A 55,591-nucleotide genomic window follows, 5' to 3' on the forward strand; every position below is an offset into this window, starting at 1 on the left:
CCACCGGCCGACCGTCAAGGCGTTTCGATCTTCATGGCACTGGCCGTGCACACGTGATACGGGAGGGGCCGGCCGCCGCGAAGTTCCCCTTCTCGGCGGCTCCCGCTTCTCCCCGTATCTCCAGCCCGTACGACTACTATGGCGGCTTCGCGGGGTGCGCCGACAGCGGACTCAGGGGGATGTGTGGTGGGGGGACCGGTAGCGCATAGCGCCACCGATGACTGGCAGGTGAGCATTATCGGCCCCGCGGGTAATCCCGTGGGGGGCGGCGTGCTGCTGCCGCCACGCTATGTATTGACATGTGCCCATGTAGTCACCAGCGCGCTGGGCCGGCATCTGCAGGACGCCCCCGGCGCCACTGTCGTAGTGGCGCTGAACAATGGGCTGAAGCTCGACAGCTCGCCCGGCGGAGGCCACCGGTACGCGGGTGGCAGCGACCACCAGGACTTCTCCGTACTCACCCTGCACGGGGACCTGGCATCGGCCAACGGCATGCTCCCTACGTCCCACAGCCATCTTTCCGGTGGCGCATATGTCGCCAAACGCCGGATGCAGGTCTACGGCTATCCGCAGGGGCAGCCCCACGGCGTGTGGGCGGACTGTCTGATGGCTGGGCGCGGCGGCCGGGAAGCAGCGCTGATCCAGCTCAACGACGCTCCGGACAGCGGGCGAAAGGTCGCCCGGGGCTACAGCGGCTGCGGCGTGAAGGACACCGCGACCGACCGAGTCGCCGGGCTCGCCGTGCTGCGTGACAAGGCCCCCGACTCGGGCGTCGCCTGGATGATTCCGCTGTCCAGGCTCGCCCAGTCCTGGGCGCCGCTGCGGGCCGCGCTCGCCCTGTCCGGGGAGTGGCAGCCCTGGCCGGATGCCACGGCGCCGTCCGACCCCGCCGACGAGACCTTCGACGCCGAGGCGATGGACCAGTTGTACCAACTGTTACTGGCCGGCACCGTCCCGCTGACCGGTCTCGTCGAGTTACGTGACGAGGCGCTGGGGCCGGTGCACCGCCACTGGAAGGGCGCACCCGAGGACGTCCTCGGGATCGTGCGCGACCTGAGGGACACCACCCAGGCCGGGCGTCCCGTGCCACCTCTGCTGGCCTTTGTCGCCGCACTGGCCCGACGGGTCCCGGGTCCGCAGGGCCACGAGCTGACCCGATGGGTACGCGACCGCGCCGGTCACTGCACTCCCGTGGTCAATCCCGCCCCGCTGCTGGAACGCCGCGGCCGGCCGGCGAGGAAGTCCGCCCGCTGGACGTACGCGACCTTCCAAATCACGCCGACCACCCCTGCGCGGCACTATCTGCTCGATGTGTTCCGGCAGCACGAGGGCGCTCCCCGCGAGGCCGTCGTGCAGTACGCCGAGGGCGCGAGACTGGGCGCGCTCGAGGACCTGGTGATACACGAACTCACCCGTATGCAACGGGAACGGGCCGCCGACTCCCCCGGCTTGTTCGTCGAGTTCGTCCTCCCAAGAGAGTTACTGGCAAGGCCCTTCGACGATCTCCCGATCCCCACCCCCAGCGGCGCCGAGGTGCGGCTGGGGGTGGTGCACCCGGTCGTCCTGCGCAGTCTCGAACGCCAGAACGCGCCGGAGTGGCGCAGCTGGGCGCACAACTGGGCGCAGAAATGGGACAAGTTGAAAACTCTGGCCGCGCTCTCGGGAGAGGGCGTGGTGGAGGTGGTTCCTGGCCGGAGCCAGGACGGAGCACTCTACGAAGCCCTGTTCGCCGCGCTGTACCCCGAGGACGGCCCCGTGGCCGTCGTATTCGGCTTCCCTCCGAGAGTCCCGAGCAGGCGCTCCCCCGACCCCGAGTTCGACGCCGCCCTGGACGCGGGCATTCCCGCTCTGGTGTGGGCCCATCGCGAGAGGGACGGACAGCGTGCGATCGAAGGTGTGCTGTACCGCATGAAGGACGAGAGCCCTCAGGCGCTGCCCGAGTTGGTGCGCAGAGCCCGTCGCGGCGACCGGCCCGCGGGTCCTGGCGTGTTCCGGCCCCCCGCCGACGCCGGCCTTCGGCTCGGGCTGTTGTGGGATCCCTATGACCGTCTGCCTCCCCACGCCCCATTGGCCCCGCCCGCTCCCGCTCTCGGAGGTGACCATTCATGACCGACACTCGACAGACCCCTGCGTGGTGGGTGTATCGCGGTGACGGCATTCCGCACAACACCATCGAGCGCCTGCCCGATCCGCCGAGCTGGAGGCCATTGCAGCGGGGCGTGCCGCCCGAGGACGACGTCGCCGTCCCCGCGTCCGCCCCGGTCGATGCCGAACGGGGGCGGGTCTTCCAGGTGGAGCCCGAGCTCGTCCACGTCGTCAACGCCGCCCTGCTGCTGCGTCGGCCGCTCATGCTCACCGGCCGTCCGGGAACGGGCAAATCTTCACTTGCCTACGCCGTGGCCTACGAGTTGGGGCTCGGCCCTGTTCTGCATTGGGCGGTGACCTCGCGGACCACTCTGCGGGACGGCTTGTACAGCTACGACCCCATTGGCCGCCTTCATGAAGCCAACCTGCGACACGCTCAGGAGGAGGCCTTCGACGGCACCGGCGACATCGGCCGGTTTCTGCGGCTCGGTCCGCTGGGCACGGCGCTGCTGCCCCACCGGCGACCCAGGGTGCTCCTGATCGACGAACTCGACAAGAGTGACATCGACCTCCCCAACGACCTGTTGACGGTCTTCGAAGAAGGCCGGTTTCCCATCCAGGAACTGTTGCGACTGCCTCCCGAGCAGCGCAGTGTGGAGGTGCAGACGGCGGACGGCGGCCAGGAACGCGTCACGGACGGCCAAGTGGCATGCTGGGCCTTCCCCTTCATAGTGATCACCTCCAACGAGGAACGCGAGTTCCCCGCCGCGTTCTCCAGGCGGTGCCTACGCTACGACATCGAACCGCCGGGGGCCGAACGGCTGGCGGCGATCGTGTCGGCCCACCTGGGCGACGAAGTGCTGGAGCAGGCACGTCCGCTGCTCGAAGCGTTCATCGAGGAACGGAACGGCGGGAGCGTGGCTGTGGACCAGTTGCTCAGCGCGATCCAGCTGGCTCGTGCGGGCGCGGACGAGGACCCGGAACAGTGGCAGGATCTGCTGCGGACGGTGTGGCGGCACCTGGAAACGGGGCCCTGATGCCCTTCGAACAGCCAGAACCCTCGGCTCCGGACGCCCGGGAGATCGCCGAAGTCCTGTGGCTGGCAGCTCAGTTCAGCCGTACTCAGGACGACACCGCGGTCGGCCCCGGCGCCTTCGGCCGCCCCCTGCTGTCAGGCACCCCCGAACCACTGGAACCGAGCAGGCCACACACCGGCGCCGCTCGCCCGGCCGAGTCCCGACCACGCACGTCTGCGACCGATGGCGGCCGTTCCGGCATGTCCCGTCACGATCCCCGGCTGCACGCCCGGGCTCCAAGCACCCCATCAGCCCCGACCGACCCCCTCGGCGTCCCGATCCCCGCGCTGCCCGTGCGCTCACCAGGAGTACGCCCACTGCCCAGGGCGAACTCCCTGGGCAAGGCCCTGCGCCCGTTACGCCGTCGGGCCGCATCGGCGACCCGCCGGCGCATGGACGAGGAGGCCACCGCCAACCGCGCCGCGCAGACCGGTGTATGGGAGCCGGCGCTGGTCCCGGAGGACGAACCGTGGCTCGATCTGGACCTGGTGGTGGACACCGGCGATTCCATGGTCCTCTGGCACAGCGCGGTCGCGGAGCTGCGCACGGTGCTGCGGCGCCTGGGTGCCTTCCGTTCGATCACCGTACGCTGGCTGGAACACCTCGCCGACGGGGACGTGACAGTGCGTCGGACACCGCCGCCGTGGGCTGCGGGCGGACCGGGGTCCGCCGACGTTCCGGCGGGCCGTACCTCGCGCTCACCACGCGGCGCACTGCTTGTCTTCAGTGATGCCATTGGCGCCGGCTGGCGATCCGGTGGCATGGACCAGTTCCTGGCCCGCTGGGCCCGTAGCGGTCCCACCGTGATCGTCCAGCCGCTCGACCAGCGCCTGTGGCACCGCACGGCCCTGCGCCCGCTGCCGGTGACCCTGAAGTCGCCGCGGGCGGGCTCGCCAAACATCGATCTGCAGTCCGACACGAAGGCCCCGGACCTGTGGGTGCCCGTGGTCGAACTGGCGCCGCCCGCCTTGCAGATGTGGGCCAACCTGGTCGCCCGGCCCGAATCCTCGCTGTACCAGGGGTACGCGGTGCGTCCCCGCGCCGACGTGCAGCCGGAGGCACCCGCCGACCCCGGTCCGGACCCGGCGGAGGACCCCCCCGGGGTCCAGGATCGGCAGTCCCCGCTGGACCGGGTCCTCGCCTTCCGGGCGACGGCATCTCCGCAGGCCTTCGAGCTGGCGGCGTATTTGTCCGCCGCGCCCCTTTTCCTCCCGGTGATGCGACTCGTGCAGCAGGTGATGGCGCCGCGCACCACGCCCTCGCACCTGGCGGAGGTCTTCCTGTCGGGCCTCCTGCACCCCGTGCACACCGACGGCCGCCATTCGTCGGAACAGACGGAGTTCGATTTCCCCCAGGCCGTACGCACTCTTCTTCTGGGTTCACTCCACCAGCAGGAGAGCCGCCGCGTCCTCGGCGCGGTGTCGAACTACCTCGCGGAGCACTCCTCCGCCCCGTATCGCTTCGACGCCACGCTCGCCGACCCGTCCGCAACGCTCCCGTCCCGCATCAGTTCGGAGAGCCTGCCGTTCGCCAAGGTCGATGCGGCGGTGGCCGACGCGCTCGGAGGCGGGTACGCAATCAGGGCGAAACGGCTACAGAGTCTAATAGTAGGGCATTCTGGACAATATGATGCCCAAATGACTGAAACGCTTTCTATTGACACGGAATCGACGACCCAAGCGGGGCACTCGGACCGGACCGGCCCCGGCACTCCTCCGGCGAAGGCTCCCGCACCGCCAGGAGTCACGCCCGAAGAGCCGGCAGAAGGAGGATCACCCGTGGCGGAATCTACTCCTCGCCTGGCCGAGCCCGAGACCCCGCCCAACGCCACGGCGACAGCCGGGCACTCCCTCCGGTCGAAGACCATCACGCACCCCATGCACTTCACGGAGAGCGTGCCCACGGTATGGGGCAGGCGCATCCCGCCCCGGAACCACAATTTCACCGGAAGGGATGAACTCATCACGCAGCTACATGCCCGCTTGGGGGGACGGCGCGCCGCCATCGTGCCCCAAGCGTTCTTCGGGCTCGGCGGGGTGGGCAAGACGCAGCTAGCTGTAGAATACATCTACCGATATCAGTCCCAGTACCAGCTCATCTGGTGGGTGAACGCAGAGGACCCCGCGCTGGTGCGCTCGTCCATCGCCGCTCTCGCGCCCCACCTGGGACTGGAAGCCGGACCGAGCGTCGACGACACGCTGCACCTGGTTCTCGACGCCCTCCGCACGGGCTCCCCGTACAACCGATGGCTACTGGTGTTCGATAACGCCGATCGGCCCGAGGATCTGGAGCCGTACTTCCCGGCCAGCGAGGGCCACATCCTGATCACCTCGCGCAACCAGAGCTGGGCCGGTCACGCCCACCCGGTGTCGGTCGACGTCTTCTCCCGCAGGGAGTCCGTCCACTTCCTCCAGGGACGCGTCAAGGGAATGGCGCCCCAGGACGCCTCACGGCTCGCGGACGCTCTCGGCGACCTGCCGCTCGCCCTGGAACAGGCAGGCGCCTGGCACTCAGAGACCGCGATGTCCGTGGACGACTATCTGGAACTGCTGCAGGAGCACGCCGGTCGGCTCCTGGACACCTCCGTACCGTCCGGCTATCCGCACTCCGTGGTGGCCACGTGGAACCTGTCGATGGAACGGCTCGCCCAGCGAAGTCCTGCGGCCGTGCAACTCCTGCAACTGTGCTCGTGCATGGCCCCGGAACCCATCAGCTGGTCCCTGCTGCGCAGCGCCGCCTTCGCGCCGCTGCCGTCCCCCCTCGCCGAGGCGCTGCGCGATCCCGTCGAACTGGGGCTGGCCACACGTGAGATCGGACGGCTGGCCCTCGCGAGGATCGACCACAGCACCAGCAGCATCCAGATGCACCGGCTGGTACGGGCGGTGCTGTTCAACCAGATGTCCCCCGAGGAGCAGGAGGCCACGTACCATCTGACGCACGTTCTGCTGGCGGCCGCCGATCCGCAGGAGCCGGACGACAGCGACAACTGGCGCCGGTACGCCGAACTGCGTCCGCACATCCGGCCGACGCGGGCCATCGAATGCGACCAGAGCGAAGTACGCCATCTGGTCATCAACGAGGTTCGCTACCTCTACCTTCTCGGTGACTACACCGGCGGCACCGAATTGGCCGAATTCGCACGCAAGGAATGGCAGCAACGCCTCGGTGTGGACCACCCCCAGACGCTCCGGATCAACCGCTACTACGCGACGCTGATCCGCAACTTCGGCCGATTCGAGGAGGCGCGCGCCCTCAACGCGGAGATCCTGGAACGGGCTCGCCGGGTCTTCGGTGAGGACCATGAGGAGACCCTGGCCATCGCCAACGTCAGCGGAGGCGACCTGCGTACGCTCGGCGACTTCGAGGAGGCCGCCGAGCGGGACGCCAACACCTTCGACCAGCTGGCCACAGCCTTCGGCAGGGACTATCCGCTCACCCTGATGTCGGCCGCCAACCACGCGCTGAACCTCCGGCTGCTCGGCCGTTTCAAGGAAGCCCTCGAACTGGACGCGGACACCTACCAGCGGCGGGCGCGCACCTACGGACCGGACGACCCCACCACCCTGGTCGTGGCAGCGAACTACGCCCGTGACCAGCGGGAGATGGGTGACTACCGCGGATCGACCGAATCACTGCGGGTGCTCTATCCCAAGATGCGCGACCGCCAGGGCCGGGAACACCCCAGCACGCTGGACGTCGCCAAGAACCTCGCCGTGTCGCTTCGGGCCGTGGGGGCCTACGAGGAAGCGTACGAGCGGTCCGCCCGCACCGTGGAGCGCTATCGTGCCAGGTTCGGCGAGAACTCTCTCAACACCCTTGCGGCGGTCGGGAACTACGCCATCGACCTGCTGCTGCGCGGTGACCTGGACGAGGCGGAGCGACTGGCCGCGCAAACCGTGGCGGGATACGAGCAGCTCTTCGGCGCGGACCATCCGTACGTCCCGATGACCCAGACCAACCACGCACTGGTGCTCAGCGCCCTCGGTGAACGGGAGCAGGCGCTCTCGATCAACCTCCTCGCCTACGAGAAGCTGCGCGGCCGTTTCGGCCCCGAGCACAACTGTACGCTGCGCTGCGGGGTGAACCTCGCCAACGATCTCCACGCGGCGGACCGCGTCGACGAGGCGGCGCAGGCGAACCGCCGCCATCTCGAGAGCTTGCGGGCGACTCTGGGACCCGACCACCCGATCACCTTGGTCTGCGGCGGTAATCTCGCGCACGACCTGCGGACGCTGGGTGAGACGGCGGAGTCGCAGGAGCTGCTCGACGACGCGCTCGAAAGGTTTCGACAGACCCTGGGCGAGGACTATCCCGTGGCTCGGGTGTTCGCCAGGGGTGAGCGGGCGTTCTGCGACATCGAGACGCCCATGTTCTGATCGGCGTCACTGTCGGAACGTGACTGCGTCTGCTCCAGCCAGGCGGCCAGGGCCAACGGGTCCGCGGCACGGTCGGGGCCCGATACGTCGAGATCGCCCTCGGCGAGCTCGAGGAGAAGGGCCTTGACCAGCTCGGTGCGGTGGCGCAGGACGAAGGCTCCGACCGCTTGCTCCGCCGCGGCCGCGGCGGCGAGTTCCGCCCAGCACTCGACGCCGTGGGGACGGGCGGCGGCCGCTTGTGCGGCCGCCGTCGCCGGGATCGCGCGATCCGCGCCGCGCTGTCTGGCGGCCCACCGAACCAGTTCCGGTCCGGGCCCGTCCGGCGCCGACAGAGCCGGGCCGATCTTGTCCGAGGGCAGTCGCCCTGCCGGGCGTGCGGCCCGCCAGAGCTCGGCCAGCCCCCTCACGCCCGTAGTCGCCTCCGTCGTGGCCCAGCGCAATCGCCACACGGCCTCGCTTCCCGCTTCCACCCTGGCCACCGCACGCAACAGCCGCTCGTCGACACTGCCGCACACGCCGGGGTCGAAAGCGCGGACCGTCTTGCCTGCTCCGGCAAGGAAGCGTTCCCCGAGATCGGTGAGGCGGACGTGATCCGCCGCTTCTGCCAGGCCCCGTTCGATGTGCGCCTGGACCTGGGCGAATCGCCAGGCCGCATCGGCGTGTTCGGCTTCGGGCCCGGCCGCACTGAGGTCGTGCCAGAAGGCGAGGTCACCCAGATGGGCATAGATACCCTGCAACAGGCCGCCCGGTGGACGAGGATCGGGCCGCCAAGGGGCGAACAGCCGGGGCCGGCTGTCCGGTTCGTGCAGCGCCACCAGGTCCGTCAAGGCGCTGAGCTTGCTGTGCTGGAACTCGTGCAGCAGGGTCAGTGCCATGCGCTGGGTCTCCGCTGGCCATGAGGTGAGCACCGCGCCGAAGGCGTGCCGCGACGTCGACGAGGTGACCCCACGAGCCGGCGCGGGCAGGGGGACGATCGCGGTGAGCCCGATCGCGAGTTCCTCGGCTCGACGTGGATGCCGCTCGACCAGTAGTTCCCAGGCGGACCGGAACAGCCCCTGCCAGGCGGTCGGACGAGCCTGGACGGCATCGAGCGCGGGCAGCAGCCGGTCGGCCGTCTCCAGGGGAACGGCGATGGCCAGTCCACGGTGCTCGGCCTTCAGCCAGGCGACGGGCTGCCAGTCGCGGCCCGTGCGGGAGAGGTCGCGCGGCAACCGCAGCACGTGCCCGGCCGACCGGATCTGCACAGCAGGCCCGTCTCCCGTCACCACCAGTGCCTGCGCACTGTTGCCGGGCGTCCTGGCCGTACCCAGGCCGGGCAGGTGGAGCAGCCCGTCGTACAAGGGCACGGAGACGGACACGGCGCTGTCCGCGCGCACCGCCGCCACGACCGCGAACACCGCCAGCCCCTGCGTGGCACATCTGCCGTCGTGCGGGTGCGCGGGGCAGACCCGTGCGGCGTGCCGGGCCCAGCTGCCGAACGACGGCCCGTCGAGCACGGAGGCGACCGCTGCCGGAGCGGCACGTTCGACACCGGCCAGCACATCGGCCGCTGCGGCTGCCCTCGGGCCGCAGGGGCCGTCCAACACCTGTCTGAGCAGCAGCAGGCTACGACTTCGTCTGGACCTCCGCAGTAACCGCACGGCCTCCGCGCCGCCTTCCCCACCGACCAGGGAGTCGAAGACCTGGTCCGGAATGACCTGCGGCCCGATCAACGGCCCTGTCCCGCCGTCTGGGCGATCCACCGTCGGACATGCCCGATGAGGAGGAGCAGATCCGCGCAGTACACGGTCGGTCTGCGGTAGCCGACGCCGGGCTGGTAGCGGTGCCCGTACTCGCCGCCGCCGCACACCGTCATCTCGGGGCAGACCAGGCACTGCTCGGCGAGCGCGCGCACCCCGGCCTGCCGGGCAGCGAAACCAGGGTGGGCCAGGACGTCGTCGAAGGAGTGCCGGAAGACGTCGAGGCCGCTCGCGGAAGCGCCGTCGTAGCCGGTGCGCAGCGCGTCGTTCTGGTGGATGGATCCGTCGGCCTCGACGAAAACCGAGACGGTACGGGCCAGGCCCATCCAGTCGAGACGGCTGCGGCCGCCGAGCACGGTGTGCAGGATCTCGTCGAGCAGACGTACCGAGGTCTCCTTGCGGGGTGCTTCGGCCCAGCGGTCGAAGACGGCGGCGAGCCAGCTGCCGTACGCTCCCGGCGGCGCCGGAGGCGGCTGTCCCCAATGCGCGTGGGGCAGCAGGAAATCGACCACCGGCGGCCGGGTCGGCAGAAGGGACTCGTAGACGGCGACCGGATCACTGGACGCGTCTATGGTGCACAGCAGGCCTGCGTACTGTTCCCGGTACGGCCCGGACAGCAGGCGCAGCCCGGCCATGACCTTGTCGTACGAGCCTTGGCCCGCCGGTGTCCTGCGGTGCGCGTCGTGCGCCTGTCGATCGCCGTCGACGCTCACGCCGACCCGTACCCGGTGCTCGGCCAGGACGTCGAGCATCCTCGCCTCGAGGAGGGTGCCGTTGGTCTGGACGGTGAAGTCGGCTTCGGTACCCGCCTCCGCGACGGTGGCGCGTACCGCTTTCACGACACGAGCAACACCCTCGGGTCCGGCCAGCAGGGGCTCACCGCCGTGCAACACGATCCGCACCTGTGACAAGCCGTGCCGCGTCGCATGCTCCGCGATGCGACGCGCGGTCTGCCGCAGCGTTCCGGGGCCCATGGCACGCGGCTGGTGGCGCCAGGTCTGATCCGCGTGTTCGTAGATGATGCAGTAGTCGCAGGCGAGATTGCACCGACTGCGAATCTTGAGGACGAACTGCCGCAGGGGCGTGCCACCGGCCGCCGGCTCGTCAGACGCTCGCCGACCAGCTGGTGTATTCGTCCTCATCGGACTCGGCGGACTCCTCCCGCAAGCGTTCGAGCGCCACGGCGAGCACGGAACCCGAGAGGGCGCGCAGCTCGTCCATGGTCATTCCGGCAATGTCCGGTAGTCCGCACTCGACCCCCGTAATGTCATCCATGCCTGTGCCCCTCTCGCCCTCCGGGACAGTCGGCACCCGGCCCCGCACCGCGACAGCCATACCCGCAAGGCGCATGGTAGACGGAACGCGCAGGATGCGTTGAGTCGCTCGTCCGTGGTACGAAGGGTTCCGGACACCCGGGTACGGGCGGTCCGCACCATGCTCGGCTACTCCCCCCAGACGGCCCGTACGACAAGGTGAGCCTCCCCCGACGCCTTGGCGAGCACCGCCCCCGTCTCCCCGCTCAGCTTCACCCCGAATTCCAGCTCGAACCGCTTCGGGGCGACGTCGATCGACGTGATGCGGGCGTGCGCCTCGGCCGCCATCCGGCGGATGCCCTCAAGAGCCTCCGTCAGTCCCCCCTGCGCGCGCCGGACGACTGTTCCGCCGTTGATCGAAATCTCCTCCAGGCCGTAGACGCTCTCGTCAGCCGACTCGACGAGCACCGTGCCGCCGTCCGGCAGCCCGAAACTCACGACTTCCCCCATATACCCCTCCGTGGGCAGTCCGCGGCGGCCCGTGCCGCGATACTGCTTGTCGTACCCGCATCGACGGGCCGACGAACAGCGGACAGGTGTCATCCGCCGCAATCCTGGGCCGATGGAGAAGCTGTCTCAACTGGCTTGAAAAACAAGCCGATCGCCGTGACGCGGTCAGTGCGTTCCGGAGCCTTGACGGTATTGGTCTGGTCCAATAGCGTCTGCCCCGCACAGAACTCCACATGGCTCAACACCACCAGCCGTCACCTGCGTTGACGACGTAGCCGCCGGCTGGGGGACGAGAGTCCCGCCGCCCGCCGCGGGCCTGCCTGTCGACGGCAGCCCGGGCGCCGGCCTTCGCCCCGTTCGTCGTCATCGAGATCCACAAGGGCGCGTGCACTGCTCGCCGTTGATGGAGATCACCAGAGGCGGCACAGCGAACAGACGCGATCACGCCTTTTCTTCGGAGGCCAGACCTATGCAACCACCCCCCACAAGGGCACAGCGCGGCGCGTGGAAGAGAGCGCTCTCACTGATTCCCGTCGTCATGATGACGGTGGCGGCCGCCGTCACCACGACCCTCGACGCCCAGGCGGCAGTGCCCCCGACGCCGTCCGGCTTCGCGCTCACCTGGAGCGACGACTTCAACGGTGCGTCCGGCACCGGCATCGACCAGAGCCTGTGGAAGTACGACACCGGGCCGGGCAGCAACTTCGGCACCGGTGAGATCGAGACCATGACCAGCAGCACCTCGAACGTCTATTACGACGGTCAGGGTCATCTGGTGCTCCAGGCACTGCACTCGGGTTCCGACCCGCGCAGCGGGTGGACCTCGGGGCGCGTGGAGACCCAGTCGGCGGGCTTCGGTGCCGCGGCCGGCGGCGTCGTACGCATCGAGTCCGTCCTCCAGCAGCCCAACGTCACCACCGCCAACGGCGCGGGCTACTGGCCGGCGTTCTGGATGCTCGGCGCGCCGCTGCGCGACGGTGTGACCTGGCCGAAGTCCGGCGAGGTCGACATCATGGAGGACATCAACGGCCGCAGCTCCGTCTTCAGCACCCTGCACTGCGGCGTGAACCCGGGCGGGCCGTGCAACGAGTCGACCGGTATCGGTTCGGGTGAGCGCGCCTGTCCGGGCTGTCAGACCGGCTTCCACGACTACGCGGCGGAGATCGACCGCTCGGTGTCGCCGGAGCAGATCCGGTTCTACCTCGACGGGAACAACTTCTTCACCGTCAACGCCAACCAGGTGGACGCGACGACCTGGGCCGACGCGGTCGACCACCCCTTCTTCATCATCTACGACCTGGCGATCGGCGGCGGCTTCCCCGACGCCTTCGGCGGAGGCCCGAACGCGTCCACGGTCTCCGGCGGCAAGCTGGTCATCGACTCCGTGGCCGTCTACAACAAGGGCCCTGGCTCCGGAGGTGGCGGCGGCGGTTCGGTGACCGGCCAGACGATCACCGGTCCGGGCGGCAAGTGTGTCGACGTGGCGGGTGACGACACCGGCGGCGACGGCACCGCGGTCCAGCTGTGGGACTGCCAGTCGGCGGCCAAGGACCAGCACTGGACCTGGAGCGGCCAGACTCTCCAGACCCTCGGCAAGTGCCTGGACATCGCCGGCGGCAACAGCGCCGCGGGGACGAAGCTGCAACTCGCCACCTGCAACAGCGGCGGCTACCAGAACTGGGTGCGGCAGACCGACGGCTCGCTCCGGAACCCGACCAGCGGCCGGTGCGTCGACTCCCCGTCGGGTGCCACCGCGAACGGCACCCGCCTCCAGATCTGGGACTGCAACAGCTCCGGCGCCCAGCAGTTCGCCATCGGCACCCCGATCTACGGACCGGGCGGCAAGTGCGTGGACGTGGCGGGTGACGACACCGGCGGCGACGGCACCGCGGTCCAGCTGTGGGACTGCCAGCAGGCCACCGCGCTCGACCAGAAGTGGACCTGGAACGGCCAGACCCTGCGCACCCTGGGCAAGTGCCTGGACATCGCGGGCGGTGTCAACGCGAACGGCACGAAGCTCCAGCTGGCCACCTGCAACGGCGGCGGCTACCAGAACTGGGTCGCCAACGCCGACGGCTCGATGTCCAACCCCACCACCGGCCGGTGCGTCGACTCGCCGTCGGGTGCCACCGCGAACGGCACCCGCCTCCAGATCTGGGACTGCAACAGCTCCGGCGCCCAGAAATTCGCCCTGGCATGAGCAAGGATCGCCCTGCGTGAACCGACGCCGGGCACGTCGAAGGGCCGCACCTCAACCGGTGCGGCCCTTCGGCGTGTCGCCGGTGTGCGGGTGATCCGGTCAGGCTCTGCCGACTGGAGCGACCCGGCGCGAGCTCGCGTTCGGGCTCAGGACGTCGCTTCCGTCCAGCGGTTGAGGCTCCCGCTCGTGTCGTCGTAGGTGAGCCAGGTGCCGTCTCCGAGCGGGCGCACATAACCGTCGACACGGCCTGTGGGATACGCGACCGCACCCCGTATCCGCAGGGTGCGGGCATCGAGCAGCCAGTGGCGGGCCCGGTCCGGGTCCTCGTCGGAGTCGACGGTCGAAGCGATGACGGTGTCGGCGTCGACGAAGCCGCAGCCGTAGTCCCAGCAGGGTGGGTCCTCGTCGTCCGGCGGCTCGGGCGCGCCCTCGGCGAGGACGGTGCCGTCCAGGGCGTGCAGGCTCAGGTCCGTCCCGTAGTGCTCGACTGTCAGAAACCCCGGATGACCAGGGTGGACGTCCATCAGGATGCGGTCCAGGGTGTCGTCGAGGTCCCAGCCGGTCAGCTTCTGGCCGTCCCATCGCGCCCAGTGGAGCATGATGCCGTCCTGGCCCATGCCGATGCAGAGCCCCATGTGAAGGCCGTCCGGGTGGGACATGTGGTGTGAACCGGAGGCCGCGCTGTCCAGCGGCAGCCGGGCCACTTCCCGTCCGTCCCGGGCGTCGAGAACGACCCAGCACTCCTGCCAGTCCTGCCCCTCCGGGTCCAGCACGACATGCGCCCAGACGAGCCGACCGTCGTCGGAGACACGACAGGATCCGTGCTCGAGCCCGCGGCACACCTCCTGCTCGTCCCCCGTGTGCGGGTGGCCGAGCTCAGGCCCCCAGCAGCCGTGCCGGTACTCCCACAGCAGCTCGCCTCCCGGGCCCACGGCCCGCACCGCGCGCTGTCCCGAGAACACGGCGAACGTACCGTCCGGACTCACCGAGTGGACGCCACGGTCCCACCCCGGCCAGGGAAGGGGGAAGACCACGGTCGGGGCCAGCTCGCCCGCGAAGAGGTCGTGCAGGTCGTAGACCTCCAGCTCGTGCCCGTTCTGGAGGAGGGCGCGGCAGGGCGCGTGCGTGCGGCTCTCGAGGGCGAAGCCGTCGACCAGTGCAGCCCCGCCCTGGAGCTTCACCGAGTCGTGCAGTTGTGCGGTGATCGACATGGGCCGACGGTAGCGGGCCGCACTGACAGTGCACGTGGACGTCGTACGGCTCGACACGTCGCCGACGCCCCGCACCCGCCGAGCCGACACCTCTCGGGCAGCACTACGCGATACTCACCCTGTGGTGTGGTTCGAGCAAGCCCGCGCACCGGCACGGAGGTCAGCTGAATGTTCCCCGCACGGCTGCCTGCCGGTGCTCCGCTGGTTCTGGCGATCCTCGCCCTGTCCGGCTGCTCCTCCCACTGGGGCTGCACGGACACGACCGCGGAACGCGGTGAGGCCGACGTCAGGGTGAAGATCGAGGACGCGTACGAGCGGCCTCTCGGCGCCACCGCCGAGGTCGTCGACTGGCGCCTTGAGCCCCACCCGCAGGTTCCCTCCCGAGGTGACCAGGTGCACTTCCACTTCCGCTTCGACGGTGCCGACGAGAGTTCCGGCCCTGCCGTGGACGCCTGCGCGGTCGACAGGAAGCGCGTGGCGTTGGGGTGTCAGACGGTCTACTCGTCCGAGGCGTTCGGTCCGGGCGGTGACCCCACGGGCGACGCGTGGCTCGCCGTCGAACACCCTGAACAGGTTGCCGGAGTGCTGTTGATACCCAACGACCAGTCCTACGACCGACGGACCTGCGAGCAGGACGTCAAAGACGGTGGCGGGCCGCATCCGCCGAAACCGGCCGGGATCGGGGACCAGTTGTAAGCCGTCGTTCAGCCGCGGCCGCCGGGCGAGGGCGTCGAAACGCTTTGCTCGACCCATCGGACCCCGTCTATCGTCCGACGACCGGAGTGGGCGTCCGTCGAGCGGCGTCTGAGGCGTAGGGGGCGATCCACGTGGGCATCTTCGTCGGGATCAGGGGCTGGCTGGAGTGCGATGACCAGCAGCTCGCCCAGGTCGTACGGATCGTCGAGTCGGACGATCCCGATGAGACGTACAGCGGGGGCTGGGCCTTCCCTCCGAAGCAGTACAACTTCGCCAACTGGGCCTTCTACGGCGCCGCGATGCGCGCTCAGGCCGTCGACGACTTCCTGGAGCAACTACGGCGCATCGCGCGGATCCCGGCATCCGACGACGACAACGACCTGATCACCGGCCTGTTCCTCGTCAGCCACGAGGTCGACGGCATGAGCGAGTGGCAGGTCCGCGACGGCGACGTGGCGATCCGAGCGGCGAGCGAGGCGTATCGATATCTCGACGAGTAGGTCGGTCGGGTCCGGGGTGGCGGAGGCGGCCCGGCGGACGCAGCTCCTCTTGAGGTCCTTCGGGGCGGTGCGCTGTCGGTGCCGCGGTCTAGAGTGCCGGCCATGTCGTTCGCCCTGCCTGATGGTCTGCCTCCCGGCCGGTTCGTGACTTGTGGTCCCGAACTTGTCTGGATCTCCGACGAGTTCCCTGACGATGTCGAACGGCTGTGGTCTCGCCTGTTGGGCGAGCAGCCGGTACACGGTCTGGTTCCGCTCCTGTGCCGGCCCGGCGCCTTGGGACGTCCGCTCGGTCCGGAGCACGTCGATGCCATACGCCTGGAGGAGGTGCTGGCCACGGACTTCGCCGAGTACCGGCGCAGGCGGCTGCCCTTCTGGACCGACCCGACGCCGGAATCGGTGCCCGAGGGAACCGAGCCGTGGCCGCATGACCCGGGGCCGCCGTTCGAACAGTGGCCGGGCCTGGCACCGCGGGTACCGGCGACGTCCGCGGGCCCGACCTCGGAGGAGGCCGCGGCACGCCTGCTGAACTGGCTCATGGACACGGGCCCGTTCGGGCTGGAGGAGTGCTGCCTGGTGCTCGTCCCCGCCCGTCGGAGCAGTGACGCTCTGGCGTTCATCGGCTGGACCGCGGAGGCACCGCTGCCTCTGCTCTGCGCACTGCTGCGGAGCTGGGAGGACCGCTTCGGCGCCCAGGTCGTCGCGGTCGTCGGCAGCGAGCTGCACGTATCGGTCGCGAGGCCTCCCGCGGACGCAGAACACACGAACTTGCTGGCTCTGGAACATGTGTTGTCGACCGCGGACAACATCGTCGACGACCCGCCCACGCCGTTCCCCGAGTACGCGACGCGGCTCGTGGGGCGGACTTCCTGGTCGTTCTGGTGGGACTGATGCCGCAGCAAGCAGCGTTCCCCCGTCCTGCCGGACGGGTCCGCGGCAGGCGGCCGTTGGCTGCGGTCCGCGTAGTCTCGTGGGATGCATTCCCATCTGACCTTCGAGAACCCTCCCGCTCTGCCTCACGGGACGGTGGTCGAGACGTTGGAGCGGGCTCTGCGTGACCGCTCGACCGAGGGCGCGGCGGCGGACGTCCTGGTCGGCACCGCGTTGAACGACGATGACGCGGCGTTCGTCGAGCACTGGTGCGTGCAGGTCGGGACTCGGGCCGGGTCGGGTAGCCCGCTGCTCGGGCTGGCAGGGTTGTGCCTGGGCCATACCGCTCGACGCTTCGGGCGGCTCAGCGACGAGGCCCGTGCTCTGGCGGAGTCGCTGGCGGCACGGGCCGAAGCGGACCCGTCGGACGTGGACGGTCGCGCCCTCGACGGCTACGACGATGTCCGGAGCTTCCTGCACCTGTGGTGACGTCGCCCGTTGCCGCTGCGTCCCTCGACGACGCGGGGGAACCCGTTGGCTCCTGACGATACGCCGCCGGTACGGTCCTTCCGTGTGCACCTACGCCTTCGTCCACTACAGACTGCACTACGTGTGCGTGTCGTGCCGGATCAGCTTCAAACGGCATCCCAGCCGGGCCGGACACACATGCCCGCGCTGCGCCGGGACACTGTTGTGCGCCGGCCATGACTTCGCGGCACCTCGGCGCAGCAACCGGAAGGCTTGGTCGGTGGTGGCGGTGGTACTGGCTGCGGGGCTGCGGTACGAGGGCTTCGAGCCGTGCGGTTGCGGGCGCGAGCCGAAGTTCCGCCCCCGTACACGGGCCCAGGTTCGCGCACGCCGCGTCATCGCCGCCCGGACCGGCACCCCGCTCGCGGAACTGCTCGCCCGGGCCGACCCGCTGGAACGGACCCGCTGATCCAGCAACGGAGAATGCGCCGCCACCGCAGGACATCCAGGATTTGCTGGTCGGAATCCGCATCGGAGACGTCCTTCACGGAACCGTATCTGCGGTCTCTCGATCCGGGCTGTCGGTGACCCTGGACTGTCTTCCCACCCAACCGTTGGCGACGGTAGGCAGGTTGGACGGCCCCTGGCGTCGCAGCTTCTCCGACGTCGCTGTGGTAGGACGCAAAGTCAGCGGAAAGGTGCTTGCCGTGAATAAGGACGCGGGCCAGGTGCAACTGTCGATGTCGGCCACCGAATATCCGGAACTCTGGGCATTCCTCAGCGGGCTTCGCCCCGGCGAGGTCCTGACCGGCACGGTCGCGGCGATCGAGCGGTTCGGCGTCTTCGTCGCCCTGGACGACGGCCCCGAACACCCCGTGTTTCCCGGCGTCGGCTTCATCACCTGTCCCGAGCTGTCCTGGCACTGTTTCGAGGCGGCGACCGACGTCGTTCAGGTTGGGCAGCGGGTGTCGTGCGAGTTCCTGCAGTTCGACACCTGGAACGGCGAAGCTCGCCTGTCCCTGCGGGCGATGCAGCTGGACCCCTTCCGGCAGTCCACCGACGGCATCGTGGTGGGCCAACGGCTGACCGGCAGGGTGACGAAACTGGTCTCATTCGGCGCCTTCGTAGAGGTCACGGACGACGTTCAGGGCCTCGTCCATCTGTCCGAGCTCAGCTCGGCGCCGGTGGCGGTGCCGGAAGAGGTCGTACAGGTCGGCGATCAGGTCGTGGTCGTCGTCACGGACATCGACAACGTACGACGCCGACTCTCGCTGTCGCTACGACAAGCCTGACTGGCATGTCGATCCGGACGAGCGACGCGTCGACGCGCGCTTCCCTGAGCAAGCACAAGTGCGAGCGCAGCTCCGCCTGGTCCCTGGTCTCAAGGATCACTTCCCACTGCCCCGTTCCCGGTGCAGTGCGAGCAGCCAGCCGCCGCCTCCCTGCCGCTTGGTCACGGCACCTGGCTAGGCCGTTGCCCGCCGGACACGGTAGCTCCAGCGGGCGAGCGACCGGACAACTGTCTCTGCTCCTACGGGGTTGGCGCTGTGGACGAAGACCGCTCCGATCTGAAAGGGCCGTCCGTTGAAAGCGGCTTCTTCCATGAGGGTCACCACCGGCATGATGGTGTCCTCGCCTCCGAGATCGTGGTCGAGCCATAGCTCGTCAATGAAACTGTCGCGATGCTCTTCCAGGAGTTGGATGCCTTCGCGGCTGGTGCGGGCGATCCTCGTAGCCCTGGGAAGCGGTCGGAGATCGTCTATGCCGAGGATGACGAGCAGCGGCGCGACGGGGGCTTCTTTCACCGGCTCATTGTCACAGTACGGGCGCACGCGCTGTTCGCCGCGCTCGCTACTGCTCCGGAGTCGCTCGCCAGCCGGTCGGCACACCAGCACGGGGAACCGTCCGGCGGATATCGACTGTCTTTCTCGTGTCGGGCCGCGGCCCTGCGGCTGGAGGAGGAGCCGGTGACATCGAGAGCGCGAACGTTATGGGCCGGCTATTGGCCCTTGGCGGTACTTCCCGTCGTCGCCGGCGTCATGGACCTGCTGCTGTGGTGGCACGGCGAGCCCTGGAGCTGGTCGGACTGGGCCTCCAGCTTCGGCCTGGGCGCCGTCACCACGATGGTCGTCGGGATGCTGCTCGCCCGACGTCAGGGCAACATCCAAGAGGCTCTGGCTGAACTGGAGTTGACTGAAAAGATCGCTTATCTCACCTTCTCGGCACCGGAGTTGCGGGAGGCGTCCACCCCGGGTCGTACGTACCGGGCGCTGTACGACTGCCGGGCCGGGCTTTCCCTGGTGCCGCTCGCCCGGCCGGCGATGCAGGAGGAGTATCTGCGCACTGTGTCCCGGGTGCTGAGCACCATCACGGACACCCTCGGCTCCTCCCTGCACTCCCATGCGCACTGGACACCCGACGACTGGCGCAAGCTCCTCTCGGTGATCGAAGGGCTTCGCGGAACGGCCGAGTTCCATGCGCGGAGGTCGCGAGTCATGGCCGACCACTGGTCCGGCGAATTCGGCTCGCAAACCGCGCAGTTGGCACGGATGGCGGTCCAGCCGGTGCCGTTCGAGGTGTTCCGGGCCCACTTCACCCAGGGGGCGCACCGCATCCGTGCCTCCCTCGACTGGGAGGCACTGTCGGAAATGGCCCAACAGGCCGATCAGTCAGTCCAGTTGACCATGGTCTCCACCACGCTCGCACCGTACGACGTCGCCGCTCTGGCGGGCTACCACGCTCCCTGGTACCGCAAGGGATCCGGGACAGGGGAGGTGAGGTACGACCAGCGCGGCGCGCTGCCGCTGCGGCACGCCGACCTGGCGACGGACCTCTCCGCCCTACGCCAGGAACGGCGCTCGCGCATCGGAGAACTGCGGGACCACTACGCGACCCGGCTCGACGCCCAGGGCATCTCGCTCATGCTCGCGACCTACACGCTGGGTCCGGACGAGTATCTGGTCCTCGACGGCAATCACCGGCTGACCGCTCTGGCCCAGCTCGTCGCCAAGGGCTGTCCGGCCACGCTGATCGAGTTCCGGCTGACCGCGCCCCTGAATCCCGCGCTGCTGCCGGATCTTCGCCACTATCGCGGTGGTGGGCGGGGCGCGGCGCCGGACGCGCCGTGACGCGCCTCAGCTCACCGCCTGCTTCACGAGTGCGGCGATCCTCGCCTCGGCCTCGGCGTTCAGTTCCGTGAGGGCGAACGCGGAGGGCCACATGGTGCCCTCGTCCAGGTTCGCCTGGTCGCTGAACCCGAGGGTCGCGTAACGTGCCTTGAACTTCTCCGCGCTCTGGAAGAAGCAGACGACCTTGCCGTTTTCCGTACCGCTCATGGCAGAGCTCCCCGTCGAGGTCGTGGTGTCCGCGGTCCCACGCACACGCTGACGGCGGCGTGCGGCCCGGACGTTGCCGGGCTCCATTGTTCCGATCACGCGGCCGGGCCGGGCATGGACGTGGCAGAACCGCCGGGGCCGGCGGCCCCCGGCCACCGCCGACCCCGCCTCGTCAGACGCCGGTGTGCTGGTCTCCGTCTTCGGCGCGCGCGGGGCCTGATCGCGTCGTGTCCGGGGCTTGGTCCGTCGTGAACGGCAGCACCAGGCGGGAGGGGTGTGCGGCGTCGCGGTAGATCTTGTGGGTGACGGGGCGGCCCACCGGCAGGTGGAAGGCGTCCGGCGGGAGGAGGGAGTTGTGCGCGTCGGCCAGGGGTTCGTCGTTCGACAGCTCCACCACCAGGCGGTGACCGGGAAGGAAGGTGGCGGCGTGCGGGTAGAGGCGCAGCACGTACTCTTCGATCTTTCCGGGTTCGACCGGCACCGCGCGGGTGTGCGGGTGGTGGGGGTCGCCCTCGGTGGTGCGGTCCTCGTCGAGTTCGCGGTGGGAGGCCTTGAGGTAGCCGGTGGTGATCAACTGCCGCTTGCCGCCGGGGGCTTCGTCCCACAGGCGCAGGATGAAGTTGGTGTCGTCCTGGTCGATCTCGGCGAACAGGTGGGCCGCGCCGGTCCCGATCAGCTCGGTGGGCTCCTCGAACGGTTCGGTGCTCCAGGTGAGCACCTCCACCTTGTCGGTGACCGTGAGCGGGGCCTGGTAGAAGCCGTCGGGGGCGGCGTGTTCGGTTCCCATGCGCTCGGGCTCGTAGGAGAGTTTGTGCCGGGGGCGGAGGTAGAGCGACTTGTGGGTGGTCGGCTTCGGGGGCCACCGGTCCGCGGCGATCACCTCGCGTGAGCCTTCCACGAAGACGCTCACGGCCGGCTCGTCCATGATCCCGTTGTCGACGCCCTTGAGCCAGTACTCGTACCAGCGGAACATCTTGTCGTGCTCCTCGATCCAGGGGCGCGACTGCATCGGGGGGTAGGAGCCGACGTCGAGCTTCTTGGGGCCCTTGAGGACGTCGAACAGCTCGATGTGTCCGTCGACCGTCCAGCCGCGGCCCTGGTCGATCTGGAGGTAGACCGGGATGTCGATGTTCCGGGCCAGGTTGACGGGGTTGCGTTCCTCGTACCAGTCGCCGTCGAGCGGGTTCATGACGATGTCGAACCAGAACTCGCGGTTCTTGGGGTACTTGAGGACGTGGACGAGGTTGGGCCAGGCGGCCACGTCGGGGTCGTCGAGTCGTTCGTCGACGAGCTTGTTCAGGTGCTCGGGGCTGTGGACCTCCTGCATACGGGACTTGACGTCGGTGTGCGCGATGCCGGAGTCGCCGCCGCGGCCCTCGCGGGCGGCGCGCGGCATGAACCACATGACGCCCCCGTGGTACGTCGTCTCGTAGAAGTCGAAGTGGCCACCGCTGACGAAGATCGCCTTGAGGTGCGGGGGGCGTTCGGCGGCGGCGAGCACCTGCATGGAGCCGAAGTAGGAGATGCCGATCATGCCGATGTTGCCGTCGCACCACGGCTGCGCGGCGACCCATTCGATCAGGTCGTGGAGGTCCTGCCCCTGGGGGACGCCGCCGGCGTTGTAGTTGCCGACCATGACGCCGCCGGAGTCGCCCGTGCCGCGCATGTCGCCGATGACGTGGACGTATCCCTCCCGGACGACGCGGGCGATGTCACCGGCCTCGATGCAGCCGTCCCACATGGGGCTGGGGCGGCGCTGCGGGGGCGTGGTCAGGGCGAGGGCCTGGAGTTCCTTGCCGTAGGCGCTCATCGCGATCAGCGCCGGGCGGGGGGTGTCGTCGGTGCCGTGGTAGGCGTCCACGGCGAGTTCGACGCCGTCGCGCATGGGGACCCGCAGGTCCTTGCGGACGGCGATGGACTCCTGGCCCGCGCGGATGGTGTGGAGGTCGGTCATGGTGTGGTGCTCCTGTACTGCGCGGTCGGGTGGTGCTGCGCGCGGTAACCGTGCAGCGAGGTGAAGAAGGGCGAGGGTTCGAGGGCCGGGTCGCCGGTGTAGCCGAGCGCGTCTGCCACGGCGGCGAAGGGCGAGTACGGGGAGTCCGTCTCGCTCGGGCCGGCCTCCAGACAGCGGCAGGCGGCCTCGGCGACGCGGCCTTCGGCGGCGAGGCTCTGGGCGATGGCCTCCCGGGCCTGTGTCTCGTCGAGTTCGACGCCGTACGGGGTGCCGTCGGCGCGGCGGTAGGGGTGTCCGAGGTACAGGTGCCGTGGGCGTATCTCGTCCCGGAGGTGTTCCAGGCCGGCGCGGTAGGCGGCCGGGTCGGTGTAGCCGGGGAAGCCGTTGGCGGCTCCGTGGACCTGTACGGCGTCGCCGACGAAGACCGAGCGTTGGCCGTCGACGACGTAGGCGACGGAGCCGGGCGTGTGCCCCGGTACGGCGTGCACCGAGACGGTGACGTCGCCTCCGAGGGAGAGGGTCTCGCCGCCCTTGACGAGCAGGGTGGGTTCCATCTCCCCGGAGATGACGGCGTGCGTGGCCGCGGCCACCTTCGCCTCGCCCTCGGCGTCGCGCAGGTACCGGCCTCGTCCCGCGCGGTACTCGTCCACGTGCGCCCGGCGGGAGCGGAGCATCGGTGCGTCCGCCTCGTGGATCACCACCTGCGCGCGTCGGCCGGTGAGTTCCCACAGGGCGTGCGCCCCGCCGATGTGGTCGATGTGCCCGTGCGTGAGCAGGATCCAGCGCACGTCCTCGATGCGTCTCCCGATCGCCTCCAGCGCCGGGGCCATGCCCTGCGCGGGGGAGGTCGCGATCCCGGTGTCGACGATCGCCGGTTCGGGCGCGTCGACGAAGAAGCTGTACAGACCGAACCTCCCCCACGGTGAGACGAGGGGGTGGACGGTGACGTCGCGTGTCATGGTCACCTCTCCGAACTTCTTTGACGGTGGCCTGAGTTCAGTGCCGGGTGAGGAAGTCGCGGGTCTCGGCGAAGACCCGGTGGAACTCGGGGATCCAGGAGAAGTGCTGGACGAAGCCGTGGCCGGCGCCCTCGTAGCGGCTCACCGTGGCCTGCACGCCCGCGTCCTGGAGGCGTCGGCCGTACAGCTCGCCCTCGTCGCGCATCGGGTCGAACTCGGCGGTGACGACGAGGGCTTGTGGCAGCCCGCGCAGGTCCTCGCGCTTGACCGGGGACACCAGCGGGTCGGCCGGGTCGGCGCCGCTGTCGAGGTAGAAGGCGTTGAACGGCTTGAGACCGGCCGTCTCCAGGCCGTACCCGACGGCGTTCTCCCGCAGGGAGGGGTGGCGGTCCTCGTCGAAGTCCAGGTCGAGGGAGGGGTAGTAGAGGATCTGGTGGGTGATCCTGTCGAAGCCTTCGTCGTGCGCCCTGGCCGCCACGGCCGCGGCGAAGCCGGCGCCGGAGCTGTCGCCGGCCACGCCGAGGGTGGTGCCGTCCCAGCCGAGGTCCGTGCCCTGTTCGGCGGCCCACCGGGTGACGGCGTAGCAGTCGTCGAGCCCGGCCGGGAAGGCGGCCTCGGGCGCCCGGCGGTAGCCGACGGAGACCACCTTCAGGCCCGTCTCCTTCGCCAGCGAGCGCGCGAGGTGGTCGTGCGTGTCCAGGCTGCCGAGGAAGAAGGCGCCGCCGTGGAAGTAGGCCAGCAGGCCGTGGCGGTCCGCGTCGGTGGGCGTGTAGAGGCGTACCGGCACGTCGCCGGCGGCCGTGTGCGCGGTCAGGTCCCGCACCGCGTGCAGCGGCAGGCGGTCCTCGACGGCGGGTACGTGCGCCTCCTCCGCGGCGCGCAGTGCGGCCGGGTCGAGCGGGCCCTCGGGCGCGGGCGGGAGGGTCGCGAGGAACTTCGCGATCTCGGGGTGCAGTGGCATGACCTACTCCTTCGTCGCGGCGGCCGGGGGCTTCTGGCCGGGGAAGACGTCGTCGATCTCGTTCTCGGCCCAGCCCTGGCGCGAGATGGCCTGGAGCTGGTCGGTCACCGGCTTGCGGGTGGCCTGGTACCGGGCCAGGGCCTCCTTCACGGAGTCCGCCTGCCGCAGGGCGTCGGCGAGCGCTCCGGCGTCCTCGATGGCCGAGTTGGCGCCCTGGCCCTGGTGGTGCAGCATCGAGTGCGCGGCGTCGCCGACGAGGACGACGGAGTCCGAGTGCCAGGTGTCGACCGGGTCGATGTCGTAGACGGCGCGGATGTTCACGCCGTCCGTGTCGAGGCCGCGGGTGATGGCCACCAGGCGCTCGTCGAAGCCCTCGACGGTGCGCAGCATGTCGTCCTTGGTGACCTGCGGCGTCCAGGTCCCGTCCGGGCACAGGGCGGTGATGTCGAAGGACACCTGGTTGCGGTGGCGCAGCGGCAGCAGGTAGACCTTCGTGCCGCGGCCGATGTACATGCGCAGGTTGTCGTCGGTGACCATGCCGTGGGCGTCGTCCGCGGAGATGACGGCGCGGTAGGCGTGCTCGCCGGAGAACACCGGTTCCCGGTCGCTGAACAGCTGCTGCCGTACGACGGACCTGATGCCGTCGGCGCCGACGACGAGGTCCGCCTCGACGGTGGCGCCGTCGGCGAAGGTCAGGACGGAGCTGTCGCCCTTGTCCTCGACGCTCTGGAGGCGGTGGCCGAGGCGCACCATGCCCTCGGGCAGCACGCCGAGCAGGGCCTCGATGAAGTCGCCGCGGTGGATCAGATGGGTGCGGGTCTGCTCGCCCTCGGCGGGCCACGCCTCCTTCATGATCGGGTCGCCGGTGGCGGTGAGGATCTCGAAGTACTCGCTGGGCGAGCTGACTTCGGCGATCGCGTCGAAGATCCCCCACTGGCGGAACCGGTTCATGGTGGCGGGGCGCAGGCCGATGCCGGCGCCGACCTCCCGGATCCGGTTGGCCTGTTCGTGGACGGTGACGTCCGCGCCGAGCAGGCTGAGGGCCTTGGCCGCCGCCGCGCCGCCGTAGCCCGCGCCGACGATCGCGATCTTCAGTTTGTTCAGGTCCGAGGACTGCATGGCGGATCTCTCTTACTTCTGGATGGTGAGGAAGTCGGCGGGGTTGCCGACGAAGATCGTCTGGATGGCGGCCTCGTCGAGTCCGGCGGCGCGCAGGTCCGGGAGCAGGTCGTCGAAGAGGTAGTTGACGGTGTGTCCCTTGACTCCGGGCCAGCCCAGGGGGGAGCAGTTGGCGTCGGCGGAGGCGAGGACCTGCCCGATGCGGCGGCCGTTGTCGATGAACCGCAGGAAGTGGTCCAGGCGTTCCTTGCGCGGGCGGGCCCAGAACGGCGGGTCGGGCAGTTCGGTCTCGTAGCCGAAGGTGTCGAAGCCGATGCGGCCGCCCTGCTCGGCGATCCACACGTCGCGGGTCCTGTCGGCGTTGACCCCGTCGTCGACGTGCCCGAACAGCACACGGTCCAGCGGCAGTCGCTCCTCGTCGAAGATCGCGACGGCGTTCTCGGCGTCGATCGCGAGGTGGGTGAGGATCGGCACGCCCGTGCGCAGCGAAGCGCGGGCGGCGGCGCGGTAGATGCGCTTGTCGAGGTCGGTCATGCGGCCGCCGCGGCTGACGCCGACCTTGATGACTCCGGCGAGGCTGCCGGTGTCGCCGATGCCGACGGTGATCTCGTGGACGAACTGCCGTGTCAGGTAGTCGACGTCGGCGCGGGCGAAGTGCGGCAGGGCCGTGTCGCCGCCGACGAAGCCGGTGCAGGCGACGATGTGGACGCCGGTCTTCGCGGACAGCGACTTGTAATGGTCGACGTCACGGCCGTTGCAGATGCCGGTCGCGTCGACGAAGGTGCCGCCGCCCAGTTCGTGGAAGCGGCGCAGTTTGGGAACGGTCTCCTCGTACCGCTGCTCCGGGGTCTTCCACCACTGCGTGTCCAGCTCTGAGCCGGGCATGCCGTAGCCGATGTGTTCGTGGATCGCCACGAAGCCCAGCTCCTCGGCGGGGACGGGCCCCAGGACGGTGTTGACTCGCGACACAGCACTCACCTTCGGGAAAAAGATCTTGACGGTCGTTCGGGCCGGCGCGTTCAGCGCGTCGCGAGCAGGTCGCGGGGGTTGGCCCGGAGGATGCGCCGCACGTCGTCGTCGCCGACGCCGTGCGCCTCGAGCAGGGGCACGAAGGCGGTCAGGACGTGGCTGTACGGCAGGTCGTTGGCGGGGTGCCCCTTGGCCACTCCGGTCGCCCCGACGGAGAGCAGGATGCGGCCGGCGTGTCCGGCGCGTACGAGGTCGGCGACCAGGGCGGCGCGCTCGGCGTCGGTCAGGTGCTCGGCGTCCTCGGTGCCGACGTGGTCGAGGACGACGTGGGCGCCGCGGTCGGCGACGCGCTGCGGGGCACCGGCGGCGACGGCTGCCCTGCGGTCGAGGCCGCCGACGGCGACCCGGTCGGCCGGCAGCTTCTCGTCGAGGACGGCCTCGAGTTCTCGTAGGGCGTCGGCGCCGTGGCGGAAGGAGAGCGGCGCACCGGTGGCGAGGGCGGTGCGGGCCGCGCCGCGCAGCAGGCTCTCGTCGGTCGCGGTCATGCCCGCGCGGGTCACCGCGGTGGTGACCAGTCCGGCGGGGCCGCGGCGTTCCACGCGCGGGACCACCATGCCCTCGGTGATCTCCTCGGTGAAGAGGCCGGCGAACTTCTCGGCGGGCCAGGGGGTCGGCGGGTCGGTCTGCGGGGTGAGGAAGTAGCCGCCGAGCAGTTCCTCGGGTCCCTGGCCGGTCGAGGCGACGATGTGCACGCCGGTCGTACGGGACAGGGCCTCGTACAGGCGTACGTCGCGGCCGTGGAACATGCCGGTGCTGTCGACGATGGTGCCGCCGCCGTGGGCGCGGAAGTCACGCAGCTTGCCGGCGAGCGTCTCGAAGATCTCGGCGCGGTCGAGGGTGATGTCGAAGGCGTGTTCCGCGCCCGGCAGCACCGACAGCAGCGCTTCGTGGACCGAGACGACGCCCAACTCCCCGGCCGGCACCGGGCCCAGGACGGTGTTGACGGTGTTGCTGTTCACGCTCATGGCTGCCTCACGTCTGCGGTGCGGGTGCGGCGGTGCACCCTGTGGCTGCCGTCACGCTAACCATTCGCTTTACATGACGTCAACGAAACGAACATCACGAATATATTTTGCTCATGTAGTTGCGCGAAGGTGGGAGCCCGGAGCACGGAAGGCCTCGGCTCGCGGATCGACATGCACAGCGTGCATGTAGTGCCATGCAAATCATTCATTTGATGAATGCGATGCGATCCACTTTGACTGAGGTCATGAGCACACCGCCCACGTCCGACGTCGATCTCTTCGCCGACGACGTCGTCCTCGATCCCCATTCCGTCCACGCAGAGCTGCGGGAGCTGGGCCCCGTGGTCCACCTGCCGAAGAACGAGGTCCACGCCCTGACGCGGTACGACGTGATCCGCGAGGCCCTCGCCGACTGGGAGTCGTTCTCCTCGACCTCGATCGCGTTCAATTCGGCCGCCAACCAGGCCCTGACCGGCACCTCGCTGGCCTCCGACCCGCCGGTGCACACCCGACTGCGCGCCACCCTCACCGAGAACCTCTCGCCCCGCGCGCTGCGCGGACTGAAGGGCCGGATCGAGGCGAAGGCCGACGCCCTGGTCGCCGAGCTCGTCGAGCAGGGCTCGTTCGAAGCCGTCGACGCCCTCGCCCGCGCCTTCCCGCTGGAGGTCGTCGCCGACCTCATCGGCTTCACCGGCCACGTGCGCGACAACATGCTGCGCTGGGGTCAGGCCGCCATGCAGGTCATCGGTCCGATGAACCAGCGCACGGCCGAGAGCTTCCCCATCGCGGGCGAGCTGTACGCCTGGTGCTCCGAGGTCACCGCCGACGACCTGGTCGAGGGCTCCGTCGGCCGCGCGATCTTCGACGCCGAGGCCCGCGGCGCCGTCCCCGCGGGCACCGCCGGCCACATCGTCCACCAGTACCTCGGCGCCGGCGTCGACACGACCGTCGCCGCCATCGGCAACCTCGTCGCCCTCTTCGCCGCACACCCCGACCAGTTCGACCAGGTCCGCGCCGAACCCGCCCTGATACCGGCAGCGTTCAACGAGGCGCTGCGGTACTGGCCCCCGGTCAACGTCTGGGGCCGCGTCACCACCCGGGACGTGGAGATCGAGGGCGCAGTCGTCCCGCAGGGCTCGCAGATCGCAGTACTGCTCGGCGCGGGCAACCGAGACCCGCGGCACTACGAGGACCCCGACGCCTTCCTGGTCGGACGCAACCCCGTCGACCACCTGTCCTTCGGCTACGGCCCGCACGGCTGCGCGGGCCAGGGGCTCGCCCGTCTGGAGGCCCACGCCGTGATCGAGGCGCTGTCCCGGCGCGTCAGGCGTCTCGTCGTCGGACCCGAGGTCCGCGTCCCCGGCAACATCACCCGGAGCATCGAGCAGCTCCCCGTCCTGGAGGTCGTCCCCGTATGAGGATCGTTCTCGACCGTCCCCGCTGCGAGGGGCACGGCCTGTGCGAGGAGGCCGCCCCGCGGCTCGTGCACCTCGACGACGAGGGTGAGCTGGTGCTCGACCGCGAGGAGGTCGACGGGGGCGACGCCGCGCTCGCCCGGGCCGCCGCGCGGGTGTGCCCGGTCGCCGCGCTGAGGGTCGTATGAGCACGCCCGCCCTGAGACGGGTCGTCGTCGTGGGCAACGGCATCGCCGGGCTCACCGCCGCCCACACGCTGCGCGAGGCCGGATTCGACGGCGAGCTGACCGTCGTCGGCGACGAGCCCCACCCCGCCTACAGCAGGCCCGCCCTGTCGAAGGCGCTGCTCCTCGACGGCGACGACCTGACCTCGCACACTCTGCCGCCGGCCTCGCACGGGGCGAGCGAACTCCTCGGCGTGCGCGCGACCGGGCTCGACCCCGACCGGCGGCTCGTCACGCTCGACGACGGCACCGCGCTGCCGTACGACGGCGTCGTCCTCGCCACCGGCTCCCGGGCGCGACGCCTGTCCGGGCTGCCCGACGAGGTCACCCTGCGCGGGCTCGACGACGCGCTGGCGCTACGCCGCCGCCTCGCGGAGCGTCCCTCCGTCCTCGTGGTCGGCGGCGGCCCGCTCGGCATGGAGATCGCCTCCGGATGCCTGGCCGCCGGCTGCGACGTCACCCTCGTCTCGCAGGGTCCGCCGCTGGCCGCCCAGCTCGGTCCCCACCTCGCCCGCGTCTTCACCGGCGCCGCACGCGAGCGGGGGCTCACCGTGGTCACGAGCGGCCCGGCCCGGGTCGAGGGGCGGCCCGGCGACGCCCGCGTCACCCTCGACGACGGCACGGTGCTGCGCGCGGAGGTCCTGCTCAGCGCGGTCGGTGACATCCCGAACACCGAATGGCTCGCCGCCACCGGGCTCGTCGTCGACGGCGCCGTCCCGGTCGACACGCGCGGCCTGGCCCGTCCCGGCATCGCGGCCGTCGGGGACCTGGCCGCCGTCCCCACCGCACGGGGCCCACGACGGGTCCCGTTGTGGAGCAGCGCCATCGACCAGGCGAAGACCGCCGCCCGGGCGCTCGTCCACGGTGACGACGCCCCGCCGCTCGTGTTCCAGCCGTACTTCTGGACCGAGCAGTTCGGGCGGACCCTCAAGGCGGTCGGGCCACTGCCGACGGCCGGGGAACCGGTGTACGAGGCCGGGGAACCCGGCGGCGGCCCGGCCCTGATGACCTGGCGGCAGGACGACGGCAGCACCACGGCCGTCGCCCTCGACCACCGCATCCCCGTCCCCCGACTGCGCCGCCTGACCCGGGCGTCCGCATAGGGTGATCGCCATGAGCGGCGAGGAAGGCACCACGGCGTCGGGACTGGACCGGCTGGCGTCGGTCAATCTCAACCTGCTGGTGCCTCTTCTCGCGCTGCTGGAGGAACGGTCGGTGACCAGGGCGGCCGAGCGGGTCGGGCTGTCGCAGCCCGCGATGAGTCACGCGCTGACCCGGATGCGGCGCCTGCTGGGGGACGACCTCGTCGTCCGGCAGGGCAGCGGCGTCACGCTCACCCCGCGGGCCCTGGAGCTGATCGCGCCACTGCGCGGCACGCTGCAACAGGCGGCGCAGATCGTCGACTTCCCCTCGTTCGACCCCACCACCGACGAGCGGGTCATCACCGTCGCCATGACGAACAGCACGGCGTTCGTCGTCGGCCCCCGGCTGACCCGGCTCGTCGCCGAGCGCGCGCCGCGCGCCACGCTGCGGGTGCGGACGATCACCGTGCCGACCGAGGCCACCTTCACCGAAGGGGGCGTCGACGTCGTACTGATCTCCGAGGGGCATAGCTCGCCGTATCCGCGCGAGCGGCTCTACGACGACCGCTGCGTGGTGGTGGCCGCACCGGACACCCCGCCGCGGGCCGACGCGCTCGAACTGCTCACCGATGAACCGCACGTCGTCGTCGACACCGACCGACGGGTCTTCCCGTACTCGGTGCTGGAGGACGAGGGCATCCCCTACCGCGTCGGGCTGTGGATCTCCGACTTCCTGCTGGTGCCGTTCCACGTGGCCCGCGCCGGCGGCGTCGCCCTGCTGCGGTACCGGGTCGCCGCCACCATGCGCACCCTCGCCGACCTGCGGATCGAGGAGTTCCCGTTTCCGCTGCCCGGACTCGGCATCGACATGGTGTGGAACCCGCGCCTCAACGACCGCCAGTTCGTCGCCTGGCTGCGCAGCCTGCTGTACGACGCCGCGGCCGAGCAGTGAACCGAGCGGCCCCGCCCGTGGCGGTCAGGTCAGCAGCCGCACCCAGCTGGCGCTGAGCTCGTCGAGCATCTGCTCGCGGGTGATCTTCCAGTCGGCGTCGCCCCAGTGCTGGGCGACGTAGTCCAGCTCGGCCATCGCCAGCACGCCCCGGAAGCGGCGCTGGTGGGGGACGAAGCGCCCGGCCGCCGTCAGACCGTCCTCGATGTCGCTGATGGCCTCCTCCAGCCATCGCTCCACCAGGTCGCGCAGCTCGGGATCGACGGCCGCGGCGTCCCGGCCCACGCGGATGATCGGCCGGATCTCCGGCCAGCTGTCGGCGGTGCGCCGCAGCCAGGCGCCGATCGCCTCCGGCGTGCCGGCGGCCACGGTGGCGACCAGGTCCTGCGCCGTGGAACCGTGCTCGGGCGAACGCACGCGCTGGAGCGCCTCGTTGAGCCGCTCGTCGATGAGTGCCTTCATCAGGTCGCTGCGGGAGGGGAAGTAGGCGTAGAAGGTCACCCGGGTGGTGCCCGCGGCGGTCGCGATGTCGTCGACCTTGGTGGCGGCGTACCCCTTCGTGGTGAACAGTTCGAGCCCGGACTCCAGCAGCAGGCGGCGCGTCATCTGCTTCTGCGCCTGTCGAAGGTTCGCCATGCCCGGATCCTAGCGCGTCGGCGCACGCCGTCCGTACGCACCGGCCTACGGACGCACGCACCGCATGGATCGCTGTCGGGCTGTAAAGCTCCGGTGGCGGCCCGGCCGGTCGCGCGGGATCAGCAGCGGGCGTCGCTCATGCCGCCGTGCCCCTGGCGGCCGGCTGCGGGGTCGCGGAGGACAGCGGGATCGGCTCGAACATGGGTGGCTCCTGGTCCGGGGTCAGCGCGGTGGGGCCGTACAGCCAGTCCACGAAGGAGTAGTCGGAGGTGGCGCGGGCGCGCAGCAGGGCGTTGCGCTGCTCGCGGGGGACGCCGTCGAGGTGCCACAGCTCGCCCCACGCGCGCGAGGTCGTCACCACGCGGCGGCAGTGCTCGGGGCGTACGGCCTCGTACGCGGCGAGGGCGGCGTCCCAGTCCGGGGTGCCGTCGGCGGCGCGGTGGCGGGCGACGTGCTCTCCGAGGACCCAGCCGTCCTCGATGGCCATGATCGCGCCCTGCGCGATGTACTGGAGCGGCGGGTGCGCGGAGTCGCCGAGCAGGGCGATCCGGCCGTGCACCCAGTTCATGATCGGGTCGCGGTCGAACATCCGCCACCACTTGTCCCGCCACATGAACGGCAGGCCGTCCCGTACGAAGTCGCAGGTGTCGGCGAAGGCGGCGTCGAGCTCGTCCGGGGTGCCCCAGTCCTCCCGGCCGGCCAGCGCCTTGGGCGACTCGAACACCGCGACCTGGTTGAGCATCTCGCCGCCGCGCAGACCGTAGTGGACGAAGTGGCAGCCGGGGCCGATGTGGACCACGACCTCGCCGAGGTCCACGGACTTCACCCGCTCACGGTCGGCGGGGACGGTGCCGCGGTAGGCGACGTAGGCGGAGGAGACGGGCCGGTCGTCGACGAGCAGCCTGCGGGCGACGGAGTGCAGGCCGTCGGCCGCGATCACCACACCGGCCTCGTGCGTCCGGCCGGAGGCCAGGGTGACGCGGGCACCGGTGGCGGTGTTCTCGTACGAGGTGACCTGCGCGTCGTTGACCAGCTCGACGCCGGCTCGCTCGCAGGCGCGCAGCAGCAGGCCGTGCAGGTCGCTGCGGTGGATGACCAGGTACGGGAAGCCGTAGCGCCGCTGCAGGTCCCGCAGGTCGAGCCGGGTCAGTTCGTCGCCGTCGACGGCGTCGCGCATGACCATCGTGTCCGGGACGACGCCGAGGCTCTCGGCCTCCTGGAGAAGGCCGTAGTCGTCGAGGATGCGGGTGCAGTTGGGGGCGAGCTGGATGCCCGCGCCGACCTCGCCGAAGGCGGGGGCGCTCTCCAGCAGGCGGACGGCGAGGCCCTGGCGGGTCAGCGAGAACGCCGCGCCGAGGCCGCCGATACCGCCGCCGACGACGATCACATCAGGATGGGACATGGAACTCACTCCTCAGAGCCACGGGCCGAGCTCGGGGGCGTCGGCGAGTGTGTGGGGGCGGCCGGCCAGCCAGGCGGCGACCTCGGGAAGCGGGCCGTCGGGCAGCACGGGCAGTTGCCGCTTGGCACGGATCTCTTCGGCCAGGGCTGCCAGGAAGCCCTTGGGCAGGTCGGTGAAGGTGACGACGCCGGTGGCGAGGTCGACGGCGTGGACGCACACCTCGCGGGCGCGCATCCACGGCAACTCGGTGGCGGGGACCGTGCGGCCCTGGGCGGTGACGACCTGGTGCCGCCACCGCTCGCCGGTGAGCCGGTCCAGTGCCTCGGCGAGGCGCTGCGCGGATGCGGTCAGCCAGGAGCGCAGCTCGGCGGCGGACAGGGCGGGGCCTCGGGCGATGCCGGCGGCGCGCTCCTCGGCGGAGGCGTACATCGGCGTCTCCTCGCCGGTGGCAGCCCAGTGCACGAGGTTGCCCAGGGCGTCGGCGTTGGCGGCGACGTGCGCGACGAGATGGCCGCGGGTCCAGCCGGGCAGTGCGCTGGGGGCCGCGAAGCCGTCCTCGTCGAGGCCCGCGACGGCGTCGAGCATCAGCTCGGTCCCGGTGCGGGCCCAGGCGCGCGCGTCGGCGAGGGTGCGCGTGGCGGTCGTCGTGACTGGGCCGCCCTGCGAGGTGATGGTCGCGCCTCGACCACCCTTCGGGGCGGTGGTCATGCCTCGACCACCCTGTTGGCGCAGGCGCCCAGGCCGGTGATCTCGGTGACCACGGTCTGGCCGGGGAGCAGGAAGACCTTGGGGTCGCGGGCGTTGCCGACGCCGGCCGGGGTGCCGGTGGCGATGATGTCACCGGGGCGCAGGGTGACGACGGTGGAGATGTACTGGACCAGGAAGACCGGGTCGAACAGCAGCGTGCCGGTGTCGTCCTGCTGCATGACCTGACCGTCGACGGTCGTCGTCACCTGGAGCGCGGGTCGGGTTCCGCCGACCTCGTCGGGGGTGACGACGTAGGGCCCGACCGGGGTGGTGGCCTCCCAGATCTTGCCCTGGGTCCACTCGATGGTGCGGAACTGCCAGTCGCGCACCGAGATGTCGTTCATGACGGTGAAGCCGGCGATGGCGTCGGCGGCCTGCTGCTCGTCGGCGCGGCGCACCTGCTTGCCGATGACGACGGCGAGTTCGACCTCCCAGTCGAGCGCGTCGGTCTCGGCGGGCTTGACGAGGTCGTCGTTCGCGCCGAGCAGCGTGTCGGCGAACTTGGGGAAGAGCGTGGGGAAATCGGGCAGGTCCCGGCCCATCTCCTTGATGTGGTCGGTGTAGTTGTGGCCGACGCAGACGACCTTGGAGGGGTTGGGGACGACCGGCGCGAAGTCCGCGCCGTCGGCCGGGTAAGTGGCCGTGGACGCGGCGGCCTCGGCCTGCGCCTGCGTCCGCCAGTCCGGCTGGGCGAACAGCTCGCCGAGATCGGAGTGGCCGAGGTCGACGAGGACGTCGCCGTCGAGGCGGACCGCCCGGGTGCCGTCGGCGGTGCGGAGGGTGGCGAGCTTCATGTTCAGGCGTCCTTGTCGGTGCGGTCGAACCGGGTGCGGTCGAGCTGGGTGCGGTCGAGCTTGAGCGCCTCGAAGACGGGCGCGTCGGAGAAACGGAAGAGGTCGAGGGCCGCGGAGTCGGAGTCGGTGCGGCCGGCCTCGGACCTGGCGGAGAACGGCTGCCAGGACGGGACGACGAACAGGTCGCCACGCGTCACCGACCAGGACTTCTCGCCGACGGTGACGGTGCCGGAGCCGTCGAAGACCTGGTAGACGGAGGAGCCGGTCTCGCGCACCGGCGCGGTCTCGGCGCCCCGGGCCACGCGGTGGAACTCCGCACGGATGGTGGGCAGGACGTCGGAGCCGTCGTGCGGGTCGGTGTAGCGCACCGCGGCATGGCCGGGCTCGACCGTGCCGCCGAATCCCTCCTTCTCCAGCAGGAGTTGGTCGCGCAGCGCCGCGTCGGTGTACTCCCACTTGTAGGACAGCAGCGGGCTGCCCGGGGTGGCGGGAGCGGCGGCGAGGGGGCGCAGGCCCGGATGGCCCCACAGCCGCTCGGAGCGGGACCGTCGCGGTGTGGTCCGCTCGGCTTCGGTGATCTCGTCGCGGCCGAACTCGAAGAACTGCGCCTCGGTGACGTACTGGAACGGGATGTCCAGGCCGTCGATCCATGCCATGGGCTCGCTGGTGGCGTTGTGGTGGGCGTGCCAGTTCCAGCCGGCCTGCGGCAGGAAGTCACCGCGGTTCATGGGCACGGGGTCGCCGCCTACGACGGTCCACACACCGGAGCCCTCGACGACGAAGCGAAAGGCGTGCTGGGTGTGCCGGTGCTCGGGGGCGTCCTCGCCGGGCATGAGGTACTGGATGGCGGCCCACAGCGTGGGCGTGGCGAAGGGCCTGCCGCCGAGGGAGGGGTTGGCCAGCGCGATGGCCCGGCGCTCGCCGCCGCGACCGACCGGAACCAGGTCGCCGGCCTGCGCGGCGAGCTCGCGCAGCCGCTCCCAGCGCCATACGTGCGGCACGGCGCGCGAGCGCGGACGGGCGGGCATCAGGTCGCCGATCTCGGTCCACAGCGGGACGAGGAGCTCCTGCTCGAAGCCCCGGTACAGCTTCTCGAGCGCCGGGGTGACGTCGGGCTGTCCGTCCGCGGCGAGGGCCTTCAGCCGGACCGGGGAGCCCGCGGCGTTGTCTTGGGTGATGGAGGACTCGGTCACGGATTCAGCGTGCCGGGTGTCCGCTGGATGAGCATATGGATTCTGGAGAGCAGAATCGACAGAACACCGGCACATGGAGGATCACCGTGGACAAGGAGCTCAAGACGCCGCCGCCCTATCCCATCGCCAGCGTGGACCATGCGCTGCGGGCGGCGACCATTCTGCAGATGGAGGGCGACGCGACGGTGGCGCAGCTCGCCGAGCGTCTGGGGGTCGCGAGGTCGACGGCTCATCGCATCCTGGCGATGCTCGTCTACCGGGACTTCGCGGTACGGGGCGAGGACCGCGTCTATCGCGCGGGCCCGGTCCTGGAACTGGCCGCGCACTCCCAGTCTCTCGTGTCCCGGCTGCGCGCGGCGGCCCTTCCCCACCTGCACCGGGTCGTCGACCTCCTCGACGAGACCACGAACCTGATCGTGCGGACCGGGGACACCGTCCGCTTCATCGCCGGCGTCGAGTGCCGGCAGGCCCTGCGGGTCGGCTCCCGGGAGGGCATGGTCTTCCCCGCGCACCGCACCACGGCGGGACTGCTCCTGCTCGCCGAGCTGGACGAGGAGGAGCTGGAGAAGGCCTACGCCCCCGAGCGCTACCGGGACCGCCCGGCCGACCGCCCCGACCTCGCGCGGCTGCGGATGGAGCTGAGGCGCCTGCGCCGCAACGGCTTCGCCGTCAACAAGGAGCGCTCCGAACGCGGACTCGTCGCGGTCGGTGTCCCCGTGCGCGACCAGGACGGCACCGCGCTGGCCGGCCTCTCCGTGTCGATGCCCAGCGTGCGTTACGACCCGCACCAGCTCCAGCCGCTGGTCAAAGCCCTGGAAGCCGCGGCGCACGCGCTGGAGCAGGACTTCCTCCACCAGGACTGAACACCTGAGCCATCAAGCTTCCATCACATCCATTTCTTTTCTATCCAGCACACATCATTGACGTGACGTAAAGCGAATGTCATTCTCCACGACATCACGCCCGACTCACGTCGCGCCTCTCCCCCACCGCGCCGCAGAGCCGAGCCCCTCATGCTCTCCGGGCTCCCCGTCACGGGAGGCCCCTCTTTCCCCAGCCAGAGAGATCCAGAGATGACGCTCAACAACGGGACAACCGTTTCCCCCGGCCCGACCGCGGGGGCCGCCCGGACGCCGGGCTACGCGGGAACACTGGCTGCCGCCTGCGGCGCGGTCTTCGTGGCCCAGGTCGCGAACGCGCTGCCCGCCTCGCTCCTCGGGCTCTTCCAGGAGGACCTCAGGACGCACGGATCCCAGCTGACCTGGATCACCGCGGCGTTCATGATCGCCGTGGTCTGCTTCGAGTTCACCTTCGGTGTCCTCGGCGATCTGTTCGGACGGCGCAGGCTCGTCGTGGCCGGCACGGCCCTGGTCGCCGTGGGCAGCACCGTGGCCGCGCTCGCCCCGACCGTCCAGGTGCTCTGGATCGGCGCCGCCCTCAACGGACTCGGCGCGGGCGCCATGTTCCCCGGCTCGCTCACCGCGATCACCGCCCTGACCCGCGGCATGCGCCGGCGGGCGCACGCGGTGGCCGTCTGGAGCGGCTTCCTGTCCGCGGGCGCCGCCGTCTCGCCCCTGGTCGGCGGCGTGTTCGCCAAGGTCGGCTCGTGGCGCGGCTCCTTCTGGGTGCTCGTCGGCCTCGCCCTGGTCAGCATGGTGCTCACCCTGCTCCTGGCCACCGAGTCGACGGCGCCCGAGGGCCGCAGATTCGACGTGCCCGGCCAGATCACCTTCGCCATCGGTCTCATCCTGGTGCTGTACGGGGCCGTCGAGGGGCCGGAGTCGGGCTGGAGCACCCTGCCCGTCCTGCTCTCCCTCGCCCTCGGCGCGGTCTTCCTCGCCGCGTTCGTCGTGGTGGAACTGGGGGCCGAGTCCCCGATCTTCGACCTGAAGCTGTTCCTCAACCGGCCGTTCGCCGTGTCGTCCGTCGTCGCGGTCATCGGGATGCTCGCCTTCCTCGGCGCCTGCTTCGCGACGAGCATGTGGATGGGTCCCGTGCAGCACCAGGACCCGATGCGCGTCGGCATCCTCTTCCTCCTGCTCCAGGGACCGGCGTTCGTCCTCATCCCGGTCGTCTCGCGCCTCCTGCACCGCGTCGCCGCGTCCTGGCTGCTGACCTCGGGCTTCGTCCTGCTGGCGGCCGGCTGCCTGCTGTTCACCCGACTCGACGTCAGGGACCCGGGACTCGGCGCGTTCGTGGCGCCCGCCCTGCTGATCGGCATCGGCTTCGCCCTCACCGTCAGCTCGGTGACGACCGTGGCGCTGAACAGCGTGCCCCCCAACCTGGCGGGCATGGCCAGCGCCACCACCAACATGCTGCGCGACCTCGGCTTCGCCCTCGGCCCGGTCGTCGTCGGCGCCGTGGCCCTCAGCCACGCGGGATCGGCGTTCGCGGCGAACCTCCCCGGCGCCGGTCTGCCGGCCGCCCAGTCGGCGGCGGCACAGGCGATCGCCGCGGCCGACGGACCTCTCGCCGTCAACGGTCTGCCGCCCACGGTCCCGGGCTCAGCCGCCCACGGACTGGCCCTCGACGCCCTCGGCAGCGGCTTCTCCACCGCGTACTGGGTGTGCGGCATCGCGGCGGCCGTCGCCGCGGCGCTCACCGCCGTCGGCATGATCGGCCGCCACGCCCGCGGTCCCGCAGGGGCCGAGGACACCACGCCTGGCCTGCTGCCCGGCCGGGACGGGAGGTCCGAACCGGTCGCCGGGGCCGCCCGTCCCTGAGCAACCCCGACCTGCGCGTCTCCTGCACCACGGCACCGGGACGATCGACAGGCACGGCCCGTTCGCCACCCGCAGGGCGGCGAACGGGCCGTCGCCGCTGGGCCCAAGGACGTCGGTACGGCGATCAGGCGGCGTCCTGCAACGTGATCGCGTCGCCCAGCTTGACGGTCCCCGCTTCCAGCACTTCCAGGTAGACACCCAGGCAGGAGAGTCGGCCCAGCTCGAACACCGGTACCCGGTGTTCGCGGGCGACCGCGCGCATGATGCCCGGATCCGCCGGGAGTTCGTCGTGGCCCAGGGTGGGCATCACACAGCGAGGCGTGGGCACCACGACCCGGAACAACGCCTCCCCCACGCGCAGGTGTGACCCCACCCAGGCGTCCTCGGGGAAACCCGGCCCCGTACCGGTGTCCACGACCAGATTGGGCCGGAAGCGGCGCGGGTCGAAGTCCCCGCCCGGGTATGCCTCTCGCAGCCGTGCCAGGGCCGCGGTGGTGACGAGATGGACCCGCCCGAAGTCGAAGAACGTGCCCCGGGCGACGCTGCCCGTCGTGATGCTCTCCCCGGTGACATCGACGGACGCCGACGCGCGCATGGCGTCGGGCACACCGCCGTCGTACGCGGGCACCGCACGTTCCAGCCTGCCGTGCTCCGGTACGACGGCGGAGCAGGACACCTGCCGGCCGAGCAACTTGGACAAGAACACGTCCAGTTCACGGTCCTCCACCAACAGGTCGGTACCGTCCGGGAGTACGACCCGGACCGTGCCGGAGTCGTCCAGCCGGCTGCGACAGCGCAGCAACGCGCCCCACTTGCGCGGGTGCTTGACGCTGCCCACTGCGCCCGTCTCGTCAAGCACGGCGTAGATCCGGTCTCCCGAAAGACCCGCTTCCGTGACCGCCACGGCGCTCACGGCTTCGCCCAGCATCGACTTCACCGGATAGCGGTAGAGCGCCGCCACAGTCCCCATGGATCAAGTATGGCTGGCGAACGGCCGCTTCTCATCGGCTTGTTGATGTGCCGGGGATCGCCGCCAGACCCACGTCCGGTCCGGTTCCGGGCGAGTCCGGCGAACGAACCGCGGAGGACGGCGCCGGAATCTCGCCAGCCCGCCCACGGGCAGGCTGACATGGTGGATCTCCCTTGAGGAATCCACAGAGGAGTTCCGACATGACAGACACGGCGAACCGCCCGTCCGAAGCCGACGACCCCTATCTGCTGTCGGCGGGCGAGACCGCCCGGGTGCTGGCGGGCGCTCCGTGGAAGCGTCTCGCCGTCGTGGGCGACAGCGGCGCCGAGGGAGTCACCGAGGCGTTCGAGGGATACCGCTGCCTCCCGTGGAGTGAGCGCTTCGTGGAGGAGCTGCGGACCGTCCAACCGGGCCTCGAATCCGTGAACCTGGGCCTGCGCAACCTGTTCGCCGCCCAGGTGCGGGAGACGCAGCTCGCGCCCGCGCTGGAGTTCCGGCCGGATCTGGCCGTCGTGTTCTGCGGGGGCAACGACATGCTGCGGCGGCACTTCGACATCGACGCGGTCGAGTCCGAACTGGAGCTGGTCATCACACCGCTGCGCGAGACCGGCTGCACGGTCGTGACATCGGGCCTGTTCGACATCACGGTCTCCCCCTACGTCGACGAGCGCTACCGCAAGCCGATGAGCGAGCGCATCGCCTCCTGGTCGGAGCGGACCGAGCAGGTGGCGGCACGGCTGGGAGCCGTCCATGTGGACCTCCCCCGCCATCCCGCGGGCACCGAGGACATCTACAGCACCGACGGCCTGCATCTGAACGCGCGGGGCCAGGCCATCCTGTGCGCCGAGATCGTGCGGAGCCTCGCGGGACACCTCCAGGACCGCTGAACCGTCCGAGTGACGCTCACCCAGGCGCCGCGGACGCCAGGTGCGGCCGACGCCGTACCCAGCAGGGTGCGGATCATGGGACCAGGGGCGGACCTCCGAGCCGCGCGTCGTCGTCCCGGTGGGTCAACATGGCGTCCCCGCAGCGGCCCAGAGATGCAGTGCGGCATAGGAGCGCCAGGGCCGCCAGGCTTCGGCGCGCTCGTCGGTGGCGGCGGGTCCCAGACCGCCGAAGGGCCGGCGGGCCGCGTCGTGAGGCTCCGGTTCCGCGGGGACGAGGACGTCCGGGTCCCCCAGCGCCCGTATGCGGATGAGGGCAGCCGTCCGCGGGGCGACGCCGTCGACCTCGAGCAGCTTCCGGCCGGCCTCCTCACGGTCCACGCCGACTCCCAGGACCAGATCCTCGCGGGCCAGGGCGGTGGCCATCGCTTTCACACGGCTCCCCCGCTCGGGAGTGCCCGCCAGCTCGTGCGGCGCGAGCTGCGCGAGCGTCTCGACGGCCGGGAACGTGTGCGTGACCCGGCCGACCTCTCTGGTCAGTGGCTTGCCGTGGCGGGCGACGAGCAGCGCCGCGTCGCTCCTGGCCTGCTCGGGGCCGGCGTCCTGGGCGAGAACCGCTCGGACAGCGCACTCGGCCGGATCCACGGAGCCCGGCACCCTGCGGCCGGGCACGCGTGCGACGAGCGGGGCGAGGATCGCGTCCCGCGCCAGTACCTCGTCGACGGCCTGTGGGTCCGCGTCCAGATCGAGCAGGTCACGGCACCGCTGGACGGCCGCCGTCATGTCGCGCAGGTCCTGGAGGTGCAACTCGCACTCCACGAAGCCCCGGCCGGGAGGCTGAACGGACTTCCCCGCGGGCTCGCCGACGCAGCGGGAGAGGGACGCGACGGCGCTGCCGTGCGGGAGCGACAGCGCCCGGTGGTAGACGCCGTCGGTGTACTCCTCGATGCCCGGCACGGCCTGCTCACCGAGCTGCTCCAGCAGCGCACCGACGTCCAGCGGAATGCGGAACGGCAGCCGGATCCGGATTCCGTTGCCCCACGGCCGCGCGGGCGAGGCCGCGTGCGGCCGGCGCTGGAGCGCACGGGCCCTCAGCTCCGTGGGAGGCATCGAGAACACCGCCCGGACGTTGTCGTTGAACTGCCGGATGCTGGAATACCCCGAGGCGAAGGCCACCTCGCTGACATGCAGGTCGGTGGTCTCCAGCAGGAGCTGCGCCGTGCGGGCCCGCTGGGCACGGGCGAGCGCGAGCGGGCCCGCCCCGACCTCGGCCACGAGTTGCCGCTGGAGCTGGCGCTCGCTGTAGTTCAGCCGGGCGGCGAGGCCGCCGACGCCTTCCCGGTCCACCAGTCCGTCGGCGATCAGACGCATGGCACGTCCGACCAGGTCGGCGCGGCTGTTCCATTCCGGCGACCCCGGCGCCGAATCGGGCCGGCACCGCTTGCACGCGCGGAATCCGGCGGCCTGCGCGGCGGCCGCCGTCCGGTAGAACCGCATGTTGACACGCTTGGGAGTCATGGCCGGGCACGTCGGGCGGCAGTAGACGCCCGTACTGGCCACTCCGATGTACAACCGGCCGTCGAACCGGCTGTCATTGCTCAGAGCGGCCCGGTAGTAGTGCTCCTCGTCCATCATGCATCCACCTTCGGCTCCGGCACGTGGACGATGCCAGCGAGAATCCGACGTCGACATCGGTCGGTCGGGGAGGCATCCGGGGCGGCAGCCGACGGGGCGGCTCAAGACAGAAGAGATTCAGTGCTCGCAGAGGGAGAACTCTCGTTCGTAGAGCTGCTCGTTGTGTTCGTCGACGAAGAACTTGCGTTCCCGCATGAGCTGTTCGCGGTAGTTCTTGGCCTGTTCAAGCGTCATGGTCGAGGTGTCGGACCATGGTTGCTGCGGTGGTACATCGGATGTCGAAACGATCCTTTCCGACGGGTCGACCAGGAAGAAGGCGAGAATCTTGCGATGTCCCGGGCGGGCCGGGTCCGCGAGGCGGAATGAACCGACGCGGTGCTGCAGGATGTTCGGGAACGCCAGACAGCGGCCCGCCGGGGTCGAGGCCGATCCCAGCACCTGGTTCAGTGCGTCCGCGTCCTCCAGGCCGTAGACCTCACGCACACCGTTGTCGTCACTCTGCTCGTAGTCCGGGTCGTCGAGTGCCGCCCTAAAGCTCAGCCGGCTTTCGGTGATGTTCTCGCTGTCCCAGTAGTAGATGCCGGTCGAGACGATCCGCTCGTTCAACATCCCCTCGACATGCCAGGAACCACCGGAGTACTCGGGCTTTTCCGGGGTGAGATGAATGGTGGCGAGCTTCACGATGACCTGGAGGCTGCGGCCGCGCAGGTCGACCCGGACGGATTCGTCGGGCGACTCGGGCGGGGTGAAGTCCGGGGCGTCCGGGACGGTCGGACGGCGGTTCTCCCACCACTCGTCCTGGGCCTCTTCCCATGCGCGGACGGCTTCCGCGTAGGCCCCGTCGTCACCGTAGGAGGACTTGTCCGGATACTCCGACCCCTGCGACTCGTACCACCCGTAGGGATCGGCCTCGATCCGCAGCGGCCGCGGACGGCGCAGATCGGTGAGCACGTTCTCCAGCAGCGGGCGCAGCCGCGCGAACAAGTCCGGCAGGGCGGAGGCCAGTTCGCGATGCGTCTCGGGGTGGACGTTGTTGACGTACGAACGGAAGGCGACCTCGCCGTCGTCACTGACGTCGACGTCCGTGGGCAGCCACTGGAACTTCTCCGAGAATTCGTACTTCGAGTAGCGGTCCGTCGGGTTCTGCCAAGCCCGCTCGGGCGCGCCGCTCGCCTCCCTCACCAGGCAGAACAATGAGGGATGAACCAGATCCAGCACCTGGCCGTCGGATCCGGGATGCCAGTCCTGTTCTGCTCCGGGGACCTGTTCCAGAACCCGAACGGCCTCGCGCAGCCGCGACCTGAGCTCGTCGTCGACCAGGGTGTCCGACTGCCACACCCCGTCGACGGCGGACACCTCGACGCCGGTCCGTCCGTCCCGCAGCGCGGCGTAGTACGCGAGTTCGGCAAGCACGTAACGAACCTGCGCCTCGGTGAGTCCCTGAGCGACCGCCTCCCGCGTCCACCTGGCGACGATGTCGGCGTCGTTCATCTTGTCGAACCACCCCGGCTTCGCCCGGATGTGGGCACTGCACCGCATCATCTGAAGTTCCCGCAGCGTTCGGGGCGTCGCGAACGATATGGAACGGGACGCGTGAAAGGGCAGCGGGAAAGCGGACAGGCCGGTCAATTCTCTTGGTCCTCACAGTCGGCGTGCGGTGACTGGAAGGCTACTTCAGCGCACTGACACCGCAGCCGCGGCCACGGTCGCCACCGACCCGCTCGCACGACGGGACCGCCCGGTCGCGGCAACCGCCTTGACTGGACATCAGAAGTTTCGGTAGTACTTCATCATGAAGTACGTAACTAATTCGGAGGAGCCCGCCTTCGACGCCGACGGTCTGCTCCACGATCCCCAAGTCCGCGCGTCACTGGTGGAGTTCGCGGCAGGAGGCGACATCCTCCGCCTGGAGGCGGCAGCCGCCGCGCGTGCCGCGCACAGATCCGTCGAGCGGCTTCGCGCACACGGCTCGGAAGGCCGCGGCCTCAGCGCCGGAGCCGTCGACGTCCTGATCCGGCTGCGCACCCTCGGGGCGGCCGGCGCGCATCTCGGCGACCTCGCGCGCTCCGCGGGCATGACCGCCCGCAACGCCACCGGCCTGGTCGACACGCTCGAGAGCCAAGGACTCGTACGACGCGACCCCGACCCCGCGGATCGCCGGTCCGTCCTGGCCCGCATCACCCCCGCCGGTCTGACGTGGCTGGAGGAGTTCCGGGCACCGACGCAAAGGGCGATGGCGGCACTGTTCCACGGATTCACCGACACCGAGCTCCACCAGCTCCGTCACCTGTGCCTGCGCCTCGTCCAGAACCAGCAGCGCATCACCGCCCACCTCACCGCCACCGAAGGAAACGCCCCCGCATGACACGAACCACGGCCACGACGCGCGCCACCGTCCGCGCCTACCACCAGGCCCGGTTCCGCGGCGACATCCCCGCCGCCGTCCGAACCCTTGCCGAGCCCTTCCACTTCCGAAGCCCCTTACTGGCTTCCGACCGCCCGCACGACCATCTCAGCGGGCTGGACGCCTTCCTGGGGATCGTGAACGGCGTCGATCTGGTCAGCGAACTGTACGGCGAGAGCGAGGCCGTCCTGCTCTACGACGTCCACACCTCGGTCCCGGCCATCGGCACCCAGCACACAGCCGAGCACTTCCACCTCACCGACGGCCGGATCGACACCATCCGCCTCGTCTTCGACGCCACCCCCTGGCACGCCGTCATGCGGGCGGCCACACCGTCCTGACACCGGGACGCAGGGTGCAAGCGCCGGTCCTCGCTCCCATGTTCAGACGCCGGGACCAGGGCGGCGGGTACCGGTCGACGACGTCCGCCCTGTGCAGCGCGAGTGCGGAGCAGCCGCTCGAGCAGCTGCTCCGCACGCCCCGGCCGGTCGGTTGACGGTCGGTACCGCCGTGTCGTTCGTGAGGTTCGGGTGGAAGCCGAAGGGGCGCCGGCCGAACTCTGCGAACGCCGGGGCGGCGCCGGATCCGCGGCGTGACGGACGTCCAGCAGCGAAGCAACGATCGCTTGACCGGCCGGGCTGTCCCTACCGGTTGACGGATCGCATGCCGGCCTCGTCGTAGCGCTCACCCGACACCTCGGGCAGCTCCGCATCGATGCGGGCCAAGTCCTCCTTGGACAGGGTGATGTCGACCGCGGCGGCGTTCTGCTCCAGGTAGGTGCGGCGCTTGGTGCCCGGGATCGGCACCAGGTGTTCGCCCTGGGCCAGCACCCAGGCGATGGCCAGCTGGGCCGGGGACACTTCCTTCTCGGCGGCGATCTCCTTCACCTTCGCCGCCAGCCGCAGGTTCGCCTCCAGGTTGGCGTCCTGGAAGCGCGGGTTCTCGCGGCGCCAGTCGTTCGCGTCCAGCTCGTCCGGCGAGCTGAACCGGCCGGCGAGGAAGCCGCGGCCGAGCGGCGAGTACGGCACGAAGCCGATGCCCAGCTCACGACAGGCGGGCAGCACCTCGGCCTCCACGTCCCGTGACCACAGCGAGTACTCGCTCTGCACCGCGGTGACCGGGTGCACGGCGTGCGCGCGCCGGATGGTCTCCGCGCTCGCCTCGCTCAGCCCGATGTACCGCACCTTGCCCTCGGCGACCAGCTCGCCCAGCGCGCCGACCGTCTCCTCGATGGGTACGTTCGGATCGACCCGGTGCTGGTAGTACAGGTCGATGTGATCGGTCCCCAGCCGCTCCAGGGAGCCGTGGACCGAGCTGCGGACATGCTCGGCCGAACCGTCCTGCGGGCCGACCGTGCTGATGTCGCCGGGCACGGCGTCGTCCATCCGGTAGTTGAACTTCGTCGCGATCACGTACGCGTCGCGATTCCCCCGGATCGCCTCGCCGACGAGCGACTCGTTGGTCAGCGGCCCGTACATCTGCGCGGTGTCGAGGAAGTTCACCCCGACGTCGAGGGCACGCCGGATGGTCGCGATCCCCTCCTCGTGGTCCGCGGACCCGTAGAAGGCGGACATGCCCATGCACCCCAAGCCGATGGCCGATACCTCAAGGTCTCGCAGACTGCGCTTCTGCATGCCGACTCCCAGTTCCGTTCCGAACATTCGTTCATCGTTCATCGGACCGCGCGAAGCGCCTCGGCCGGCACTGCTTCCACCACCGGGCATCCCGTCCGAGACGTGTGGTCCACAGGCTTCGTGCGCCGCGGTCACTGCGACGCTACGACCTGAAGCGCACTCCAACGCAAGCCGACGCTCTGGCCGATCCCCACCTCGAACAAGTGGTCCGGCGCGACCACGCGCGTGCCGCCGAGCTCGACGCGGCCCTGACGGTTCTGGGTGCGGGCGAGCCGCGCATGCTCGGTTACGGCGACGCCCGCAACGAGTCCTCGGCGCCCGGTCGGCCCCGCTGGTGCGACGTGGACCTGGCTGACGCCGTCGCCCAGGTCGTCGCGCACATCAGGCAGTTCCGTCCCGAAGTCGTCGTCACCCATGACGCGCTCGGCCGGCTCACCGGCCACCCGGATCACCGTCGTACCCACCAAGTGGCTCTGCTCGCCGTGGAGGCTGCCGGGATCGGCCGGCTCCACCCCGAGGCGGGCGAGCCCTGGCAGGCCCGCGCGCTCTACACGGCTACCCACCCGCACTCCGGAACCGACGACCCCCGCTCACCCCATCCAGCGCAGGCTGACCGTCTGATCCCCAAGCCCCGACTCGGGGAGCCATGATCCCGGGGTCGGGTGCCGGATTTCACGGCCCGGCGCTTCCACTGCCCCGCTCGACCGGGATCCACAACTGGGCGTCGGTCTCCGCGCCGGTCTCCACCGGCCGCGTCCGCAGGAGTTCCGGGCCGGACCGGCTCACGTACACGTTGGACGGGAACCACTGCGTGAACACGTCTCGCCACAGCGCCTGAAGGGCGTCCGGGTAGGGCCCGTGGCTGTCGAAGACCGCCCACGTCCCGGCCGGCACGTCGAGCGCGTCGAGCTCCTCGGCGGCCGTCTCCGGACCGGTCACCACGCCGATCCAGTAGTCCGCCTCGGCGCCCTCCTCCCGGCTGTCGGTCAGGTAGACCGCCGCCGACAGGATCCCCGCCGGCTCCCGGTGCTCCAGCTCCTTCATCCGTACGATCGTCCGCGCGTCCAGGCTCTTCAGGTGCGCCGCCGCGGCCGCGTTGATCCCCTCGTGCACGAGCGGGACCCGGGCCCTCCTGCCGAGGACCCGGAACGCCTGCTTCTCCACGATGCGGTACCGCATGGCCGTACTGCCTTCGACGACGACGCGGAAGGACATGCGCGGCTGTGCCGTGAGCACCGCACCCGTGCGCCGGGCCTCTCCCGGACCGACGCCGTGCACCGACCGGAACGCCCGGGCGAACGCCTCGCCCGAGCCGTACCCGTACCGCACCGCGATGTCGAGCAGCGTCGGCTCCCCGGCCAGTACCTCGGCCCCGGCGAGCGTCATGCGCCGACGCCGTACGTAGACCGGGAGGGGCATCCCGGCGAGCGCGGCGAACAGGCGCCGGAAGTGGTACTCCGACACCGCGGCGATCCGGGCCACCTCGGCCATGTCGACCTCCCCGTCGAGGCAGGCCTCCAGGTGGTCCAGCGCCTGATTCAGCCGCTCCAGCACGTGTGTCCGTCCCCTCGACGAGTGGCGGTCGTCAGGCCGCCTGACCGGAGTAGCAAGAATTGTTCGCGACCTGCCTGACAGAAGGCGCGCGAGAACTGTCGGGCGGGCAGGCCCGGGGCCGTCCGAGGCTTATGCCCATGACTGACATTAAGGGGTTCTGTGATCCCCGGTTCGCCGCCGTCCGCGAGGCACTCGCGGCCCTGCTCGACAAGGACGACGTGGGCGCCTCGGCGGCCGTCCGTCTCGACGGCGAGCCGGTGGCGGACCTCTGGGGCGGGTACGCCGACGCGGACCGCCGTGTCGACTGGCACCGCGACACCCTCGTCGGGGTGAACTCGACGACCAAGAACATGATCGCCCTGTGCGCGCTGATGCTGGCCGACCGGGGCGAGCTCGATCTGTCCGCGCCGGTCGCCGCCTACTGGCCCGAGTTCGCCGCGGCCGGCAAGGAGAACGTGCTGGTACGGCACGTGCTGTCGCACACCGCGGGGCTTCCGGACCTGTCCGGAATGACGGCGGTCGAGGAGCTCTACGACTGGGAGGGCGTGACGGCGGGGCTGGCCGCGCAGACGCCCGCGTGGGAGCCGGGAACGGCCGCCGGCTATCACGCGCTCACCTTCGGCTTCCTCGTGGGCGAGATCGTCCGCCGCGTCACCGGCCGCGGTATCGGCGATTTCTTCGCCGAGGAGGTGGCGAAGCCGCTGGGGGCGGATTTCCACCTCGGGATCTCCGCCGGTCACGACCACCGTGTGGCACCGCTCATCCCGCCACCGTCGCTGACCGACGCGTACGCTGCCGACGCGCCGCCGGGGCCGGACGGCACACGCCGGGAGAACACCGGTGTCGCGATCCGGGTCAGGGACGCCAACTCCGTGGCGTGGCGCCGTGCGCAACTCCCTGCGGTGAACGGTTTCGGCAACGCTCGCTCTGTCGCCCTGGTCCAGTCGGTACTGGCGAACCGGGGTTCGGCCGGCGGCGTACGGCTGCTGTCCCCTCAGGGGTGCGAGCCGGCGTGGCAGGAGGTGTTCCGCGGCGACGACCGTGTGCTGGGGACGCCGATGGTCTGGACGGTGGGCTTCGGCAGGTTCGGCGACACCTTCGGCTGGGGCGGCTGGGGTGGCTCGCTGGTGGTGAACGATCCCGGTTCACGCATGACGGTTGCCTATGTCATGAACCAGATGATCGACCGGGCTCGGCAGGAGGACAACCGCGGCATGGAGATCGTGATGGCCGCCTACAGCGGCCTGCGCTGACAGCGCGGTGAGGGCGCCTGGGTACCGGGCCGCGAAAGATGAGTGCGCCTACTCAGGCCCCGGGGGGCATCACAGCCGACGATGGAGGTCAACCTTGTCGAGATCGGGAGACCGACACATGCTCAGCCGCCTCGCCGACGTCCTGGTGCCCGCCGTCGGCCGCCTCACGATCACCACCGACGCGGGCGCCGAACTCGCCCCCGGCAGCATCATCGCCGCGAACCACACCTCGCTCGCCGATCCCGCCGTCGTGCTCGCCGCGCTGCACCGCCTCGGGGCCCGTCCGGTCGTCATGGCGGCTGCCGGACTGTGGCGCGTTCCGGTCCTGGGCCGCGCGCTCGCCCGGGAAGGGCACATCCCGGTCCGGCGCGGCGACCGGCGCGCGGCGGACGCCTTGAACGAGGCCGCCGAGGCGCTGGAGCGCGGACGCCTGATTCTGATCTACGCCGAGGGCGGTCTCCCGCACCGGACGGATGCCGCGGAGGCGGCACCCAACGCCTTCCGCAGCGGCTTGTCGCGGCTCGTCCAGCGCACGGGGGCTCCGGTGGTGCCCGTGGGTCAGGCCGGCGCCCGTCGGGTCACATCGGGAAACAGGACGAAGCAACTCGCGGGCTTGTTCACGGCACCGCTTCGCCGCCCGCGACTGCACGTGCATGTGGGCGGGCCGATCGACCTGACAGCGGACGGCGCCGCTCGCACGGAGCGTGCCCACGCGGCGGTGACGGCTGCCTGGCGCACGGCGGCCGCCCGACTCGGAGAACCCGCCGCGCTCGCCGCGTAGACCGTCGGTGGCGGCGTGGAGGACGGCGTCCGCCGACTCGAGCCGGTCGGGCCGGTGTCCGTGTCACTTCGACCGGATCAGCTCCGCCCGCACGCCGTAGTGGTCGGACAGGTAGGCCAGGCGGCCGTCGTCCAATGTCACCCGGTCCTGGAACACGAAGTCGGCGCCGCCGGTCAGCGTCTCCCCGGCCGCGGCCCGGACCAGTACGTGATCCAGGGCCGGCGGCGACGGCCATTGAGGTGTCGGCCGGTAGGTCGGACGGGTGTCGCCGGCGAGGACGTCGCGCAGCCCCGCTGTGGCGACGAATTCGGCGAGTGCCGCCGAGTCGCGCGGGAGGTTGAGGTCACCGACCACGGCCAAGGGCAGGGACGGGTCGATGGCCGCGATCAGCCCGGTGAGCCGGGCCAGTTCGGCACGGGCGATCCGTGTGTACCGGTTCGTGGGAGACCAGTCGTCGTCACGGTTGGCCGACAGGTGGGTGTTCACGACCACCAGTTCACCGTCCGGGGTGGCGACGGACGCCAACTGGGCGCCCTTGCGCATGAGAAGCTCACCGCGCACCGGGCTCGTCGTCGGGTACCGCACGAACCGCCATCGGCTGATCGGCCACCGCGACAGCAGCACCAGGCCGCCCTTGAGCACGGTCGAGCCCGTGCAGGCGAAGTGCCGGTACGCGGGAGCGGCACGGCGGATCAGCCGGGCGTTACGGCGGAACATGACCTCCTGCAGGCAGACGATGTCGTAGTCGGACCGGTCGAGAGCCGCGCCGAGGGCGCGCAGCCGGGCCGGGACGTCGCCGGTGAAGAGGGTGTTCATGGTCAGCAGTCGCAGCGCCATGACGAGTGTGTCGCCTTCCGTCCGGTGGCCTGTCGCCCCGTGCGGGGAGCCTGAGCCGCTCAAGGCGTTGATCGTACTGTCGCCCGTGCCGCCGAGAGACCCGAAGCCGTGGACGGGCGCTGCCGCGAGAGAGAAGTCCGGTGGCGTGCCGGTCCGGCGACCCGGCCCGACGCATCGGTCCGACACGCGCAGTCCCGGCGAGAACAAGCCACGGCCCCGGGCGCCCGAAGGGCTGGCGGTGGGGGCGGTCGTCCTGAAGTCTGGCCGCACATGCCTGACAGCGGACCCTCCCGGGGTGCCCGCATGACGACGGAGGCTGCCTTCGATGGAGCAAGTCGACGACGACGCACGGAAGATCCGCAGGGATCCCACCGGGCCCGGCTGCCCGATCGGCCGCGGGGAGGACGGCACATGGGAGGTGCGCGGCTACCCGGCGGCGCGCGCCGTTCTGCGCAGCACCGACACCGTGCAGGCAGGTCTGGGCATCGAGACCGTCGAGAAGCTGCCCGCCCGAATCCGGCGGCCCGTGCTGTACCGCGACGGGCCCGAGCACCGTGAACACCGCCGTCAGACCGCCCGTTACTTCACACCCCGCCGCGTGGACGAGCACTACCGGGAACTCACCGAGCGGGTCACGCAGAAGCATCTGAACGTCCTTCGGCGCGAGGGCGAGGTGTGGTTGGAGGACCTCACCTTCGGCGTCGCGATCGACGTGGCGTGCGGGGTGATCGGTCTGACCCACAGCAGGCCCGGCATCCAGCGCCGGCTGGAGCGCTTCTTCCCGGAGAAGTTCGGCAAGCCCGGCTTCACCAGTGTGCACGGGATCTACTGGCTGTTCCGCCAGAACAGCAACTGGCTGCGGATCTACCTCGCCGACGTCCGCCCGGCCGTCCACGCCCACCGCGAGCAGCCCGCCGACAACCTCATCTCGCACCTGATCGCGGAGGGCTGTTCGAACCCCGAGATCCTCGGCGAGTGCCTCACCTACGCCGCCGCCGGAATGATCACCACCCGCGAGTTCATCTCCGTCGCCGCATGGCATCTGTTCACCGACGCCGCCCTGCGCGAGCGCTACGCGAACGGCGACGAGACCGAACGCCTCGCGGTGATCCACGAGATCCTGCGCCTGGAACCCGTGGTCGCCCGGCTGAGCCGGCGGACCACCGGCGCCCTCGACCTGCCGGGCGCCGACGGCCCGGTCACCGTGCCCGCCGGCGCGCTCGTCGACATCCTCGTGGACGAGGCAAACACCGACCCGGAGGCCGTGGGGGCCACCCCCACGGCGGTCTGCCCCGGCCGGCCCGCAACGACCGGGCGGTACGCGGCCGCCCTGTCCTTCGGCGACGGACCGCACCGCTGCCCGGGTGCGGACATCGCCATGATGGAGACCAACGTCTTCCTCGGCCACCTCTTCGCCCTCGACGGCATCCGCATGCTCACACCGCCCCGCGTCACGTTCCAGGACGAGATCGGGGGCTATGTGATCCGCGGCCTGCGCGTGGCCGTCGACCGGGGGTGATGCCTCGCCGACGCGGCGCGCGTCCTGTGCGAGGGCGCGTGCCGCGTCCCGGGGCTCGCTCAAGAAGGTGACACCCGCGACGATCACTCGGATCGTGACCGGTCCCGCCGGAGTCCGGAACGCATGATGACAGCCCACGGCCGCCCGTCTTCCGCCCTTCGCGGGGCATGGGGGTTCACGTTGTCCGCACACGCCCGTCGCACCCGGACCGCCATCGGATCCACGCTCGCCGCACTCTCCCTGGCGGCGGGGTGCACCGCACCGCGTACCGAGGCGACCGCACTCGGCCGTTCCCGGCCGGCCTCCGCTCCCGTGCCGAGCGTGTCCCCGTCGTCGGCCCTCACCGCGCGGGCGACGGAGGACCTGCGCGACCCCCGCAGCTCGTGAGCCGCGACGGACTGCTCAGGACCCGGATCGTCGTCGAGCGCAGGAAGGCACGCCTGGCGGGCCGCGATCTATGGGCCCTGACGTACAACGGGACGTACATGCCGCCCACGCTGCGCCTGCGGCCCGGGGACCGGATGGAGGTCTCCTTCGAGAACCGGCTCGGCCGGCAGACGAACCTGCGCGTGCACGGCATGCACGTCTCACCCGTCGGCGACTCGGACAACACCTTCCTCACGGTCGAGCCGGACAAGTCGTTCACCTACAGGTACGCCTTCCCCAAGAGCCTGCAACCGGGAACGTACTGGTACCACCCGCACCCGCACCCGCTCTCCGCCGCCCAGACCGCGGGGGCATGGCCGGCCTGATCGTGGTCGACGGCCTCGACGGGTATCTGCCCGCGGCACTGCGCGGGATCACTGAACGCGTCGTCGCGCTCAAGGACTTCCAGCTCGTGGGGGACGAGGTCAAGACCGCGGACCTGAAGATCGGCTCCCCCACGACGCGTACCGTCGACGGACAGCTCGACCCGCGGATCCGGATCAGGCCCGGCGAGACCCAGTTGTGGCGCCTCGCGGACATCGGGCCAACGTCTTCTGCAAGGTGCAGCTGCCGGGCACCAGGTTCCACGTCGTCGCCCAGGACGGCTACCCGGTGAACCGGGTCCACTCCGTCGACTCCTCGGTCATCCCGGCCGGCGCCCGCTACGACGTGCTCGTCCAGGGCCCGAAGGCCGGAGCGTCGGAGCTTCGGGCCCTGCCGTACGACACCGGCAAGGCCGGCGACCAGTTCCCCCCGGCGACACTGGCCACGGTCCGCTCCGAAGGCGAACCGATGCAACCCGCGGCCCTGCCCACGGCCTTCGCGCCGGTGGACGATCTCGGCAAGGAATCCGTCGCGGGACGCAAGACCGTCACGAGGACGCGGGGATGACGGCCGTGCTCCAGATCGAGAAGTGACCGACCGCGGACCGCGTCCGGGCTCCCGGCGATCGGCCGGTGGCTGCAGCACCTTGCACGCGTCTACGCGGCGTTCCGGTGGGCGGTGACCATGAGGTACTCCCAGTCCATGACGCCGTCGGTGAGGTGCTGGGCGGCCAGGTCGTCGAGGGCCGCGTCGAGGGCCGCCACCCGCTCGGGGTCCCCGGAGACGAAGCCGTAGGCGGCGACGGTCGGCCCGTAACAGGCCTTGAAGAACTCCCGGAACTCCTGCGGCCGCGCGAACCGGTCCACGCGCAACCGCTGCCGGCGGGCATCGACGTCGGTGACGCGGTCCCCGAGCAGCGCGTGCACGTGCTCCGGGTCGCCCCACAGAGGTGGCGGCTGGGCGCCGGGCGGCGGCGGGGGAACGTAGGGACGCATCGCTACGAACATCTGCCCGATGAAACCTTCCGGGGTCCAGTTGATCAGACCGATGGTGCCGCCCGGGCGGCAGACCCGGACCAGTTCGTCGGCTGCCCGCTGGTGGTGCGGCGCGAACATGACGCCGACACAGGACATCACCGTGTCGAACTCTCCGTCCGCGAAGGGCAGGGCCTCCGCGTCCGCCTCCCGCCAGTCCACCCGGGCGCCGCGCACCGCGGCGAGGTTCCGTCCGACCTCCAGGAGCTCGGGCGTGAGGTCGCAGGCGACGACGTCGGCGCCGAGGAGGGCGGCGGGGATGGCCGCGTTGCCGGAGCCGGCCGCGACGTCCAGGACGCTGTCGCCCTGCCGGATGCCGCACTCCCGTACCAGCTCACCACCCAGGTCATGGATGACGTGCGACGCCACGGACGCGTAGTCGCCCAGCGCCCACATCGCACGGTGCTTCGCCTTCAGGACGTGGTCTGCACGGGCCTCGTCGCTCGCCTCGGTCATAACGAATCCCTCTGGTCAACTGCCGCTGCGGCCGGTCCTCACATCCTGGGTTCTACCCTGCCGACTGCGCCGCGGGCGGGTACGCCACGGCCGCGACGAAATGATCACCCCGCGGCAAGGGGCTGGCCGAGGTGGTCCGAGGCCGTCGTCCCGGCGGTGCCGAGGGCACCGGGCAGGCAGGTGCCGGGGTTCGCTGAACAGGCCGGCTTGCCGGCGTACGGGCTGACGGCCGGCCGGTTCGGGTGACCGGTCGGTTCGGGTGGCTGCTTACAGACTCAGTGTGATCGCGGCGGCCAAGCCGCCGAGGCCGAGGGCGAAGGCTGCCTCTCTCCAGCCGCCCGCGCCCCAGGGCAGGAAGCGGTCGGCGGCCAGTCGGCCAGGGCCGATGGCAGCGATCGCAAGGGCGACCACGGCGATGCAGACGCTGTATTCCACACCGCCGTCCGTCTCCCACAGGCCGTTGGCGCCGGTGACCGTGGCCATCGCATTGATCATGACGCCGATCAGGGCGGCCGCCGCGAGCGGGGTCAGCAGGCCGAGGGCCAGTCCCAGACCTCCCAGGAGCTCGGACAGACCGCCGATCACGGCGAAGACTTTGCCCGGCTGGTAGCCCAGGGCCGCGAATGCCTTGCCGGTCGCGGTCAGGCCCTGGCCTCCGAAGAGACCGAAGACCTTCTGGGCCCCGTGAGCGGCCATCAACAGGCCGAAGGTCAGCCGGATGAGCAGCAGACCGCAGTCGGCGGCGGTCACCACGGAGGTGGCGGTGGGCTGCGGTGCCGATGGTGTGGAACGAGCAGGACGGTGCACAGTGCGTTTGGTGGACATGGGAAGGCTCCGGTCGGAACGCCGCAACGGGCTTCCCCCCAGCTCAGGCATGCGCCGAGCACGTTGGTGCGGATGGGCCCCGCATGGATTCGCAGTGCGCGCCCCCCTTGCCGGCGATCTCCGTGCCGGGGCGGCGTGGCGTGCCGCGGCGGCGGCCCGCGGGGGCGGCCGGCCGGACTCACCTCAGCGGTCCTGGTCCACCTGGTCATCGTGATCGTTCTCGCTCGGGCCGAGCCGCACGCAGCACTCCCCCGGCTCGGGCGCGAGGACGGCCTGGATGCCGTTGACCTCCAGGCCGTCCAGGTAACCGCTCAGGAAAGCGTGGTTCATCCCGCACACCAGGTCGGGTGCTTTCGCAGCCAGGGGGTGGAAGGGGCAGTTGCGCAGCCGCAGCCGGGTGGAGGTCTCCCGGACGGGTTCGTAGCCGTACCGGTCCAGCAGGTGTTCGCACGCGGTCAGCCCCCGCTCGGGGCCCAGGCGGCCCGGGCGGGTCTCCTCCCGTGCGGTCTCGCCCATCTGCCGACCGCGCTGCCGTGCGGTCCGCACGGCCGCCTGCGTGGCGGTTTCGTCGGCGCCCTCGGTCAGGA

Annotated in this window: 52 protein-coding genes and 2 pseudogenes (1 of these 54 cut by a window edge); 27 read left to right on the forward strand and 27 right to left on the reverse strand. The window is 70.7% G+C overall.

All coding sequences use genetic code 11. The features are described 5' to 3' along the window. Nucleotides 1-138 precede the first annotated feature (138 nt). From ACZ60B_RS21375 to fxsT, 3 genes are read left to right on the forward strand one after another with little or no spacing between them, the layout of a single operon-like run. Nucleotides 139-2,109: a VMAP-C domain-containing protein gene (locus tag ACZ60B_RS21375; protein WP_469389186.1), complete on the forward strand. Its 1,971-nt coding sequence runs from the start codon at nucleotides 139-141 to the stop codon at nucleotides 2,107-2,109. Next, on the forward strand, nucleotides 2,106-3,122 hold the full coding sequence (locus ACZ60B_RS21380; protein WP_469389188.1) for an AAA family ATPase: 1,017 nt from the start codon (nucleotides 2,106-2,108) through the stop codon (nucleotides 3,120-3,122). The genes ACZ60B_RS21375 and ACZ60B_RS21380 overlap by 4 nt, the downstream gene beginning before the upstream one ends. Beyond that, nucleotides 3,122-7,537, forward strand: a complete 4,416-nt coding sequence (fxsT, locus tag ACZ60B_RS21385; protein ID WP_469389190.1) for an FxSxx-COOH system tetratricopeptide repeat protein — start codon at nucleotides 3,122-3,124, stop codon at nucleotides 7,535-7,537. The genes ACZ60B_RS21380 and fxsT overlap by 1 nt, the downstream gene beginning before the upstream one ends. On the opposite strand, the gene ACZ60B_RS21390 is transcribed toward fxsT, so the two are convergent. The 4 genes from ACZ60B_RS21390 to ACZ60B_RS21405 form a co-directional block, all read right to left on the reverse strand. After that, the gene (locus ACZ60B_RS21390) at nucleotides 7,468-9,249 is read right to left on the reverse strand and encodes an aKG-HExxH-type peptide beta-hydroxylase (RefSeq protein ID WP_469389192.1); all 1,782 of its coding nucleotides are present in this window, start codon (nucleotides 9,247-9,249) and stop codon (nucleotides 7,468-7,470) included. The genes fxsT and ACZ60B_RS21390 overlap by 70 nt on opposite strands. Next, on the reverse strand, nucleotides 9,246-10,418 hold the full coding sequence (locus tag ACZ60B_RS21395) for an FxsB family cyclophane-forming radical SAM/SPASM peptide maturase (RefSeq protein ID WP_469389194.1): 1,173 nt from the start codon (nucleotides 10,416-10,418) through the stop codon (nucleotides 9,246-9,248). Before ACZ60B_RS21395 ends, ACZ60B_RS21390 begins: the two co-directional genes overlap by 4 nt. Then, nucleotides 10,381-10,503: a hypothetical protein gene (locus ACZ60B_RS21400; RefSeq protein ID WP_469389196.1), complete on the reverse strand. Its 123-nt coding sequence runs from the start codon at nucleotides 10,501-10,503 to the stop codon at nucleotides 10,381-10,383. The genes ACZ60B_RS21395 and ACZ60B_RS21400 overlap by 38 nt, the downstream gene beginning before the upstream one ends. Nucleotides 10,504-10,718: 215 nt before the next feature. Beyond that, entirely contained in the window at nucleotides 10,719-11,039 is a 321-nt protein-coding gene (locus ACZ60B_RS21405) for a CU044_2847 family protein (protein ID WP_469389198.1), read from the reverse strand. Between the two features lie 538 nt (nucleotides 11,040-11,577). On the opposite strand from ACZ60B_RS21405, the gene ACZ60B_RS21410 reads away from it, so the two are divergent. Then, the gene (locus ACZ60B_RS21410) at nucleotides 11,578-13,239 is read left to right on the forward strand and encodes a ricin-type beta-trefoil lectin domain protein (RefSeq protein ID WP_469389200.1); all 1,662 of its coding nucleotides are present in this window, start codon (nucleotides 11,578-11,580) and stop codon (nucleotides 13,237-13,239) included. Nucleotides 13,240-13,385: 146 nt separating this feature from the next. Here the strand turns inward: ACZ60B_RS21410 and ACZ60B_RS21415 are convergent, their stop codons facing one another. Continuing rightward, nucleotides 13,386-14,450: a hypothetical protein gene (locus ACZ60B_RS21415; protein ID WP_469389203.1), complete on the reverse strand. Its 1,065-nt coding sequence runs from the start codon at nucleotides 14,448-14,450 to the stop codon at nucleotides 13,386-13,388. 168 nt (nucleotides 14,451-14,618) lie between these two features. On the opposite strand from ACZ60B_RS21415, the gene ACZ60B_RS21420 reads away from it, so the two are divergent. The 6 genes from ACZ60B_RS21420 to ACZ60B_RS21445 all read left to right on the forward strand — a co-directional run bounded on the left by ACZ60B_RS21420 (nucleotide 14,619) and on the right by ACZ60B_RS21445 (nucleotide 18,273). Next, on the forward strand, nucleotides 14,619-15,146 hold the full coding sequence (locus tag ACZ60B_RS21420; protein ID WP_469389205.1) for a hypothetical protein: 528 nt from the start codon (nucleotides 14,619-14,621) through the stop codon (nucleotides 15,144-15,146). A gap of 131 nt (nucleotides 15,147-15,277) precedes the next feature. Next, nucleotides 15,278-15,646 carry a hypothetical protein gene (locus tag ACZ60B_RS21425; RefSeq protein ID WP_469389207.1) on the forward strand — a complete coding sequence of 123 codons (369 nt, stop codon included), beginning with the start codon at nucleotides 15,278-15,280 and terminating at the stop codon, nucleotides 15,644-15,646. A gap of 273 nt (nucleotides 15,647-15,919) precedes the next feature. Continuing rightward, entirely contained in the window at nucleotides 15,920-16,534 is a 615-nt protein-coding gene (locus ACZ60B_RS21430; RefSeq protein ID WP_469389209.1) for a DUF4253 domain-containing protein, read from the forward strand. Between the two features lie 84 nt (nucleotides 16,535-16,618). Further along, nucleotides 16,619-17,002: a hypothetical protein gene (locus ACZ60B_RS21435; protein ID WP_469389211.1), complete on the forward strand. Its 384-nt coding sequence runs from the start codon at nucleotides 16,619-16,621 to the stop codon at nucleotides 17,000-17,002. A 259-nt stretch (nucleotides 17,003-17,261) separates the two neighbouring features. Beyond that, nucleotides 17,262-17,450, forward strand: coding sequence for a hypothetical protein (locus ACZ60B_RS21440; protein ID WP_469389213.1), 189 nt, complete (start codon nucleotides 17,262-17,264; stop codon nucleotides 17,448-17,450). Nucleotides 17,451-17,613: 163 nt separating this feature from the next. Continuing rightward, nucleotides 17,614-18,273, forward strand: a complete 660-nt coding sequence (locus ACZ60B_RS21445) for a S1 RNA-binding domain-containing protein (protein WP_469389215.1) — start codon at nucleotides 17,614-17,616, stop codon at nucleotides 18,271-18,273. 174 nt (nucleotides 18,274-18,447) lie between these two features. On the opposite strand, the gene ACZ60B_RS21450 is transcribed toward ACZ60B_RS21445, so the two are convergent. Beyond that, nucleotides 18,448-18,786, reverse strand: a complete 339-nt coding sequence (locus ACZ60B_RS21450) for a cyclic-phosphate processing receiver domain-containing protein (protein WP_469389217.1) — start codon at nucleotides 18,784-18,786, stop codon at nucleotides 18,448-18,450. Nucleotides 18,787-18,990: 204 nt separating this feature from the next. On the opposite strand from ACZ60B_RS21450, the gene ACZ60B_RS21455 reads away from it, so the two are divergent. Next, the gene (locus tag ACZ60B_RS21455) at nucleotides 18,991-20,109 is read left to right on the forward strand and encodes a ParB N-terminal domain-containing protein (RefSeq protein WP_469389219.1); all 1,119 of its coding nucleotides are present in this window, start codon (nucleotides 18,991-18,993) and stop codon (nucleotides 20,107-20,109) included. Between the two features lie 6 nt (nucleotides 20,110-20,115). Here the strand turns inward: ACZ60B_RS21455 and ACZ60B_RS21460 are convergent. The 7 genes and pseudogenes from ACZ60B_RS21460 to ACZ60B_RS21490 form a co-directional block, all read right to left on the reverse strand. Next, nucleotides 20,116-20,301 (reverse strand): annotated as a pseudogene (locus ACZ60B_RS21460) (hypothetical protein); the annotation flags it as partial. Between the two features lie 187 nt (nucleotides 20,302-20,488). Then, nucleotides 20,489-22,270 carry a CocE/NonD family hydrolase gene (locus ACZ60B_RS21465; protein WP_469389221.1) on the reverse strand — a complete coding sequence of 594 codons (1,782 nt, stop codon included), beginning with the start codon at nucleotides 22,268-22,270 and terminating at the stop codon, nucleotides 20,489-20,491. Continuing rightward, a complete protein-coding gene (locus ACZ60B_RS21470) occupies nucleotides 22,267-23,229 on the reverse strand; it encodes an MBL fold metallo-hydrolase (RefSeq protein WP_469389333.1) in 963 nt (320 codons plus the stop codon). Before ACZ60B_RS21470 ends, ACZ60B_RS21465 begins: the two co-directional genes overlap by 4 nt. Before the next feature lie 37 nt (nucleotides 23,230-23,266). Next, nucleotides 23,267-24,190 (reverse strand): alpha/beta hydrolase, encoded by a 924-nt coding sequence (locus tag ACZ60B_RS21475; protein WP_469389223.1) that lies wholly within the window; start codon nucleotides 24,188-24,190, stop codon nucleotides 23,267-23,269. Nucleotides 24,191-24,193: 3 nt separating this feature from the next. Continuing rightward, on the reverse strand, nucleotides 24,194-25,309 hold the full coding sequence (locus ACZ60B_RS21480) for an FAD-dependent oxidoreductase (RefSeq protein ID WP_469389225.1): 1,116 nt from the start codon (nucleotides 25,307-25,309) through the stop codon (nucleotides 24,194-24,196). A 12-nt stretch (nucleotides 25,310-25,321) separates the two neighbouring features. After that, complete coding sequence (locus ACZ60B_RS21485; RefSeq protein ID WP_469389227.1) at nucleotides 25,322-26,278, reverse strand: phosphotriesterase family protein; 957 nt, start codon at nucleotides 26,276-26,278, stop codon at nucleotides 25,322-25,324. A gap of 50 nt (nucleotides 26,279-26,328) precedes the next feature. Further along, nucleotides 26,329-27,303, reverse strand: a complete 975-nt coding sequence (locus ACZ60B_RS21490) for a phosphotriesterase family protein (protein WP_469389229.1) — start codon at nucleotides 27,301-27,303, stop codon at nucleotides 26,329-26,331. A 245-nt stretch (nucleotides 27,304-27,548) separates the two neighbouring features. Between ACZ60B_RS21490 and ACZ60B_RS21495 the strand changes: the two genes are divergently transcribed. Genes ACZ60B_RS21495 through ACZ60B_RS21510 form a run of 4 tightly spaced genes read left to right on the forward strand, consistent with a single transcriptional unit; the run spans nucleotide 27,549 to nucleotide 30,976 of the window. Next, the gene (locus ACZ60B_RS21495; protein ID WP_469389231.1) at nucleotides 27,549-28,721 is read left to right on the forward strand and encodes a cytochrome P450; all 1,173 of its coding nucleotides are present in this window, start codon (nucleotides 27,549-27,551) and stop codon (nucleotides 28,719-28,721) included. Beyond that, nucleotides 28,718-28,906 carry a ferredoxin gene (locus ACZ60B_RS21500; protein ID WP_469389232.1) on the forward strand — a complete coding sequence of 63 codons (189 nt, stop codon included), beginning with the start codon at nucleotides 28,718-28,720 and terminating at the stop codon, nucleotides 28,904-28,906. The genes ACZ60B_RS21495 and ACZ60B_RS21500 overlap by 4 nt, the downstream gene beginning before the upstream one ends. After that, nucleotides 28,903-30,045, forward strand: a complete 1,143-nt coding sequence (locus tag ACZ60B_RS21505; RefSeq protein WP_469389234.1) for an NAD(P)/FAD-dependent oxidoreductase — start codon at nucleotides 28,903-28,905, stop codon at nucleotides 30,043-30,045. Before ACZ60B_RS21500 ends, ACZ60B_RS21505 begins: the two co-directional genes overlap by 4 nt. A gap of 10 nt (nucleotides 30,046-30,055) precedes the next feature. Next, nucleotides 30,056-30,976 carry a LysR family transcriptional regulator gene (locus tag ACZ60B_RS21510; RefSeq protein WP_469389236.1) on the forward strand — a complete coding sequence of 307 codons (921 nt, stop codon included), beginning with the start codon at nucleotides 30,056-30,058 and terminating at the stop codon, nucleotides 30,974-30,976. 24 nt (nucleotides 30,977-31,000) lie between these two features. Here the strand turns inward: ACZ60B_RS21510 and ACZ60B_RS21515 are convergent, their stop codons facing one another. From ACZ60B_RS21515 to ACZ60B_RS21535, 5 genes are all read right to left on the reverse strand, one after another. Next, nucleotides 31,001-31,609: a TetR/AcrR family transcriptional regulator gene (locus ACZ60B_RS21515; RefSeq protein ID WP_469389238.1), complete on the reverse strand. Its 609-nt coding sequence runs from the start codon at nucleotides 31,607-31,609 to the stop codon at nucleotides 31,001-31,003. Nucleotides 31,610-31,745: 136 nt separating this feature from the next. Continuing rightward, on the reverse strand, nucleotides 31,746-32,996 hold the full coding sequence (locus tag ACZ60B_RS21520) for an FAD-dependent monooxygenase (RefSeq protein WP_469389335.1): 1,251 nt from the start codon (nucleotides 32,994-32,996) through the stop codon (nucleotides 31,746-31,748). Between the two features lie 27 nt (nucleotides 32,997-33,023). Next, nucleotides 33,024-33,719, reverse strand: a complete 696-nt coding sequence (locus ACZ60B_RS21525; RefSeq protein WP_469389240.1) for a maleylpyruvate isomerase N-terminal domain-containing protein — start codon at nucleotides 33,717-33,719, stop codon at nucleotides 33,024-33,026. Continuing rightward, on the reverse strand, nucleotides 33,716-34,552 hold the full coding sequence (locus ACZ60B_RS21530; protein WP_469389242.1) for a fumarylacetoacetate hydrolase family protein: 837 nt from the start codon (nucleotides 34,550-34,552) through the stop codon (nucleotides 33,716-33,718). Before ACZ60B_RS21530 ends, ACZ60B_RS21525 begins: the two co-directional genes overlap by 4 nt. A gap of 2 nt (nucleotides 34,553-34,554) precedes the next feature. After that, nucleotides 34,555-35,745, reverse strand: a complete 1,191-nt coding sequence (locus ACZ60B_RS21535) for a cupin domain-containing protein (RefSeq protein WP_469389245.1) — start codon at nucleotides 35,743-35,745, stop codon at nucleotides 34,555-34,557. An 86-nt stretch (nucleotides 35,746-35,831) separates the two neighbouring features. On the opposite strand from ACZ60B_RS21535, the gene ACZ60B_RS21540 reads away from it, so the two are divergent. Together ACZ60B_RS21540 and ACZ60B_RS21545 are read left to right on the forward strand one after the other, a co-directional pair. Continuing rightward, entirely contained in the window at nucleotides 35,832-36,608 is a 777-nt protein-coding gene (locus ACZ60B_RS21540; RefSeq protein ID WP_469389247.1) for an IclR family transcriptional regulator, read from the forward strand. A gap of 210 nt (nucleotides 36,609-36,818) precedes the next feature. Next, the gene (locus ACZ60B_RS21545) at nucleotides 36,819-38,468 is read left to right on the forward strand and encodes an MFS transporter (RefSeq protein WP_469389249.1); all 1,650 of its coding nucleotides are present in this window, start codon (nucleotides 36,819-36,821) and stop codon (nucleotides 38,466-38,468) included. Between the two features lie 124 nt (nucleotides 38,469-38,592). On the opposite strand, the gene ACZ60B_RS21550 is transcribed toward ACZ60B_RS21545, so the two are convergent. Further along, nucleotides 38,593-39,438 (reverse strand): MOSC domain-containing protein, encoded by an 846-nt coding sequence (locus ACZ60B_RS21550; protein WP_469389251.1) that lies wholly within the window; start codon nucleotides 39,436-39,438, stop codon nucleotides 38,593-38,595. A 200-nt stretch (nucleotides 39,439-39,638) separates the two neighbouring features. On the opposite strand from ACZ60B_RS21550, the gene ACZ60B_RS21555 reads away from it, so the two are divergent. After that, entirely contained in the window at nucleotides 39,639-40,325 is a 687-nt protein-coding gene (locus ACZ60B_RS21555) for an SGNH/GDSL hydrolase family protein (RefSeq protein ID WP_469389253.1), read from the forward strand. A 123-nt stretch (nucleotides 40,326-40,448) separates the two neighbouring features. On the opposite strand, the gene ACZ60B_RS21560 is transcribed toward ACZ60B_RS21555, so the two are convergent. Together ACZ60B_RS21560 and ACZ60B_RS21565 are read right to left on the reverse strand one after the other, a co-directional pair. Next, nucleotides 40,449-41,957 carry an AlkA N-terminal domain-containing protein gene (locus tag ACZ60B_RS21560; protein WP_469389255.1) on the reverse strand — a complete coding sequence of 503 codons (1,509 nt, stop codon included), beginning with the start codon at nucleotides 41,955-41,957 and terminating at the stop codon, nucleotides 40,449-40,451. Between the two features lie 117 nt (nucleotides 41,958-42,074). Next, complete coding sequence (locus ACZ60B_RS21565; RefSeq protein ID WP_469389257.1) at nucleotides 42,075-43,586, reverse strand: DUF4246 domain-containing protein; 1,512 nt, start codon at nucleotides 43,584-43,586, stop codon at nucleotides 42,075-42,077. A gap of 163 nt (nucleotides 43,587-43,749) precedes the next feature. On the opposite strand from ACZ60B_RS21565, the gene ACZ60B_RS21570 reads away from it, so the two are divergent. Then, the gene (locus tag ACZ60B_RS21570) at nucleotides 43,750-44,322 is read left to right on the forward strand and encodes a MarR family winged helix-turn-helix transcriptional regulator (RefSeq protein ID WP_469389259.1); all 573 of its coding nucleotides are present in this window, start codon (nucleotides 43,750-43,752) and stop codon (nucleotides 44,320-44,322) included. Continuing rightward, nucleotides 44,319-44,702: a hypothetical protein gene (locus tag ACZ60B_RS21575; RefSeq protein ID WP_469389261.1), complete on the forward strand. Its 384-nt coding sequence runs from the start codon at nucleotides 44,319-44,321 to the stop codon at nucleotides 44,700-44,702. The genes ACZ60B_RS21570 and ACZ60B_RS21575 overlap by 4 nt, the downstream gene beginning before the upstream one ends. Nucleotides 44,703-45,005: 303 nt before the next feature. Here the strand turns inward: ACZ60B_RS21575 and ACZ60B_RS21580 are convergent, their stop codons facing one another. Continuing rightward, the gene (locus tag ACZ60B_RS21580) at nucleotides 45,006-45,995 is read right to left on the reverse strand and encodes an aldo/keto reductase (protein WP_469389263.1); all 990 of its coding nucleotides are present in this window, start codon (nucleotides 45,993-45,995) and stop codon (nucleotides 45,006-45,008) included. Nucleotides 45,996-46,210: 215 nt separating this feature from the next. Here ACZ60B_RS21580 and ACZ60B_RS21585 point away from each other — a divergent pair. Continuing rightward, nucleotides 46,211-46,567: pseudogene (locus tag ACZ60B_RS21585) on the forward strand (PIG-L family deacetylase); the annotation flags it as partial. Between the two features lie 100 nt (nucleotides 46,568-46,667). On the opposite strand, the gene ACZ60B_RS21590 reads toward ACZ60B_RS21585, so the two are convergent. Continuing rightward, entirely contained in the window at nucleotides 46,668-47,549 is an 882-nt protein-coding gene (locus ACZ60B_RS21590; RefSeq protein ID WP_469389265.1) for an AraC family transcriptional regulator, read from the reverse strand. A gap of 137 nt (nucleotides 47,550-47,686) precedes the next feature. Between ACZ60B_RS21590 and ACZ60B_RS21595 the strand changes: the two genes are divergently transcribed. Next, complete coding sequence (locus tag ACZ60B_RS21595) at nucleotides 47,687-48,802, forward strand: serine hydrolase domain-containing protein (RefSeq protein WP_469389267.1); 1,116 nt, start codon at nucleotides 47,687-47,689, stop codon at nucleotides 48,800-48,802. 118 nt (nucleotides 48,803-48,920) lie between these two features. Next, nucleotides 48,921-49,583, forward strand: a complete 663-nt coding sequence (locus ACZ60B_RS21600; protein ID WP_469389269.1) for a lysophospholipid acyltransferase family protein — start codon at nucleotides 48,921-48,923, stop codon at nucleotides 49,581-49,583. Between the two features lie 63 nt (nucleotides 49,584-49,646). Here the strand turns inward: ACZ60B_RS21600 and ACZ60B_RS21605 are convergent, their stop codons facing one another. Further along, nucleotides 49,647-50,483 (reverse strand): endonuclease/exonuclease/phosphatase family protein, encoded by an 837-nt coding sequence (locus ACZ60B_RS21605; protein ID WP_469389272.1) that lies wholly within the window; start codon nucleotides 50,481-50,483, stop codon nucleotides 49,647-49,649. Between the two features lie 262 nt (nucleotides 50,484-50,745). Here ACZ60B_RS21605 and ACZ60B_RS21610 point away from each other — a divergent pair, with 262 nt between their 5' ends. The 4 genes from ACZ60B_RS21610 (at nucleotide 50,746) to ACZ60B_RS21625 (ending at nucleotide 53,256) form a co-directional block, all read left to right on the forward strand. Beyond that, a complete protein-coding gene (locus ACZ60B_RS21610) occupies nucleotides 50,746-51,939 on the forward strand; it encodes a cytochrome P450 (protein ID WP_469389274.1) in 1,194 nt (397 codons plus the stop codon). Between the two features lie 383 nt (nucleotides 51,940-52,322). Beyond that, the gene (locus tag ACZ60B_RS21615; RefSeq protein WP_469389276.1) at nucleotides 52,323-52,691 is read left to right on the forward strand and encodes a multicopper oxidase domain-containing protein; all 369 of its coding nucleotides are present in this window, start codon (nucleotides 52,323-52,325) and stop codon (nucleotides 52,689-52,691) included. Beyond that, nucleotides 52,679-52,981 carry a cupredoxin domain-containing protein gene (locus ACZ60B_RS21620; RefSeq protein WP_469389278.1) on the forward strand — a complete coding sequence of 101 codons (303 nt, stop codon included), beginning with the start codon at nucleotides 52,679-52,681 and terminating at the stop codon, nucleotides 52,979-52,981. The genes ACZ60B_RS21615 and ACZ60B_RS21620 overlap by 13 nt, the downstream gene beginning before the upstream one ends. Further along, on the forward strand, nucleotides 52,927-53,256 hold the full coding sequence (locus ACZ60B_RS21625; RefSeq protein ID WP_469389280.1) for a cupredoxin domain-containing protein: 330 nt from the start codon (nucleotides 52,927-52,929) through the stop codon (nucleotides 53,254-53,256). Before ACZ60B_RS21620 ends, ACZ60B_RS21625 begins: the two co-directional genes overlap by 55 nt. Before the next feature lie 89 nt (nucleotides 53,257-53,345). Here ACZ60B_RS21625 and ACZ60B_RS21630 read toward each other — a convergent pair whose 3' ends face one another. The 3 genes from ACZ60B_RS21630 to ACZ60B_RS21640 form a co-directional block, all read right to left on the reverse strand. Continuing rightward, on the reverse strand, nucleotides 53,346-54,179 hold the full coding sequence (locus tag ACZ60B_RS21630; RefSeq protein WP_469389282.1) for a class I SAM-dependent methyltransferase: 834 nt from the start codon (nucleotides 54,177-54,179) through the stop codon (nucleotides 53,346-53,348). A gap of 267 nt (nucleotides 54,180-54,446) precedes the next feature. Beyond that, complete coding sequence (locus ACZ60B_RS21635) at nucleotides 54,447-55,004, reverse strand: DoxX family protein (protein WP_469389284.1); 558 nt, start codon at nucleotides 55,002-55,004, stop codon at nucleotides 54,447-54,449. A gap of 183 nt (nucleotides 55,005-55,187) precedes the next feature. After that, on the reverse strand, nucleotides 55,188-55,591 hold the 3' portion of the coding sequence (locus ACZ60B_RS21640) for a helix-turn-helix transcriptional regulator (protein ID WP_469389286.1). 349 nt of this gene lie beyond the right edge of the window; the window shows 404 of its 753 coding nt (coding positions 350-753); the start codon falls outside the window, past its right edge — the gene reads right to left on this strand; it ends in the stop codon at nucleotides 55,188-55,190.

The sequence above is a fragment of the Streptomyces sp. NPDC104096 genome, assembly GCF_055584385.1.

Bases quoted from the DNA above. Each gene is read 5' to 3' on its own strand.
- ACZ60B_RS21375 (WP_469389186.1), top strand. From the start codon at position 139: ATGGCGGCTTCGCGGGGTGCGCCGACAGCGGACTCAGGGGGATGTGTG.
- ACZ60B_RS21380 (WP_469389188.1), top strand. From the start codon at position 2,106: ATGACCGACACTCGACAGACCCCTGCGTGGTGGGTGTATCGCGGTGAC.
- fxsT (WP_469389190.1), top strand. From the start codon at position 3,122: ATGCCCTTCGAACAGCCAGAACCCTCGGCTCCGGACGCCCGGGAGATC.
- ACZ60B_RS21395 (WP_469389194.1), bottom strand. From the start codon at position 10,418: ATGAGGACGAATACACCAGCTGGTCGGCGAGCGTCTGACGAGCCGGCG.
- ACZ60B_RS21400 (WP_469389196.1), bottom strand. From the start codon at position 10,503: ATGACCATGGACGAGCTGCGCGCCCTCTCGGGTTCCGTGCTCGCCGTG.
- ACZ60B_RS21405 (WP_469389198.1), bottom strand. From the start codon at position 11,039: ATGGGGGAAGTCGTGAGTTTCGGGCTGCCGGACGGCGGCACGGTGCTC.
- ACZ60B_RS21410 (WP_469389200.1), top strand. From the start codon at position 11,578: ATGATGACGGTGGCGGCCGCCGTCACCACGACCCTCGACGCCCAGGCG.
- ACZ60B_RS21415 (WP_469389203.1), bottom strand. From the start codon at position 14,450: ATGTCGATCACCGCACAACTGCACGACTCGGTGAAGCTCCAGGGCGGG.
- ACZ60B_RS21420 (WP_469389205.1), top strand. From the start codon at position 14,619: ATGTTCCCCGCACGGCTGCCTGCCGGTGCTCCGCTGGTTCTGGCGATC.
- ACZ60B_RS21435 (WP_469389211.1), top strand. From the start codon at position 16,619: ATGCATTCCCATCTGACCTTCGAGAACCCTCCCGCTCTGCCTCACGGG.
- ACZ60B_RS21465 (WP_469389221.1), bottom strand. From the start codon at position 22,270: ATGACCGACCTCCACACCATCCGCGCGGGCCAGGAGTCCATCGCCGTC.
- ACZ60B_RS21470 (WP_469389333.1), bottom strand. From the start codon at position 23,229: ATGACACGCGACGTCACCGTCCACCCCCTCGTCTCACCGTGGGGGAGG.
- ACZ60B_RS21475 (WP_469389223.1), bottom strand. From the start codon at position 24,190: ATGCCACTGCACCCCGAGATCGCGAAGTTCCTCGCGACCCTCCCGCCC.
- ACZ60B_RS21480 (WP_469389225.1), bottom strand. From the start codon at position 25,309: ATGCAGTCCTCGGACCTGAACAAACTGAAGATCGCGATCGTCGGCGCG.
- ACZ60B_RS21490 (WP_469389229.1), bottom strand. From the start codon at position 27,303: ATGAGCGTGAACAGCAACACCGTCAACACCGTCCTGGGCCCGGTGCCG.
- ACZ60B_RS21495 (WP_469389231.1), top strand. From the start codon at position 27,549: ATGAGCACACCGCCCACGTCCGACGTCGATCTCTTCGCCGACGACGTC.
- ACZ60B_RS21500 (WP_469389232.1), top strand. From the start codon at position 28,718: ATGAGGATCGTTCTCGACCGTCCCCGCTGCGAGGGGCACGGCCTGTGC.
- ACZ60B_RS21505 (WP_469389234.1), top strand. From the start codon at position 28,903: ATGAGCACGCCCGCCCTGAGACGGGTCGTCGTCGTGGGCAACGGCATC.
- ACZ60B_RS21510 (WP_469389236.1), top strand. From the start codon at position 30,056: ATGAGCGGCGAGGAAGGCACCACGGCGTCGGGACTGGACCGGCTGGCG.
- ACZ60B_RS21515 (WP_469389238.1), bottom strand. From the start codon at position 31,609: ATGGCGAACCTTCGACAGGCGCAGAAGCAGATGACGCGCCGCCTGCTG.
- ACZ60B_RS21525 (WP_469389240.1), bottom strand. From the start codon at position 33,719: ATGACCACCGCCCCGAAGGGTGGTCGAGGCGCGACCATCACCTCGCAG.
- ACZ60B_RS21530 (WP_469389242.1), bottom strand. From the start codon at position 34,552: ATGAAGCTCGCCACCCTCCGCACCGCCGACGGCACCCGGGCGGTCCGC.
- ACZ60B_RS21545 (WP_469389249.1), top strand. From the start codon at position 36,819: ATGACGCTCAACAACGGGACAACCGTTTCCCCCGGCCCGACCGCGGGG.
- ACZ60B_RS21550 (WP_469389251.1), bottom strand. From the start codon at position 39,438: ATGGGGACTGTGGCGGCGCTCTACCGCTATCCGGTGAAGTCGATGCTG.
- ACZ60B_RS21555 (WP_469389253.1), top strand. From the start codon at position 39,639: ATGACAGACACGGCGAACCGCCCGTCCGAAGCCGACGACCCCTATCTG.
- ACZ60B_RS21560 (WP_469389255.1), bottom strand. From the start codon at position 41,957: ATGATGGACGAGGAGCACTACTACCGGGCCGCTCTGAGCAATGACAGC.
- ACZ60B_RS21570 (WP_469389259.1), top strand. From the start codon at position 43,750: ATGAAGTACGTAACTAATTCGGAGGAGCCCGCCTTCGACGCCGACGGT.
- ACZ60B_RS21575 (WP_469389261.1), top strand. From the start codon at position 44,319: ATGACACGAACCACGGCCACGACGCGCGCCACCGTCCGCGCCTACCAC.
- ACZ60B_RS21580 (WP_469389263.1), bottom strand. From the start codon at position 45,995: ATGCAGAAGCGCAGTCTGCGAGACCTTGAGGTATCGGCCATCGGCTTG.
- ACZ60B_RS21595 (WP_469389267.1), top strand. From the start codon at position 47,687: ATGACTGACATTAAGGGGTTCTGTGATCCCCGGTTCGCCGCCGTCCGC.
- ACZ60B_RS21600 (WP_469389269.1), top strand. From the start codon at position 48,921: ATGCTCAGCCGCCTCGCCGACGTCCTGGTGCCCGCCGTCGGCCGCCTC.
- ACZ60B_RS21610 (WP_469389274.1), top strand. From the start codon at position 50,746: ATGGAGCAAGTCGACGACGACGCACGGAAGATCCGCAGGGATCCCACC.
- ACZ60B_RS21620 (WP_469389278.1), top strand. From the start codon at position 52,679: ATGGCCGGCCTGATCGTGGTCGACGGCCTCGACGGGTATCTGCCCGCG.
- ACZ60B_RS21630 (WP_469389282.1), bottom strand. From the start codon at position 54,179: ATGACCGAGGCGAGCGACGAGGCCCGTGCAGACCACGTCCTGAAGGCG.
- ACZ60B_RS21635 (WP_469389284.1), bottom strand. From the start codon at position 55,004: ATGTCCACCAAACGCACTGTGCACCGTCCTGCTCGTTCCACACCATCG.